The sequence below is a fragment of the Microcoleus sp. A006_D1 genome (assembly GCF_036702805.1).
Classification (GTDB): Bacteria; Cyanobacteriota; Cyanobacteriia; order Cyanobacteriales; family Microcoleaceae; genus Microcoleus.
In genome coordinates this window covers 1-57,671 of record NZ_JAUBVZ010000022.1, presented here as the reverse complement: position 1 = coordinate 57,671, position 57,671 = coordinate 1, and the positions used below count along the sequence as shown (strand labels likewise).

The 57,671-nt window shown below is 47.1% G+C and carries 47 protein-coding genes and 1 tRNA gene (1 of these 48 running past the window's edge); 30 read left to right on the top strand and 18 right to left on the bottom strand.

Features of this window, described 5'->3' with window-relative positions; genetic code table 11:
• Both urtD and urtE read left to right on the top strand, forming a co-directional pair.
• Nucleotides 1–568, top strand: partial view of an urea ABC transporter ATP-binding protein UrtD gene (gene urtD / locus QUB68_RS26935; RefSeq protein WP_332998001.1) — the 3' portion only. 179 nt of this gene lie to the left of the window's left edge; the window shows 568 of its 747 coding nt (coding positions 180–747); its start codon lies off the left edge, out of view; it ends in the stop codon at nt 566–568.
• A gap of 171 nt (nt 569–739) precedes the next feature.
• Nucleotides 740–1,438 (top strand): urea ABC transporter ATP-binding subunit UrtE, encoded by a 699-nt coding sequence (gene urtE / locus QUB68_RS26930; protein ID WP_332998000.1) that lies wholly within the window; start codon nt 740–742, stop codon nt 1,436–1,438.
• 94 nt (nt 1,439–1,532) lie between these two features.
• Here the strand turns inward: urtE and QUB68_RS26925 are convergent, their stop codons facing one another.
• The 8 genes from QUB68_RS26925 to QUB68_RS26890 all read right to left on the bottom strand — a co-directional run bounded on the left by QUB68_RS26925 (nt 1,533) and on the right by QUB68_RS26890 (nt 17,350).
• Nucleotides 1,533–2,180: a pentapeptide repeat-containing protein gene (locus QUB68_RS26925; protein WP_332997999.1), complete on the bottom strand. Its 648-nt coding sequence runs from the start codon at nt 2,178–2,180 to the stop codon at nt 1,533–1,535.
• An 83-nt stretch (nt 2,181–2,263) separates the two neighbouring features.
• Nucleotides 2,264–2,734 (bottom strand): chemotaxis protein CheW, encoded by a 471-nt coding sequence (locus QUB68_RS26920; RefSeq protein WP_332997998.1) that lies wholly within the window; start codon nt 2,732–2,734, stop codon nt 2,264–2,266.
• Between the two features lie 250 nt (nt 2,735–2,984).
• Nucleotides 2,985–5,804 (bottom strand): hybrid sensor histidine kinase/response regulator, encoded by a 2,820-nt coding sequence (locus QUB68_RS26915; protein ID WP_332997997.1) that lies wholly within the window; start codon nt 5,802–5,804, stop codon nt 2,985–2,987.
• A gap of 474 nt (nt 5,805–6,278) precedes the next feature.
• A complete protein-coding gene (locus QUB68_RS26910) occupies nt 6,279–11,720 on the bottom strand; it encodes a methyl-accepting chemotaxis protein (RefSeq protein WP_332997996.1) in 5,442 nt (1,813 codons plus the stop codon).
• A gap of 107 nt (nt 11,721–11,827) precedes the next feature.
• Nucleotides 11,828–12,328 (bottom strand): chemotaxis protein CheW, encoded by a 501-nt coding sequence (locus QUB68_RS26905; RefSeq protein WP_332997995.1) that lies wholly within the window; start codon nt 12,326–12,328, stop codon nt 11,828–11,830.
• Between the two features lie 262 nt (nt 12,329–12,590).
• On the bottom strand, nt 12,591–12,956 hold the full coding sequence (locus QUB68_RS26900; protein ID WP_332997994.1) for a response regulator transcription factor: 366 nt from the start codon (nt 12,954–12,956) through the stop codon (nt 12,591–12,593).
• 321 nt (nt 12,957–13,277) lie between these two features.
• The gene (locus QUB68_RS26895) at nt 13,278–15,656 is read right to left on the bottom strand and encodes an amylo-alpha-1,6-glucosidase (protein ID WP_332997993.1); all 2,379 of its coding nucleotides are present in this window, start codon (nt 15,654–15,656) and stop codon (nt 13,278–13,280) included.
• Between the two features lie 608 nt (nt 15,657–16,264).
• Entirely contained in the window at nt 16,265–17,350 is a 1,086-nt protein-coding gene (locus QUB68_RS26890) for a glycosyltransferase family 4 protein (RefSeq protein ID WP_332997992.1), read from the bottom strand.
• Nucleotides 17,351–17,857: 507 nt separating this feature from the next.
• Between QUB68_RS26890 and QUB68_RS26885 the strand changes: the two genes are divergently transcribed.
• The 4 genes from QUB68_RS26885 (at nt 17,858) to QUB68_RS26870 (ending at nt 21,668) form a co-directional block, all read left to right on the top strand.
• Nucleotides 17,858–19,309: an EH signature domain-containing protein gene (locus tag QUB68_RS26885; RefSeq protein ID WP_332997991.1), complete on the top strand. Its 1,452-nt coding sequence runs from the start codon at nt 17,858–17,860 to the stop codon at nt 19,307–19,309.
• A 106-nt stretch (nt 19,310–19,415) separates the two neighbouring features.
• Complete coding sequence (locus tag QUB68_RS26880; RefSeq protein ID WP_332997990.1) at nt 19,416–19,571, top strand: hypothetical protein; 156 nt, start codon at nt 19,416–19,418, stop codon at nt 19,569–19,571.
• A gap of 62 nt (nt 19,572–19,633) precedes the next feature.
• On the top strand, nt 19,634–20,368 hold the full coding sequence (locus tag QUB68_RS26875) for a phosphoadenylyl-sulfate reductase (RefSeq protein ID WP_332997989.1): 735 nt from the start codon (nt 19,634–19,636) through the stop codon (nt 20,366–20,368).
• Nucleotides 20,369–20,711: 343 nt separating this feature from the next.
• Nucleotides 20,712–21,668 (top strand): class II fructose-bisphosphate aldolase, encoded by a 957-nt coding sequence (locus tag QUB68_RS26870; protein ID WP_332997988.1) that lies wholly within the window; start codon nt 20,712–20,714, stop codon nt 21,666–21,668.
• A 111-nt stretch (nt 21,669–21,779) separates the two neighbouring features.
• On the opposite strand, the gene QUB68_RS26865 is transcribed toward QUB68_RS26870, so the two are convergent.
• Complete coding sequence (locus QUB68_RS26865) at nt 21,780–22,616, bottom strand: Uma2 family endonuclease (RefSeq protein ID WP_332997987.1); 837 nt, start codon at nt 22,614–22,616, stop codon at nt 21,780–21,782.
• Nucleotides 22,617–22,912: 296 nt separating this feature from the next.
• On the opposite strand from QUB68_RS26865, the gene QUB68_RS26860 reads away from it, so the two are divergent.
• On the top strand, nt 22,913–25,120 hold the full coding sequence (locus tag QUB68_RS26860; protein WP_332997984.1) for a Tex family protein: 2,208 nt from the start codon (nt 22,913–22,915) through the stop codon (nt 25,118–25,120).
• A 197-nt stretch (nt 25,121–25,317) separates the two neighbouring features.
• Here the strand turns inward: QUB68_RS26860 and QUB68_RS26855 are convergent, their stop codons facing one another.
• Both QUB68_RS26855 and QUB68_RS26850 read right to left on the bottom strand, forming a co-directional pair.
• Nucleotides 25,318–25,692 carry a nuclear transport factor 2 family protein gene (locus tag QUB68_RS26855; RefSeq protein WP_332997983.1) on the bottom strand — a complete coding sequence of 125 codons (375 nt, stop codon included), beginning with the start codon at nt 25,690–25,692 and terminating at the stop codon, nt 25,318–25,320.
• Nucleotides 25,693–26,055: 363 nt separating this feature from the next.
• Nucleotides 26,056–27,135, bottom strand: coding sequence for a PIN/TRAM domain-containing protein (locus QUB68_RS26850; RefSeq protein WP_332997982.1), 1,080 nt, complete (start codon nt 27,133–27,135; stop codon nt 26,056–26,058).
• Between the two features lie 374 nt (nt 27,136–27,509).
• On the opposite strand from QUB68_RS26850, the gene hemW reads away from it, so the two are divergent.
• From hemW to QUB68_RS26830, 4 genes are all read left to right on the top strand, one after another.
• A complete protein-coding gene (hemW, locus tag QUB68_RS26845; protein ID WP_332997980.1) occupies nt 27,510–28,877 on the top strand; it encodes a radical SAM family heme chaperone HemW in 1,368 nt (455 codons plus the stop codon).
• A 226-nt stretch (nt 28,878–29,103) separates the two neighbouring features.
• Nucleotides 29,104–29,364, top strand: coding sequence for a hypothetical protein (locus QUB68_RS26840; protein ID WP_332997979.1), 261 nt, complete (start codon nt 29,104–29,106; stop codon nt 29,362–29,364).
• Nucleotides 29,365–29,466: 102 nt separating this feature from the next.
• Nucleotides 29,467–29,739, top strand: a complete 273-nt coding sequence (locus tag QUB68_RS26835; protein ID WP_332997978.1) for a DUF1830 domain-containing protein — start codon at nt 29,467–29,469, stop codon at nt 29,737–29,739.
• Nucleotides 29,740–29,987: 248 nt separating this feature from the next.
• Nucleotides 29,988–31,541 carry an FAD-dependent oxidoreductase gene (locus QUB68_RS26830; RefSeq protein WP_332997976.1) on the top strand — a complete coding sequence of 518 codons (1,554 nt, stop codon included), beginning with the start codon at nt 29,988–29,990 and terminating at the stop codon, nt 31,539–31,541.
• A 185-nt stretch (nt 31,542–31,726) separates the two neighbouring features.
• Here QUB68_RS26830 and QUB68_RS26825 read toward each other — a convergent pair whose 3' ends face one another.
• Nucleotides 31,727–32,596, bottom strand: coding sequence for a lipid kinase (locus QUB68_RS26825; RefSeq protein WP_332997974.1), 870 nt, complete (start codon nt 32,594–32,596; stop codon nt 31,727–31,729).
• Between the two features lie 245 nt (nt 32,597–32,841).
• Here QUB68_RS26825 and QUB68_RS26820 point away from each other — a divergent pair, with 245 nt between their 5' ends.
• Entirely contained in the window at nt 32,842–34,215 is a 1,374-nt protein-coding gene (locus QUB68_RS26820; RefSeq protein ID WP_332997973.1) for a HEAT repeat domain-containing protein, read from the top strand.
• 401 nt (nt 34,216–34,616) lie between these two features.
• Here the strand turns inward: QUB68_RS26820 and QUB68_RS26815 are convergent, their stop codons facing one another.
• Nucleotides 34,617–38,012 (bottom strand): sensor histidine kinase, encoded by a 3,396-nt coding sequence (locus QUB68_RS26815; RefSeq protein ID WP_332997972.1) that lies wholly within the window; start codon nt 38,010–38,012, stop codon nt 34,617–34,619.
• 728 nt (nt 38,013–38,740) lie between these two features.
• Between QUB68_RS26815 and QUB68_RS26810 the strand changes: the two genes are divergently transcribed.
• From QUB68_RS26810 to QUB68_RS26780, 7 genes are all read left to right on the top strand, one after another.
• Nucleotides 38,741–39,715, top strand: a complete 975-nt coding sequence (locus QUB68_RS26810) for a LysR family transcriptional regulator (RefSeq protein ID WP_332997970.1) — start codon at nt 38,741–38,743, stop codon at nt 39,713–39,715.
• 166 nt (nt 39,716–39,881) lie between these two features.
• The gene (locus QUB68_RS26805; protein ID WP_332997969.1) at nt 39,882–40,946 is read left to right on the top strand and encodes an anthranilate phosphoribosyltransferase family protein; all 1,065 of its coding nucleotides are present in this window, start codon (nt 39,882–39,884) and stop codon (nt 40,944–40,946) included.
• Nucleotides 40,947–41,155: 209 nt separating this feature from the next.
• Nucleotides 41,156–41,761: a molybdenum cofactor guanylyltransferase gene (locus tag QUB68_RS26800; RefSeq protein ID WP_332997968.1), complete on the top strand. Its 606-nt coding sequence runs from the start codon at nt 41,156–41,158 to the stop codon at nt 41,759–41,761.
• 126 nt (nt 41,762–41,887) lie between these two features.
• Nucleotides 41,888–43,090 carry an aminotransferase class V-fold PLP-dependent enzyme gene (locus QUB68_RS26795; protein ID WP_332997967.1) on the top strand — a complete coding sequence of 401 codons (1,203 nt, stop codon included), beginning with the start codon at nt 41,888–41,890 and terminating at the stop codon, nt 43,088–43,090.
• 200 nt (nt 43,091–43,290) lie between these two features.
• A complete protein-coding gene (locus QUB68_RS26790) occupies nt 43,291–43,638 on the top strand; it encodes a DUF6717 family protein (RefSeq protein ID WP_332997966.1) in 348 nt (115 codons plus the stop codon).
• Nucleotides 43,639–43,652: 14 nt separating this feature from the next.
• Nucleotides 43,653–44,999, top strand: coding sequence for an LCP family protein (locus tag QUB68_RS26785; RefSeq protein WP_332997965.1), 1,347 nt, complete (start codon nt 43,653–43,655; stop codon nt 44,997–44,999).
• A gap of 80 nt (nt 45,000–45,079) precedes the next feature.
• Nucleotides 45,080–45,622 carry a pentapeptide repeat-containing protein gene (locus tag QUB68_RS26780; protein WP_442923132.1) on the top strand — a complete coding sequence of 181 codons (543 nt, stop codon included), beginning with the start codon at nt 45,080–45,082 and terminating at the stop codon, nt 45,620–45,622.
• 263 nt (nt 45,623–45,885) lie between these two features.
• On the opposite strand, the gene QUB68_RS26775 is transcribed toward QUB68_RS26780, so the two are convergent.
• Together QUB68_RS26775 and QUB68_RS26770 are read right to left on the bottom strand one after the other, a co-directional pair.
• A complete protein-coding gene (locus QUB68_RS26775) occupies nt 45,886–47,139 on the bottom strand; it encodes an S-layer homology domain-containing protein (RefSeq protein ID WP_332997963.1) in 1,254 nt (417 codons plus the stop codon).
• A gap of 470 nt (nt 47,140–47,609) precedes the next feature.
• The gene (locus tag QUB68_RS26770) at nt 47,610–48,302 is read right to left on the bottom strand and encodes a GDSL-type esterase/lipase family protein (protein WP_332997962.1); all 693 of its coding nucleotides are present in this window, start codon (nt 48,300–48,302) and stop codon (nt 47,610–47,612) included.
• 79 nt (nt 48,303–48,381) lie between these two features.
• Here QUB68_RS26770 and QUB68_RS26765 point away from each other — a divergent pair, with 79 nt between their 5' ends.
• The 7 genes from QUB68_RS26765 to QUB68_RS26735 all read left to right on the top strand — a co-directional run bounded on the left by QUB68_RS26765 (nt 48,382) and on the right by QUB68_RS26735 (nt 51,987).
• Entirely contained in the window at nt 48,382–48,615 is a 234-nt protein-coding gene (locus QUB68_RS26765) for a DNA-directed RNA polymerase subunit omega (protein ID WP_106148190.1), read from the top strand.
• A gap of 150 nt (nt 48,616–48,765) precedes the next feature.
• Nucleotides 48,766–49,416 (top strand): hypothetical protein, encoded by a 651-nt coding sequence (locus QUB68_RS26760; RefSeq protein ID WP_332997961.1) that lies wholly within the window; start codon nt 48,766–48,768, stop codon nt 49,414–49,416.
• Nucleotides 49,417–49,698: 282 nt separating this feature from the next.
• A complete protein-coding gene (locus QUB68_RS26755) occupies nt 49,699–50,064 on the top strand; it encodes a DUF1818 family protein (RefSeq protein ID WP_332998037.1) in 366 nt (121 codons plus the stop codon).
• A 37-nt stretch (nt 50,065–50,101) separates the two neighbouring features.
• A tRNA-Pro gene (locus QUB68_RS26750) sits at nt 50,102–50,175 on the top strand.
• 286 nt (nt 50,176–50,461) lie between these two features.
• Complete coding sequence (locus QUB68_RS26745; protein WP_332997960.1) at nt 50,462–51,406, top strand: nucleotidyltransferase domain-containing protein; 945 nt, start codon at nt 50,462–50,464, stop codon at nt 51,404–51,406.
• 97 nt (nt 51,407–51,503) lie between these two features.
• Nucleotides 51,504–51,737 carry a DNA polymerase beta superfamily protein gene (locus QUB68_RS26740; protein WP_332997959.1) on the top strand — a complete coding sequence of 78 codons (234 nt, stop codon included), beginning with the start codon at nt 51,504–51,506 and terminating at the stop codon, nt 51,735–51,737.
• A 91-nt stretch (nt 51,738–51,828) separates the two neighbouring features.
• Complete coding sequence (locus tag QUB68_RS26735) at nt 51,829–51,987, top strand: hypothetical protein (protein ID WP_332997958.1); 159 nt, start codon at nt 51,829–51,831, stop codon at nt 51,985–51,987.
• Nucleotides 51,988–52,154: 167 nt separating this feature from the next.
• On the opposite strand, the gene QUB68_RS26730 is transcribed toward QUB68_RS26735, so the two are convergent.
• Nucleotides 52,155–52,469: a hypothetical protein gene (locus QUB68_RS26730; RefSeq protein ID WP_332997957.1), complete on the bottom strand. Its 315-nt coding sequence runs from the start codon at nt 52,467–52,469 to the stop codon at nt 52,155–52,157.
• A 567-nt stretch (nt 52,470–53,036) separates the two neighbouring features.
• The gene (locus QUB68_RS26725; protein ID WP_332997956.1) at nt 53,037–54,161 is read right to left on the bottom strand and encodes a peptidylprolyl isomerase; all 1,125 of its coding nucleotides are present in this window, start codon (nt 54,159–54,161) and stop codon (nt 53,037–53,039) included.
• Nucleotides 54,162–54,415: 254 nt separating this feature from the next.
• Between QUB68_RS26725 and efp the strand changes: the two genes are divergently transcribed.
• From efp to QUB68_RS26710, 3 genes are all read left to right on the top strand, one after another.
• Nucleotides 54,416–54,973 (top strand): elongation factor P, encoded by a 558-nt coding sequence (gene efp / locus QUB68_RS26720; RefSeq protein ID WP_332997955.1) that lies wholly within the window; start codon nt 54,416–54,418, stop codon nt 54,971–54,973.
• Nucleotides 54,974–55,173: 200 nt separating this feature from the next.
• Nucleotides 55,174–55,731, top strand: coding sequence for an acetyl-CoA carboxylase biotin carboxyl carrier protein (gene accB / locus QUB68_RS26715; protein ID WP_332997954.1), 558 nt, complete (start codon nt 55,174–55,176; stop codon nt 55,729–55,731).
• A gap of 30 nt (nt 55,732–55,761) precedes the next feature.
• A complete protein-coding gene (locus QUB68_RS26710) occupies nt 55,762–56,154 on the top strand; it encodes an ArsR/SmtB family transcription factor (protein WP_332997953.1) in 393 nt (130 codons plus the stop codon).
• Between the two features lie 264 nt (nt 56,155–56,418).
• Here QUB68_RS26710 and QUB68_RS26705 read toward each other — a convergent pair whose 3' ends face one another.
• On the bottom strand, nt 56,419–57,186 hold the full coding sequence (locus QUB68_RS26705) for a GerMN domain-containing protein (RefSeq protein WP_332997952.1): 768 nt from the start codon (nt 57,184–57,186) through the stop codon (nt 56,419–56,421).
• A gap of 329 nt (nt 57,187–57,515) precedes the next feature.
• Here QUB68_RS26705 and QUB68_RS26700 point away from each other — a divergent pair, with 329 nt between their 5' ends.
• A complete protein-coding gene (locus tag QUB68_RS26700; protein WP_332997951.1) occupies nt 57,516–57,665 on the top strand; it encodes a hypothetical protein in 150 nt (49 codons plus the stop codon).
• The last annotated feature ends 6 nt before the right edge of the window (nt 57,666–57,671 follow it).

Genomic DNA, 57,671 nt, shown 5'->3' with positions numbered 1-57,671 from the left:
GCGGGTAATATTTAAAGGTCGCAATTTGCGCAAATTGTCCGAATATCAAATTGCCCGTCTGGGTATTGGCCGCAAGTTTCAAACGCCGCGAGTTTACTTAAATTTAACACCGCGGGAAAATTTAGAGCTATCTTGTAACCGCGATAAAAATGTATTTCCAACTCTGTTTAAGCGTTCTCCTATAGCGGAAAAGCGCACGGTTTCAGGTTTGCTAGAAACAATTGGTTTAGTTGCTAAGGCTGATGTTTCGGCTGGTTTGCTTTCTCACGGGGAAAAGCAGTGGTTGGAAATTGGGATGTTGGTGGCTCAATCTCCTGATTTGTTGTTGGTGGATGAACCTGTGGCGGGTTTGACTGATGAGGAAACGGCGCTGACTGGAGATTTGCTGATTTCGCTGGCCGAGAGTCATTCGGTGTTGGTGATTGAACATGATATGGAGTTTGTGCGGCAAATTGCTCAAAAGGTGACGGTGCTCCATCAGGGTGCTGTTTTGTGTGAAGGAACGATGGATGAGGTGCAAAATGACGATCGCGTAATTGAGGTATATTTGGGAAAACCTAACAGTTGACAGTTGTCAGTTGGCAGTTGGCAGTTGACAGTTGGCAGTTGTCAGTTGACAGTTGGCAGTTGACAGTTGGCAGTTGTCAGTTGGCAGTTGTCAGTTGACAGTTGGCAGTTGGCAGTTGTCAGTAGTAGCTAACAAATAACAAATAACAAATAACAAATAACAGTCAACAATATGCTGCAAGTTTCTGATTTGAATGTTTACTACGGCGAAAGTCACATTTTGCGCGGTGTCGATTTAAGCGTTAATGCGGGGCAAATGGTTTGTTTGATCGGCCGCAATGGTGTGGGCAAAACTACGATGCTAAAAACTCTGATGGGGTTGCTGCAACCGCGCAGTGGCACAATTACTTTTGGCGGACAATCTATTGCTTCTAAGTTGACTCACCAACGGGCAAAATTGGGGATTGGTTATGTGCCTCAAGGGCGCGAAATTATTCCGCGCTTGACTGTTAAAGAAAATCTAATTTTGGGTTTGGAAGCGAAACCAACTCTGACAAAAAATCCTGAAGTTCCTGATGAGATTTTTGAGTTATTTCCGGTTTTGAAGACTATGCTCGATCGCATGGGGGGCGATTTGAGCGGGGGACAGCAGCAGCAGTTGGCTATTGCTAGGGCTTTGATGGGTGAGCCGAAATTGCTGATTTTGGATGAACCGACGGAGGGGATTCAACCGTCGATTATTTTAGATATTGAGGCTGCTGTACGCCGCGTGGTTGCGACTAGGGGAATTTCGGTTTTGTTGGTGGAGCAACATTTGCATTTTGTGCGGCAAGCTGACTGGTATTATGCTATGCAAAAGGGCGGAATTGTGGCTTCGGGAAGCACTAGCGAGTTGAGTGATGAGGTGATTCAGAGGTTTTTGGCTGTTTGATGCAATGAGACTCGGCGGTTGAAACCTATCCTACACAAACGAAGTCCGCCGACGCGGACTCAAGAATGAAGGGATATTCAAGCCGGATTTGATGTTATTGATTTTTTCTGCCGTCGGGCATTGTGGTGCCGGCCATGCTGGCTCGATCCAAACTGGCTCCGTCTATGTTAGCATTTCGCAGGTTGGTATTAGAAAGATTGGCGTCTCTGAGGTCGGAAAATCGCAGGTCTGCACCGTCTAAATTTGTCCCTGTTAAGTTGGCTTTTCTGAGGTTGGTGTTGCTGATTCTCGCTCCTATTAATTGGGCTCCGCTTAAGTCTGCGCGAGCTAGGTTGGTGTTGACAAAATCTGAGATCTCGAAGGTACTACCGCTGAGGTTGGCATCTGATAAATCTGCTCCTGTGACGATCGCATTTTTTAAGCGAATGTTAACTAATTTTACGGCTCGGAGGTCGCAGCGGGCGCAGCTTTGGGTGATCAGCAGGGTTTCGACGTTGGCGTTGATTTGGTCAATTTGTTGCTGGGAGAACTTTTCGGCAAATTCTGGGGAGACGTAGCCGAGGTTTTTGGGATCGTCTGCTTTTGGTTGGGGTGTTGGTGTTTGGGGTGTTTGTAGTTGTGGTGTTTGTGGTTGGGGTGTTGCTGTTTGCCCGATCGCCCTTAGTTGTAGCCCCAGTTTCGGATATTCTAGAGTAACGGCAAAAATTAGCAGGGCGATCGACAGTATTGTGATTTTTTTCATAATTTTTTTTGGCAAATATACCATTCATATTGTATTGCGTGGTGCACATTAAGCAAGAAAGGTGCGCCATAAGCACCCTACATTTACGTAAATAGATCCAAATTCAGATAAAAGACTTCGGAACCGTCAGGTGCGCGAATTAACTTTTCTATTACCGGAGGTAGTTGTTGTTGGCGGTACAATTCGGGAATTTCGCAGAAGCTTTCTTCGGAAATTTCCAAAATCTTGGGCATATCAGGAATGGGAATTCCCAAGCGATCGCTCTTATTTAAGGTGCAAACAATCAGGTAGTTGCAGTCAGCAATGCTCCGACTGCTGGGAAATATTTTGGATAAATTAATCAGGGTAATCAGTTCTTCTTGGTGCCGCACTAAACTTTGACCGCTATCTAAAAAACCGTAGGGATCAAAGTCTTTAACAACGCGCTGCACCCGTTCAATCGGAACTGCATAGTAAACGTTTCCTAGTTCAAAGGAAACAAGTTTTCGAGGAGGCGTTCTGACATTGCCTTGTTTTTTGCTGCGAAAGCGGCGATTATAATTGGTGTGAGTCATGAGATTTTAGATTTGGTAATTGGTAATTGGTAATTGGTAATTGGTAATTGGTAAATCCAAAAGCTCGAAACATTTCTATTCCTAATAACTAATAACCAATAACTAATAACTAATAACTAATAACCAATAACTAATAACCAATAACTAATAACCAATAACTAATAACCAATAACTAATAACCAATAACTAATAACTAATAACCAATAACCAATAACTAATAACTAATAACTAATAACTAATGACTAATGATTTAATGTTTGATTAAATTGGGGATGGCTTCTAAAAGTTGGGATTCGCTGTAAGGTTTGGTGAAATATTGATTAGCGCCTAATTCCATTGCCATTTTCCGGTGTTTTTCGCCGCTGCGGGATGTCAGCATGGCTACAGGAATCTTAGCAAACCGCTGGGTCGATCGCATAGAGCGCAATAATTCAAATCCATCCATCCGGGGCATTTCAATATCCACAATCGCCAAACTGCAATCAAGACCATTTTGCAGCTTTTCCAGAGCATCCACACCGTCTTTAGCCTGCACCACCCGGTAGCGGGCACGAGTCAACATCAGAGACAATAACTGCCGAATTGTATAGGAATCGTCCACTACCAAAATCTGCGGTGACTGACTCGAAGTCGGCGCCATCTGGGGCATTTTACCGGACATAGGGGCGATCGAACTATTGGACAAAGGTTGACCCACCAAATCATCCACATCCAAAATAGTCACAACTTTGCCGTCTCCCAAAATCGTACTCCCCAAAACCCCGCGAGGCTTGGATAGAGGCGGCGGCAGAGGTTTAACCACAATTTCCTGCTGGCCGATCAGGCGTTCCACGGCCACCGCCAACATTCCTTCGCTAGAAGCCAAAACCAGGACGGGAATGTAGTCTTGAGTCAAAGGGTCTGGGGAGGGGCCATCGGGTGCGACGACGCTGTATTCGAGCAAATCTTGCATCCGCACCAAACGAATAAATTCGTCCCGCCACCACAACATCGGTTGATTGCCGGCGGTGTGAACTTCCGAAGCTTTAATGTGCAGAATTTCCTCGACTGCATCCAGTGGTACTGCTATTTTATTGCGATCGGTCTTTACCATCAAAGCCTCAGTAATCGACAGCAACAGCGGCAGTTTGATGATAAAACTCGTACCTTTTCCCAGGCGAGAATCCACCTTCACAGTCCCCCGCACAGTCCGCAAATTTGTTCGCACCACGTCGAGCCCGACTCCCCGCCCGGAAAGATCGCTCACTTCTTCGACAGTGCTGAAACCCGGCCAAAACAGAAAATCGTAGAGTTCAGTAATCGAAAATTCTTGAGCTTGTTCTTCCGTCGCTAAACCCTTTTTAACAATTTTGCGGCGAATGATTTCCGGGTCAATGCCTTTACCGTCATCGGCGATAGTAATAATAGTTTGGCCGCCTTGGTGACGGGCTTCTATTTCAATTTGACCGCTGGCGGGCTTGCCGATTGCTTGCCGAACTTCGGGCATTTCGATGCCGTGATCGAAGGCATTTCTGACTAAGTGTATTAAGGGGTCGCGCAAAGCATCGAGCAAACTTTCGTCAATTTTGGTATCTCTTCCTACTAACAGCAAGTTGACATCTTTATCGTAGGTGAGGCACATATCTCGAAGCGCTCTAGGTAAGTGATCTACGGCGCGGCTGAAACTGACGACTCGCAACTGCATGACGCGGCTGCGTAGTTGTTCGGTGATGCGGCGCAGTTGGTCGGTACTGCGCTCGAATTTCATTGCTAAAGTGTCTAATTTGGTGGCGGATTGTGAAATTGCTTCGGCTGTTTCGATGACTTCTGCGGCGGTTGAGTGGAACTCTGTATAACGATCCATCTCTAAGATATCGAAGTGCTCGTGGGCGATCGAGGATTTGACGTTAGCAAGCAGTGGAAATTCTGTTTCTGCTGCTGCAATTTTTCCCACCAATCCCGAATTGCCGTTTCCTTCTTTCCAGTCTGCAAAACTCAGTCTGTCATATTCTTCCCGCAACTGACCGCCGAATTGGTTCAAATCTACAATGCTGCGGCGGATGCGCTTGACTTCGCCGCGCAATTCGGATTCTTGAAGTTCCAAATTTGTACGGTTGATGACTAATTCTCCGACTAGATTTACTAATTCTGTTAAGCGTTCTAAGTCTACGCGGATTGTTGGTCTTTGCGGGTTGGGAACTGGATTGAGAGTGGGAGTCTGGGAGAGTTGAGGATTCGGTGAGTGAGGGGTTTCTGATGTTTTGGATACTTCTAATTCTGATGCGTTTTCGGCGGGTGCGGGGGAGATTTGGGGGAGTTCGATCGCCCTTCCGTCTAATATCTGCTGGCGTGCGGTTTGCAAGTTTTGGGCGATCGCCCAACCCTCGGACTGCAAACGTTGTAAAGTCAAGTCGGGAGAGTCAATCAAATCTCTGAGGGGTTCGGCGACTTTCCCAAAATCGGGCAATTGCAGCATTCCAGCCAAACCGGAGAGTTGATAATAAACCTGGTTGAGGGCGGTCACGCTTTTTGCTAAATCTGCCTCAGAAGCTTGGGAAAGCTCGGTTTCTAGGCGATTGAAGACTGGCGGTAATTGGTGTTCAAAAATCAGTTTCAGGGTTTCGGGGGCTGCCGATTGACTGGCTGCGGGGATTGGTGGCGGTTCGGGTTTGCCGTACTTGGCCTCGAACTGGGCGTGAATTTGGGCGATCGCCTGCAAGTTTGCCGTTTGATCGGGAGTGCTGACATCCGAGTGCTGGATAGCTTCGAGCGCAATCTTTTTGAGAATGTCCACCCCTTGCAGCAAAACAGTTACAGTCGTCGGTTCCAGGGCCGACAAGTCCGTGCGATCGCGCAAAATGACAAAACAGTCCTCCAGCGTGTGAGCCGCCCCAGACACGTTTTGAAAGCCCAACATCGAACCCGCACCTTTAATCGAGTGAGCGCCCCGAAACATTTCTTTAACAGCCGCTTGTCGCCCTTTCAAATCTGCGCCTTCCATAGCCAACAGGTGAGTCTCCATTGACTGGAGAAACTCTTGAGTTTCTGCGGTAAAAGCATCTATTAATTCGTTTAAATCATCGTCATTCATATTAAATTAGTCATTAGTTAGTAGTCATTAGTCATTAGTTAGTAGTCATTAGTCATTAGTCACTTCTTAGATGATGTCCGCTGAATTGACCATAATTGCTGTAGGGGCGGGTTCACCCTGATCTATAATTCTCACCAACAATCTACATAAACCCGCCCCGCCCCCAACGACAGAAACCGGGTTTCTTCCTGAATTTATCCTACTCAACCCAAAACTTTCTCAGAAACCCGGTTTCCTGCCCCAAATAATCTCAGAAACCGGGTTTCTTCCTAAATTTATCGTACTCAACCCAAATTGTTCGGAGAAACCCGGTTTCTTGCCCCAACGACAGAAATGCGATCGACCGGCGTTGCGTTGGGTGGGGGCGGGTTTATGTAGATTGTCGGTGGGAATTAAAGATTCTTGGTGAACCCGCCCCTACGGAATCGTGGTATTTAACCGGATTTAATATGACTAATGACTAATGACTGATAACTAACTGCGGAAATTTGCCACCGACTTTTGCAATTTGCTAACAGAACCGGACAAATCGTCCAAAGATGCCTTAACATCCGAACCCTTTTGTGCCGTCGTATTCGCAATCTCATTGACTTGCTGCATACTGTTAGAAATTTCCTCAGCCGAAACAGTTTGTTTAGCAGAAGCGCGAGTAATATTCTGCACCAAAGCATTCATTTCTCGACTAACTTCGATGATAGCATTGAGGTGAGTTTTAGCTTCGCTGGCTAGCTTAGTGCCTTCGACTACCTCTAGCGTTCCCGATTCCATTGCCTTCATCACGCGACTAATTTCTTCTTGAATTGTACCGACAATTTCCGAAATTTCTTCAGTAGCGCCGGCCGATCGCTCTGCCAACTTCCGCACTTCTTCGGCGACAACTGCAAAACCTAAACCTTGTTCGCCGGCTCGTGCCGCTTCAATCGTAGCATTCAGAGCTAACAAATTGGTTTGCGACGCAAGTTGAGAAATCGAAGTGACAATTTTGCCGATTTGCTGGGAAGATTCGCCCAAACGCTTCATCATTTTTGAGGTTGAGGCGATCGTCAATCGGAGCTCGTTAATACCTTGGACAGCTCGATCGACCGCCATACCGCCGACTTCGGCGGTGTGAGAAGATTGCTGAGCAACCGTTTCGGCGCGCACCGAAACATCTCGCACGTCGCGGATCGAATTCACAATCCGCTCGATTTCCCGCATGATCGCAGATATTTTTGTTGCTTGAACTTCCGCCTGTTGAGTGAGTTGGCTCGTATTAGTAATAGACTCGCCCGTGGCAGATGTTACCTGTTCGGCTAAAGTTTGAATTCCCGTTACCACCTTCCGCAGAGAACCGATTAAGAAGTTGAAAGAATCGGCGACAGCACCTAAAACGTCGTTAGTCACTTCCGCCCTGACTGTCAAGTCACCTTGAGCCGCACCTTTAATTTCTCCTAACAGTTTGAGGACTTGCTGCGTCATCGAATCGGCTTCAGCTTTACGTTCTGCGGCAAATTTTTCCAGTCCTTCTTCTGCCTCTTTGCGCTCGGTGATGTCAAAGCGGATGGCGATATATTTGACGATTGTGCCGTCAGTATCGAAGATGGGGGCGATTGTGGAATCTACCCAGTAAAACGAGCCATCTTTGCGCCGATTTTTGATTTCCCCTTTCCACACCAAGCCGCGAGAAATTGTCAGCCACATTTCTTGAAAAAATGCTTTGGGATGGTAGCCGGAATTGACGATGCGGTGGTCGCGGTGCAGCAGTTCTCCCATGCTGTAACCGGAGATTTGACTGAATCTTTCATTGACGTAGGTAATCGTGCCTTTGAGGTCACTTTCGCTGACGATCGCAGCTTCATCGAGGGCATTTTGCCGCGTTTTGAGTTCTTGCAGCAAGCGTTCCTGTGTCTCGGCCAACTGCTGCATCTGCTGCTGGGATGCTCTTTCTTGGGTGATGTTGCGGCAAACGACTACGCCGCCTTTGAGCGCCCCCGTTTCGTCTTTGAGCGGCCGGCCGCTAATTTTCACCCACAGGCCCTCGGGCTTGCCTGCGTGGCGGGTGAAAACATCTATGTTGTCCACTGATTCTCCTCGAATCGCGCGCGTTAAGGGTATGTCGGCTGCGGGATAGGGAGTGACTTGATCTGGCAAAAATAAGCCGTATTTTCCAGACCACTCGTCGGGGAGAGTATTTGTCGAACCCAAGCCAAAGATATTTTCAGCGGCGGGGTTGAACAAAACAAAATTGCCATTTGCGTCGGCAGCAATTACGCCGTCGCTAATACTGTCAATTAGCAGTTGCAAGAGATTGCTTTGTCCTCTAAATTCGTCTTCCGAACGGGCTAATTGGGCTGTTGTTTCTTGCAGTTGAGTAATTCTTTGTTTGCTTTCGGTAATGTCGCGAGCGACTGCATACATGATCTTTTCTTCGGCTAGAGGTCGCGATTTCCAGGACAGCCATTTGTAGGAACCGTCTTTGCAGCGGTAGCGATTTTCAAAAGTCATTGTTTCGAGGCCGCTGGCTATTTTTGCCAATTCTGCTGCGGTTTTTTCGCGATCGTCTGGATGGACAAAATCGAGAAAAGATTGGTGTTGAATTTCTTCTGGCGTGTAGCCGATCGTGTTTTCCCAAGCGGGATTGACGCGCTTGAAATTGCCTTGAAAATCGGCGATGCAAAGCAAGTCGAGGGAGAGGGTGAAAAACCGATCGCGCTCTGCTTCGGCTTTTTTGCGATCGGTAATTTCTACTGCGACTCCCCCGACACCCATCGGTTTGCCGTCCTCTCCGGGCAAAGGAAAGTAAGAAGCCAGCCAATCTCGGATCGCGCCCGGTTGCTTGAGAGTTGTACCTGAAACCTCAATGTTTAAAAACGGTTGGTTGGTAGCGAGAATCTGCTGCAACATCGGCTGTAGGGTATCGACCATTTCAGGTACAACTTCCCTGACTGTCTTGCCGAGGTGTTCGGCAACTGAGACACCGGTTGTTTCGGCCAAACTTTCGTTGGCTTGCACGAACCGCAATTGGTCGTCAAAAATAAACATCGAGGCCGGGGCGGCTGCGAAAAATGCGTCAAAGCGGGTTTGACGCAAAACTAATTCTCGTTCTAGGGCTTTGCGATCCGTGACTTCCAGGATGAAACCGCCGATACCAATGGGTTTGCCGTCCTCTCCCGGCAAAGGAAAGTAAGAAGCCAGCCAATCCCGCAATACCTCTGGCTGCGCGTTCGTGGGTTGGGAGACTTCGAGGTTTAAAATCGGTTCGTTGCTACTAAAAACCTGCTGGTACAGGGGGCCTAGCGTCGGTGCCATTTCTGGTTCGACTTCCCAGAGGGTTTTGCCCATGTATGCCGCAGCCGGCTGGCCGCCGAGTTCCGCAAGCTTTTCGTTGAACTGCACGAACCGCAGTTGGTCGTCGGTGATAAACATTCCCGCTGGTGCTGCGGCAAAAAATGCGTCAAAGCGAGCTTGACGCAAAGCGAGTTCTCGTTCTAAGGCTTTGCGATCGCTGATGTCGCGGCCTTCTGGAATTAGCAGCACGACTTTGCCGCTGTCGTCTTTGATGGGTTTGAGGGAGAAGTCCACAGTCATCACAGCACCCCCAGCCACGAGCACGTCGGCTTCGTAGCGGACAAATTCGCCGGCGGCGGCAGAGGCGACGGCAGCTTGCACTTTTTGCTTGGCTTCTGGGGAAATTTGCCACCACAGATTGTCGGCAAACTGGGTGCCTACGAAGTCCGAGCGCTGCATTCCGGCGACTGTCAGGGCTGTTTGGTTGACTTCTAAAACAGTGCCGTCTGGTTCTAGCAGCCCGATTAATTGGAAGGATTGATCGAAAATGGCTCGGAACAGTCTTTCGCGATCGCGCAGCATCTCTTCTGCCCGTTTGCGATCGCGAATGTCGCGCGTCACAGTTGCTAAACCAATAGGCTCGCCTGTTTCTGGGTCTTTGAGAGTAAATAGGGTAAAGTCAACGGGAATAATTTCGCCGGTTTGAAAGTGTTTCAACCGGAATTCGCCCTCCCACAATCCATCTCGTATGACAGCAGGAAGAATCTCTTCTGCCAATATTTTCGCGTCTTCCTTCGAGAAGGATTCCAATATACTTTTGGTTCTGACTTCTTCGAGATTTTTGATTCCGTTTAGCTTCATGCCCGCAGGATTCAGGTATGTTGACTGTCCCTCCAATGTTCCTACGCCGATAAAATCTGAGCTGTTTTCGACGATCGCAATCAATCTTTGGTTTTCGATTTCAGTTTGCTTGCGCTCTGTGATGTCGCGCGCGAAGCCTAGTATTCCTAAAATGTTGCCTTCTGCGTCTTTGAGAGGCAATTTCTGGGTGTCGAAGCTGTGTACTTGGCCGTCGGCTAAGGTGGCGAAGTCGTTGATAATCAGGGCGCGCTGGTTGTCGGCCCGGAAGTTTTGGATTTGGTTCTGGGAGTCTGTTTGGGCGTGGAAGTTGCCGAAGATGCGATCGGCAGATATACCAATTTCTCCATCAGAAAAGCCGATAATTTCTGCTTGAGTTTTGCCGAAGGCGGCGGCGAAACCTGCATTGACTAGGGTGTAGCGAAAGTTTAGATCTTTGACGAAGATGCAGTCTGGCGTAGCGTCAATGACTGTCCGCAGCAAGTTTTGGGAGCTTTCTGCTGCGGCGAGTGTCTGCCGCAGTTGTTCTTCCATGCGCACGCGCTTGGTAATTTCTCTAATGGCGCAAACCAGGATTTTGCTACCGCAGGCATCTACAAAGGTTGATTTTTTGACGGATAGAAAGCGAGTGTTTCCGGCTGGCTCTGTGATAGTTTCTTGGGTTTCGATGCTCGTGTTTGCCAAGAAAACTAATTTGTTTTTGTCTTCATATATTTCTGCTTGTTCTTTAGGCAAGAAGTTGCGGTAGGATTTACCAATTAGTTCTTCTCGGCTGCGACCGATATATTGACAAAAAGCGTCGTTTAATGTTAACCAGCGGTGCTGTTCGTCTTTGACGTAAATTGGGTCGGGGATGGTGTTGAGGACGTTGTTTAAGAATTGTTCAGACGCTTTTAATTGTTCTTGGACTGCGGTGCGTTCGCGAACTTCCTGTTGCAATAGTGCGTTGGTTTCCTGAATCTGCTCGGTTCTTTCATTGACTCGCTGCTCTAGTTCTGCGGTAATCTGCTGCAATGCCTCTTCTGTCTGTTTGCGCTGGGTAATGTCGCGGCCTTCGGCGAGGATTTGAAATACTTCTCCTGTTTCATTTAACAGCGGCTTAAACGACACGTCAATTACTGTCACCTGGTTGTTGATGCCGGTGATTTCGTATTCTTCCCGCACAAATTTGCCTGCCGAGACTTGTTGAATGTTCGTTTTGAGGCGCTGCTGGTTGGTTGGGGATGAGGCCCACCAAGGTGTGTGCCAAAATTTCAGCCCCAGCACTTCTGATGCTTGGAAATCGCCCAATTCTAGTGCTGTCTGATTGGCTTCGAGCAGAGTACCGTCTGGCTGCAATACTGCGATTAGTTGAAAAGCTTGGTCGAAGATTGCTTGAAATCGCTGGGTAGTTTCGCTCAGCGCTTGTTCTGTTTCTTTTTTGGAGTTCAGGATTTGGGTGGAACCTACTAATAACTGGTAGCGGTTAGACAAACTCAAAAATGCGATCGCCGGAATTACAGTTATCCAATCCGAGACAGTTTGCACCACCGGAGAGTGTGGCAGTCCCAGGAATTCGGCGGCGTGGCCGCTGTGCCCGAAAGCGCAGCTCCAAAATATGCCGGCTGTGACTGTGGCGAAGATGTCGAACCCAAATTGACGGTTTCGCCACAAACCTAAGGTGATCAGGGAGGCGATGGCAAAGTAACACAAAGAAATGATGCAATTAGCTGTCCCAGCTACCAGCGATAGGGAGAAGTCTGGCAATGTCAAGGTGAAAGTTGTTGCGATCGAGCTATAGAGAAGCTGCATAAGTTATTGGTTAGTAGTTATTGGTTAGTAGTTATTGGTTAGTAGTTATTTGATAAATTGTCAACTGTCAACTGTCAACTGTCAACTGTCAACTGTCAACTGTTTAATTACCAGCGTTCGGAATGGGCGATCGCTTCTACATCGACAATCATTAGCAAGCGTCCCTCGGAATTGTACAAACCTTTTAAGAAGGGAGCTAAATCGGGACTGACATCTACCGCCGAGACAGTGCGATCGGGATTTAGAGACAAAACTCCTTCGACGCGGGAGACGGCCAATCCCATCCGCATTCTCGACAATCTCACGTCTCGCGGATCTGGCGCTTCCACCACTAAGATGCGGCTGCTTGGGTGATGGGTGTCAACCGGTTCGATGCCTGCAAACCGTCCGAAGTCTGCTGCTGCTAGAATTTCGCCCCGCAGGTTGGTTAATCCCAGCAAAAATGGCAGGGTGTTGGGAACCGGGGAAATCGGTTGTTCTTTGAGGGAAAGCACTTCTCGCACTGCTTCTAACTCTACGCCAAACTGACTGTCTCCTTGACCGAAAAGGAGAAATTGCTTTGTTCCACTTGTCTGATTCCCCGCAGCCGGGGGAGCAGTTGTTTTCATTAGAGATTTTTTGTTTCTAGTGTATCTTACAAATTAGGATTTTGCTTGGTCAGGAAAGCCGATCGCTCGCTGCAAGTTTTTCAGGAGCATTTTTTGTGGATCAAATACTTGGGTTAAATAAATTGCGGGTTGGGCAACCGGGCAGGTAGCTATCATTAAACGCCAAACTTTTAGGGGATTTTGAAACCCAGTTTATTAAAAAAAAACGGGGTTTCTAGGTATAATGTTTTTTGTGATAACTGCCGATCGCTTTATATTGTGTTTACGCTGACAGCAGGCGCTGCACGATGTTGACGAGTTGCTGAGGTTCAAAGGGTTTGCTGACATAAGCGTCGGCGCCTAAATCAGTGCCCCAAGCTTTATCGATATCAGTGTTTTTATGAGTACAAAATACTACTGGTAGGTGTGCAGTTGCGCGATCGCCCCGCAATTCTCTGATCACTTCAAATCCGTTCATGCGCGGCATCACTACGTCTAAAACGACGAGATCCGGAGGAACTTCTCGGATCAGGGCGATCGCTTCTTCGCCGTCGCCAGCCCGGATCACCTGCATTCCGGCATCTTGCAGAATGCGGCAGATGATTTCTAGTTCGCTGGGAACATCGTCCACTACTAATATTTTTGACATAATTCCACACTTCCTTACTGTTTTCGACTGCGGACAATCTTGATTCAGAAGCTTCTTACGCGATGGCTTTCGCCCCGCTTCGCCCCGCTTTTAATCGAGGCGCTTAAATCGAGGCGAACGTTTCGATTTAAACGCTATGGTTGTTTGAAAGCGCCGCTTTGCCAACAAATTAATGCACTTCTAAATACAATATAGCCGGTCACATGGCCGAAGGGAAGAGGGAAGTTCGGCAACGAGCAAGGTACGGGATTTAAGTGCTTTTGAGGGAATTAGGAATTAGCAATGGGGAATTGGTAATTACCAATTCCCCATCAGCCAAATTTAAGCTTCGATAATTACTCGCAAATTACCCCGTTTTTTCATTACCCGACAAGCTGTGGATGAACCCGAGCGCTCAAATTCCAGATCCAGCAGAGTCGATCCTATCCTTAAGTTATTTAGCGACAATTTATTAATTGATTCTGGTAAGGCTGGATCGATAATTCGCAGTTGGTTGTTAGGGGCATCAGGAACCAAATTTAACATCATTTGCAACAGTTGAAAAATGCTGCCGGTTGCCCAAGCTTGGGGCGAGCAAGCTACAGGATACTGCACGGGGCGATCGCTCTCGCTGTTGCGCTCGTAGCCGCAAAAAAGTTCGGGGGGACGCTCGTAGGGTTGCAGCAATGTCATGTCAAACAAGCCTTGAGCTACTTCTAGGGCTTGTTCGACGCGACCGAGCGATCGCAATCCCATAGCTGTCAAAGCGTTGTCGTGCGGCCAGACTGAGCCTGTGTGGTAGCCTATGGGATTGTAGGCGGGAGATTTTGAGGACAGGGTGCGAATTCCCCAACCGCTAAACATATCTGGGGCTTGCAATCTTTCTGCTACGCTTTGAGCTTTTTCATCGGACAAAATGCCGAGGTGCAAACAGTGTCCGGGATTGGAGGAAATGCTGTCTGCGGGTTTGCCTTCGCCGTCTAATGCTAGGGCGCAATAACCTAAATCTTCGATCCAAAAATCGCGGTTGAATCTGGTTTTTAGGTCTTCGGCTTCGGCTTTCCAGCGATCGAATAAATCTATGCGTTTTTTGCTGTGGGCAATCTCTGCCAGCCGGATTTTGGCAGCGTAAACGTAGGCTTGGACTTCGCAAAGGGCGATCGCTCCTTCTGCCATGACGCCAGCTCTGTTGACTATACAATCTCCCGAGTCTTTCCAGCCTTGATTTGCTAAGCCGCGCTGGGATTTTTTGTAATAGCTGAGGTAGCCTGTGGCGGCACATTTGCGATCGATCCATTCCATCGCTGCCAAGGCATTCGGCCACAAAAGATCTAAAGTTTCGTTGTCGTAAGTCCAGGCGTAATATTCAGCGTAAAGCATCAACCACAGCGGCGTTGCATCGACTGTTCCGTAATAAGGAGTGTGGGGGATTTCTTGACAGCGAGCCATTTCTCCCATGCGAATTTCGTGCAGTATTTTGCCCGGTTCTTCGTCGCGCCAATCGTCATCATTTTTGCCTTGATAGTGAGCTAAAGTTGTCAGGGTTTCTCGGGCTAAAGTTGGATCGAGAATTAAGATTTGAGAAGCGGCGATGATGGAGTCGCGGCCGAATAATGTTGAAAACCAGGGAACTCCCGCTGAAATTGCTTTGCCTTTACCAAAGGTTTGCCGCAGGGAATAAATGTCTTGTTCCGCGCGTTTGAGGAGTCGGTTAAAGGTATTTTTGTCCGAGTTGATTCTGGTAATTTCGCTCAGCCATTCTCGCTCTTCTAAAAGTTCCGCTGCTTTGGCTTGAATTAGGTTTACGGGAGTGCTGACTTTGGAGATGGATTTGCCGTCGATCAGCATTTTAAGCCGATATCCCAATTTGATGGCTTCGTGGGATTCTAAGGAAATGTGCCACACTGCTGTGTTGCCCTGAAGCATTGCCGGCGGCTGGTTGTAAAACTCGATTCGAGATTCCATCACCGAGCCGTCTAAACCTTGGTAGGCAAGGGTTAAATCTTCAAGAAGCTCGCAGGAAGGGGATGGGGCGAGCGACTTTCCGTCGCTCTGGTTTTTTGCTGATATTTGAATTTCCGCATTTGGGTTTTCTAATGCCACATTTTCACCATCGCTATTGCCGTTAGCCGGGGCGCGAATGGCTTCTTTGCCTGCAAAGAAGCCGTCCGATTCTGCTGCGTTTTTTTTCGGCATGAGGCGCAGGAGTTTCCCCCGTTTTTCGCGGCCGTAACCCCGGACTTCAAATAAGTCTAAAAAATCTGAGTTGAAGCTGAGACTTATTTCAAAGCTGACTGGTTTTGTGGTGTAGTTGGTGATTTCTATGTCTTCAAACAAACCGCCGTTGAGCACCATTTCTCGCCTGATGCCGATGGTTTCTGCCGGGATGCGATCGTCAATGCGGGGATTTGAACACAACACTGTTTGCAGGTAGCCTTTTTCGGCATTGCTGCTGAGCAAGATTGGCGATCGCCCTTCAATTTGCAATTCTAGGCGGCTGAGGAAGCGGGTGTCGTGGCAAAACAATCCGAGGCTGGCAACGTTGTCGTCTTCTAAGCAGCCCGAGATGTTGCCGAGGGTGTCGGTAATCAGAAATAAATCGTCGTCTTTGAGGGTGAGTGTTGGTTGAGGTCGATCGGCGATCGCGCAAGGCCACTCAGTTATAGGTGCCTCGGCAGCGGCGACAAATGTTTGTCCTTCTAGTTCATATGTATCGGTCATTGTTACTAAAAGTGGCTTCCCAGCCTTTCAAAAGTTTAATTTTCTGGAGCTTTAGACTCTTGACTTTTGACATTACATTTAAATGTGAAGCGCCCTGATGTAATGCTTCACTGTTGGCATCATACCATTTTTTTTGCCTGCTGCCAACAAATAGTTAGATTCCTCAAAGAAATTTATTTTTTCTCCCAATCGCTTCAAATTTTGGGGCGATTGGGAGAAAATCAGCAGAATATGTACTCAACTAATATTGCTGTTTTCAATCCCATAAAATTCTGTAGGGACACGGCACTGCCGTGTCCTTCTTCCTGAGACTTCGAGCCTAGTTCGATAGCAACTTATACCAATTTTAAAAGTTCTTGATAAAATTATTAATTCTATACAAATTATCTTTCATTTGCATAACTCCCCGCCGGACACGGCAATGCCGTTTCCCTACAGATGAGATTCTCTAATTTTGAGGTACAAATAAATGTTTTTCATAATTGGTATAAAACGATAATATAATCAATGCAAAAACCGGGTTTTTCCGTAAAAACCCGGTTTCTTAAGTCTTGTGCGTAAATTTGATATCTGTAAACCAACCTTGCGTTTAATTTGTCCTTGTCCAGCTATCTGCTGTGCAGTTCTAATTCAGCCAAATGATGCGCGTGACCGTTTTGGGAAAAGCGATCTTTTAAAATTTGTTGGTAAACTGCTTCATAGCCATCGACCATTGTTTTAACGCTGAAGCGATCGACTGCGTGTTGGCGGCAAGCGCTGCGATCGAGTTCCCGGGTGGGCTCGATGGCGGCGATACATTCTGCCACGCTTTCGCACAGAAAACCCGTTTTTCCGTGAACAATTACTTCGGAAGTCGAGCCTAATTTCATGGCAATCACGGGGGTTCCGGTTACCATTGATTCAATCATGACTAACCCGAAAGGTTCGCGCCAAGTAATCGGAAATAATGTCGCTACTGCACCGCCCATCAGAACGCTTTTTTGAGCGTGGTTGGCTTCGCCTAAATATTCTATTTGTTCGCCGTCGATGTGCGGCTTGATTTCTTGCTCGAAATATTCGCGATCGACCACATCAACTTTGCCTGCCATCTTTAAATGCCAGCCGGAGGCTTTAGCAATTTGTATGGCTAAATGCGCCCCTTTTTCCGATGAAATTCGACCGAGAAAAGCTAAATAAGGAGGATTGTCCGGCTGCGGGTGAAATTCGTAGGTTGCCGGATCGATGCCGTTATAGACTGTGCCGACGCAGTTGAGATTTAATCTATCTTCCCGCTGAGAGTTAGAAATACTTACATAGGGCTGAGTGCGGGCCAAGCTAAACATCTTCTCGTTGTCTGGGGTAAAAATGCCGTGGAGGGTGTGAACTGTGGGCGTTTTTACTAAGTGCGAGTAAGACAAAGCTGCGCAGCCTACGTGGGAGTGAATGATGTCAAATTCTCCGGCTTTTCCATATACTTTGCTCAGTTGCATCATATCGTAAATGCCGTATTCTTTAACGGTGGAATCGAGACGCAACGCTCTGGGGTGAACTGATTCTAAATTAGCCGAAGTAATTGAATCGCCGGAGGCAAATAAGGTGACTTCATGTCCCCTCTTAACTAATTCCTCGGTCAAGAGGCTGACTACCAGTTCAATTCCTCCGTAAGCTGGGGGCGGAACTCGCTCGAATAGGGGGGCAATTTGGGCAATTCTCATCACAAACCTTCTTGTTTTATTTAAATTAAAATTTGCTACGCGAGAGAGGGTGGTTGCGGTAGGTAGTGTGGGCAACTTCTCTTAACTTGTGAGTTGTTGTCGCGTCCAATTAAATTTAATAACATTTTACAAATTTAGTCTATGCTACCTGAGAGGGAGATTGTCACGTAGCCCGATCGCACTTTTGTGCTTTTTGAGTTGACAAGGCTACTGCCGCACGGACAAGCTGCATTGACTTCTGCCAAAAGAGAGAATCACACGCAACGCCAGCGAGTTTTTCCAGTCGTACCTTGCCTGAATATCGAAAATTGTGTAAACTACTACAATAATGGGACTGATGCCCGGGCGATCGAAATTAACAGGGTTTTAAAATTATAGAAACCGCCATATCGGTGAGGACATAAATAACTTGATGAATAGAGCCGATACCCGTACTGCATCAATGGTTTGATTCGGGTTATGCAACTGTCAACTGTCCACTGTCAACTGTCAACTGTCAACTGCTATATGAGCGTTCATTTTCGCGAGATTCAACTGCCGCCAAACCCCAGCCAGCGCCTACCAGAAAAAATCAAAAATGCTGGCAATTTTGCACCTACAAGCAAGCCAAATATTCCGAAAGTAAAAGAAATATCGCTGCGAAGCATAACAGAAATTATTGCAGATATTCACAGCGATAGAGCTGACAGCATTACTCCTCTGGAATGGACTTATTGCCTCTGGGCAAAAGCTGAATGGGATATTAAAAACCCCGCTATATCCCCAGAAATATCCCAAGCTATTTGGCTGGTAGCTCAGAACAATCCGCGCCTGAAACAGCAGTTGCTGTGGCGTTTAGCTCTCCATCACAGCCACCAGTTAGAAAATGCTGAAAATAGCAATGTTCCCGTACTCGATCGAGCTTTGGTTGAGTGCTTTGCCGACTTTGCTAATACAGCGATTGGTACCGATGCTTTGCCCGTACAAATTATTAAAATACTAACCCGCGATAGCTCTGATTATGAACTAGCAAAACTGAGCTGGCAATATCTAAAAACTCCGAGGGAACTGTTAGCAAAAGCTCAATTACCCGCGCACATTCCTATCGTCGATCGCGCTCAAGCACACTTGGCGGGAATTTTTGCTAAAAATCAGGTTGCCGATTTGTCGGGCGTAGAATGGCTGCTCAGGTGCTTGAAGGAAATGCCGCCAGCGCAGCAAGTGGCAGCAGTTGAAGAATTGTTAGTTAAAATTTCGAGCGATGTTCTCAAAAATCAACGGCTGAAATTGGTTGAGTGGGTGCGCTCCGAATATTATCCGAAATTGCAGTTACTTTCGGCTCCCGCCCAAGAGTCGCTGACTCGATGGATTGGCGGACTAAATTACAGTTATTTCCAGAAAACAATCGATTTGGTGGCGCGGATGCTGCGGCTGTCTGATGCGGAAATTAAGCAGTTGGAGGAGCGCCGCGATTTTTGGGCAAATTATAGCGATCGCCTCCAGCGGGTGCGGTTGCTGTTGCCGCAGTCGTCTGCGAGTGCGATCGGCTACCAGTTGCCGTTTGATGTGGATATCTTACCAGAGGACGGCAGCGAAGTAACTGAAGTTTGCATTTTTCAGTTAGAGGGCTATTATGCGATCGAGTTTTTCCGGGGAACTGGGGCCGAAATTCGCTTGATTAAGCGCAGCAAAGAGAGCGATCGGCTGTTGTTTGTCAAAAAAGAACTTTCAATTAAGCGCATCAGAAAATTAGGCGGCGAAGTGCACGATCGCGTTTTTATGTGGCAAAGTTATTGCGAAAAGTGGCTGAAACAGAAAAATATCGTACCCAATCATGGGACTAAATCTTTTCAGGGAATGTCGCAGTATTACGGCAAATATGATGCTGCAAATGGCTTGAGAATACCCGAACCTCAGGAACAAAAAGAGCGAGATATTTTGTTAAAAAAATGGCAGAAAGAAATGGAATCATTGTCATAATAATTGCGAATAATCAGTTTGATCGTTCGGACTTTAGTCCGCAAAAATTCATGCGGACTAAAGTCCGAACTATCAAACCTGTTTTTCAGTGGTGGAGCGAGGAGAAATGATATCAGTGCTCATTGACGGCGCGACAGTCGTATTTTTCCCGGTAGAAGAGTTTTGGGATGACCGAAATTGCGACAAACGGGCGATCGCCATCCTTGATCCCGATCGCACAGCCGAAAAGACTGGCGCAAGATGCAGTAAAATTAATCTGTGAGATAGATACTGCGATCGGCTATAATCGAGGGTTAGAGAAAAGAACACCGATCGCGTGAAAACATGGTTGCCACCCAGAGAAATCTCAACATTGCCACCTTAGAAACAGAATACAGTCAGAAAACACCGCGAGAAATTATCAAATTTGCCCTAGACAATTTTGACAATATCTCAATTTCTTTCAGCGGTGCCGAAGATGTAGTCTTGATTGACATCGCCTCAAAAATCACCAAAAACTTCCGCGTTTTTACGCTAGACACCGGACGATTGCACGCCGAAACCTATCAGTTTTTGGAACAAGTCAGAAAACATTACGGCATTAAAATAGAAGTAATGTTTCCCGATGCAGCAGAAGTACAAGCCCTAGTAGATGAAAAGGGATTGTTTAGTTTTTATGAAGACGGTCACAAAGAATGCTGCGGCGTGCGAAAAGTCAAGCCGCTGCGCCGCAAACTAAATACTCTCGATGCTTGGATTACTGGTCAGCGCAAAGACCAAAGCCCCAGTACCCGCAACGGTATTCCGGTGATTGAAGTTGACGGTGCATTCTCAACTCCCGATCGCGAATTAATTAAATTCAACCCCTTAGCAAACTGGTCTTCTGCCGAAGTTTGGGAGTACATTCGCGCCTTGGAAGTGCCTTACAACAAGTTGCACGAACGCGGTTTTGTCAGCATTGGTTGCGAACCTTGTACAAAACCAGTATTGCCCAACCAACACGAGCGCGAAGGTCGTTGGTGGTGGGAAGAATCGACGATGAAAGAGTGCGGCTTGCACGCTGGTAATGCACAAAAATAGTACATCAATTAGGCATTGCATAATTATGAGATGAATCTTGTGGGGTGGGCTTCTAGCCCGCCCGAAAAAATAATGGTTTTCAGCTCATATAAAATTCAAAATTATCACGCAAATATGCAACGCCATAGATTAGTCGTAGGGTGCACAGTGCGTACCTTGCGGATAGGCAATTTATAAGCTGTTGCGGCATTTAAATTTAATTTTGAGGCGGGCTAGAAGCCCACCCCACAAGAATTTTAAGAATAAATGCGTGCTACTTACCAGCAATAAAAATTAAGATGAGCTTGTAACCGAACTTTGATAAAATGATCGAAAATCAGAAAATTTTTTATGCCAGGTACTTATGCTCGCCTCAACTAGCGAATTGCTGAACACGGCCCGGAGAAACGCTTATGCGATCGGCGCTTTTAACGTGTACAATCTCGAAGGAGTAAAAGCCGTCATCGAGGCCGCCGAAGCGCTGCAAAGTCCTGCGATGCTGCAACTTCACCCCAGCGCCCTCAAATACGGTAAATCGCCTTTAGTCGCGCTTTGCATGGAAGCCGCGCGCAAGTCTTTAGTGCCGATCGCAGTACACTTAGATCACAGCACCTCAGAAAAAGACATTCACCTCGCCCTAGCCGCCGGTATCAAGTCAATCATGGCAGACGGTTCTCCTTTGTCTTACGAACAAAACTTAATTTTTACGCGCGAAATGACTGAACTATCCCACGCTAACGGTGCGGTAGTTGAAGCAGAAATCGGCAGAATTAGCGGCACGGAAGACGGTTTGACAATCGAAGAAAAAGCGGCAAAAATGACCGATCCAGTCGAAGCAGTCGAGTTTATTCAAGCAACTAAGGTGGATTTTTTAGCGGTGACAATTGGCAACGTTCATGGCAAATATTTCAGCGAACCGAAACTCGATTTCCCGCGTTTGGCAAAAATCCGGGCTTCTGTTTCGGTGCCGTTAGTGTTGCACGGCGCTAGCGGTTTGCCGGAATCAATGATTAATCAATCTATTAAATTAGGTGTCTCTAAGTTTAATGTGAATACAGAAGTTCGTGATGCTTATATGGATGTTTTGAAAACTAGCAGTTCTTTGTCTGATCCGGATTTGTTGGAAGTTATGGAAAAGGCGATCGCTGCTATGCGATCGGTGATTTGTGGCAAACTACAACTTTTCGGTTCTGCGGGTAAGGCTTATTTGCATCAGTCGCCTTATGCGGAAGGATTTACCGCAAATAGTGTCAGCAATAAACAAGAAAACCGGGCGGTTGAAACCGCTTCTATACAAACAAAACCCGCCTTCGCGGGTTAAAATTACGTTATCTTCTTCAGTCCACGGAGGTGGACTTTGTTTGTGTAGACGCGGTTTCAACCGTACGTCCCATCTTCGTTTGTGTAAACCTGGTTTCAACCGCCGTCCTTTCTAAGGGTTTAAAAATCGATCGGGATCTATGCCAGATTCCCGCAGCCGCAGAATTAAAGACTGCAATTGAGCTTCCGCTGAATCAGCCCGCTGCCGTTGCTGTTCCGCTTCAGTCAGAATCCAATTGCCATCAACATCATACCAGCGTAACCACAGGCGATCGATTCCCTGAAACTCGCCTTGCCACAAACCCAAGCCCAAACTTAGATCAGCAATCCACACTCGCGAGTCAGATAATTCTAATTCTTGATAGCGTCCGGCATTCAATGCAAACACTCGCAACCTGTTAGTATAGCGGCTGAAAACAGCATAAACAGGAACCCGCAAAATTTGCTCGTAAACCTCCCATTTACTGGGCGGTTTCTCCTTCATCTCCGGCTGTAAAACTTGCCCGTTACCCGCAGCATTCGGCTGAGTTGGCAAATTTTCCTCATCGATATTTTCGCCTAAATCTTCTTTTTCTGTTCCCGGCGAAAGCAGTTCTACAATTACAAAAGGATTCACGCCTTCCTGCCAAGTAACGTAACTCATCCGCAGTTCAGCTCCATCGTACAGTCGGGGAACTCCCACCACACCAAACCAATCCGGGCGCTTGTGCCACAGAGGATGCTGCACGTCATAATAAAGGTTCATGTCGGTGCCGCTAAATATCTCAGAAGCCTGATAATTCCGAGGGCGAAACGCCAGGGTTAATAACTGCGGCTGCAAATCGTGAAATTCGTCCGGCAAACCAGGTTCCTCCGGGTCTTCGCTTGGTAAATCGTACATTGTCGGCAGCGTTTCTCTGGGCGATCGCGGCGGATCGCTTTGCGGCACAGGATATTTAAAAGGAAACATATAATATTGAGAAATGACTGCATTTATGCTAACATCACTTTAATACTGCTAAGTAAATGGGTACAAATAAAGATAAAGAGGGCGGGTTTTGCCTTCATCTTCTCGCTTGTATCAGAGATTATTAGCTAAACCCGCCCCTACAAGATACTATTGTTTTTTTTGGCGATGACCTACTTAGGACTATCGATAAAATTCTCTCAAAGTCCTCTGCGACGAAGGCGGTTCATTTCCCTTTTAATTCGCGCAATTCTTAAATATTTTATTAACTGCCAGCAATTGACTCTAAAATCTGCACTATGCTCAACATTCCTCAACTGATTGCTCAAGAACTTTCCATCAATCTCTCCCAAGTCAATAATGCTCTGGAACTTTTCGCCGAGGGAGCAACTATTCCGTTTATTGCCCGCTACCGCAAAGAACGTACAGATTTGCTGAATGAAATTCAGTTGCGGGACATTTCCGATCGCTTCACCTATTTGACGGAAATCGAAGACCGCAAAAAGTCGATTTTAGATACGATCGCCTCCCAGGACAAACTCACGGAAGAATTGCAAGCTAAAATCGAGTCGTGCTTGCAAAAAAACGAACTTGAAGATTTGTATCTGCCTTACAAACCGAAGCGGCGGACGCGGGCGACAATTGCTAGAGAAAAAGGTTTAGAACCCCTGGCAATTTTTATTAAGTGTCTGAACTTGCCGAATGCTCAACCTGCCGATATGGAAGCGGAAGCCAGCAAATACATTTCGGAAGAAAAGGGCGTGAAAACAGCAGAAGAAGCTGTCAAAGGTGCTGGAGATATTTTGGCGGAAGCGGTTTCGGAAAAAGCGGAATTGCGGGCTTATTTGCGAGAATTTTTGATGAAAACTGGGGTTTTTGTCTCGAAAATTAAAGCTGATTTCCCGGAAGGCAGCACTAAATTTGAGATGTATCGCAGTTATCAAGTTGCAGCGAGAAATGTTCAGTCACACAATATGTTAGCACTGTTTCGCGGGGAAACGGAGGGGGTTTTAGATTTAGATTTGGCGTTTGATGAATCCGCGGTGATGGCTTATTTGGAATCTCAAGAAATTAAAACTAGGATAGCAGAAGTTAAAGAGTTTTATCGATCGACCTTGAAGGATGCCTTCAACCGCCTGATGAAGACTTCGCTGATTACGGAAGTGCGATCGCACAACAAAGCCATCGCTGACATCGAGTCGATCGCCACCTTTGAAACCAACCTCCGCGAGTTGCTGCTGTCGGCGCCGGCGGGAATGAAACCGACACTGGCGATCGATCCGGGATTTCGCACGGGGTGCAAAGTTTCCGCCCTCGATGAAACCGGGCAGTTTTTGGAATATCAAGCCATTTTTCCCCACCAAGCGGTCGGCCAGCGTCAGCAAGCTGGTAAAATGGTCAAGCATTTGCTGGAAAAATATAAAATTGAATTAATTGCGATCGGCAACGGTACAGCTTCCCGAGAAACAGACGAATTTGTGTCGGAAGTTTTGGCAGACATGGACAGAAAACCGATTAAAGTCATGGTGAATGAATCCGGTGCATCGATTTATTCAGCGAGTGATGTGGCGATCGCCGAATTTCCCGACCTCGACATCACAATTCGCGGCGCAGTCAGCATCGGAAGGCGCTTGCAAGACCCTTTAGCCGAACTTGTGAAAATTGACCCAAAATCCATCGGAGTCGGTCAATACCAGCACGACGTTGACCAAAAACTGCTCAAAAAGAAACTCGACGAAACAGTCGAAAGCTGCGTTAACTATGTCGGAGTTGACTTAAACACAGCCTCCAAAGAACTGCTGACATTTGTATCGGGAATGACAGCAACAGTTGCTAAAAATATCGTCACTTACCGCAACGAAAACGGTGCATTTAAAAATCGCCGCCAACTGTTGAAAGTTCCCAAACTCGGCCCGAAAGCTTTTGAACAAGCAGCCGGATTTCTCCGCATTCGCGGCGGCGAAAACCCGCTGGACAATACAGCAGTTCATCCCGAAAGTTATCCTGTCGTGCAGGCGATCGCCAAAGATTTAAGTTTGCCCCTGACCGACATAACACAAATTTCAGAAAAAGTCAAGACCGTCAATATCAAGAAATATGTTACCGAGAAAGTCGGAGAACCGACACTCCGAGACATTATTTCCGAACTCGAAAAACCGGGAAGAGACCCGCGCGCCGAGTTTAAATATGCCACTTTCCAAGCCGGAATTAAAGAAATCTCCGATTTGCTAGTTGGGATGGAATTAGAAGGCATCATCACGAATGTAGCTAACTTTGGAGCGTTTGTTGATGTGGGAGTGCACCAAGATGGTTTGGTTCATGTTTCTCAATTAGCCGATCGCTTCGTGGACGATCCAAATCAGATTGTCAAAGTCGGACAAGTTGTGAAAGTGCGGGTTTTGGAGGTGAATGAAAAGTTAAAGCGGGTGAGTTTGACGATGAAGCTGCAAGAAAAACCGCAGCCGCAAAATAGCGCAAATCGGCTGCCGAGTCCGCGCCGGCGTTAAAACTAGGGCCCAAAGAAGACTGGGCGGTTGAAACCGCCGTCTGATTTGTGCGATCGCGACATTGTATGAAGATGCGATCGCCATTGGTTGATTTTATATAGAACCCATTTGAGATATTTTAGGGCGATCGCTCAAAGCTATAAATTTAGCTGCATAACGGACTCAAGCTCAGTGACCGGAGCGCAGTGTTAGGCGACCTAGCTGGACGATGGAAGTGAACAGACCTCCATGACTTGAATCAAGCCACGATCGATGGTGAAGCGATGACCAACCTGCTCATCAGCAACCACGGTTCCAGCCAGATCGCGCACGACTTGGTGCACATCGACCAAAATCCGCCCGCCCTCCTCTGGGTGAAAGGCACTCGGCTCCACATGCGGATCGATCTCGCTCCATTGCTCCGTCCAGTAAGCGCGGACTTCTTCATGTCCACGGACAAAACCGCCTTTGAACGCTCGCGGCCAAGCCACGTCCGCAGTCATGAGGGCGAGGGCGGCGTTGATGTCTCGCGCATTGAAAGCAGCGTATGTCGCGCGTAACAATTCGATTTCTGATGCAGGTTGATTTAACATAAAATATCTCAAATGGATTCTATACAAATTCTACAGAATTGTGGACAGGTTCTCCGGCCCATCCCACAACTCTAAATATTGATATGATTGAACCGCGTTGGCGTAGCCTGCGCGAAGCGCTTAGACGCAAAGTACGCGAAGGAAGAGAAAAGAAGAAGAAGCTGATTACTTTTTTTTGTTAGCTTTCCAAGTGCCGCCGTAGAAGTAGAAAGGATTATTTTTGCTTACTGATTCCCAACATTTAAGACACAAAAAAAACCACTGCCCCGACTCGTCATACCGGGCGCGGTAGAGAGTCGGGGCAGATTGGGAACAACGATCGCAATATTTGATTCTAATTGCTCTGGCCATTGTTTGTAAGTTTTAAGCAATAGCGGACTCTTGAGGGCGGGCAAAAATCATGCGGCCTGCGCTAGTTTGTAGGGCGCTGGTGACTACGACTCGGGCTTCGGCGCCGACGTAGCTGCTACCTGCTTCTACTACTACCATTGTGCCGTCATCCAAGTAACCGATGCCCTGAGACGGTTCTTTGCCTTCTTTGCGGATTTTTAGTTCGATCGTATCTCCCGGCAAATAAGTCGGGCGCACTGCATGAGTCAAATCGTTGATATTCAAAACCGGCAGTTTTTGGACGGTAGCTACTTTCGATAAGTTGTAATCGTTGGTGAGCAAAATGCCGTCGATATCCAAAGCGAAGCGGACTAATTTAGCATCGACTGTGGCGATATCTTCGTAGTCAGCCGAGTGAATTTGAATCCGTTCTGGATATGTTTCTTTGATGCGGTTGAGAATATCTAAGCCGCGACGCCCGCGCACTCGTTTTTGATCGTTGGCGGAATCAGCTACCAGTTGTAGTTCTTGGAGAACGAATTGTGGGATGATAATTTGACCTTCGAGAAAACCTGTTTCTAGTAGGTTTTCAATCCGACCGTCAATAATGCAGCTTGTATCGACAACTTTGGCAGAGGCTGGTTTGAAAGTTCCTTCGGCTACCAACACTGTGTCTAAGCTTTTGGGGTTGATCAGGCGCAAGAAAGCGCGGCCGTGGGTGTCTGTCAAGCTGACGCCTGTGAAGCCGAACATCACGCTACCCAAAACTGCGACTAGGGGTTTGATGAAGCCGAACTCGGGGGGAATGGGCAGTAAGAACAGCGGAGCCAGCATTAAGTTCGCTACTAGCAGTCCGATGATTAAACCGATCGCCCGCGTCAGCAGCATCTCCACCGGCATATCGCCGACTTGCTTTTCTACCCGCCGGTAGGTTGTTTGAGCCACTAATCCGAGTACGAAGCCGATTAATGCTCCAAACGAGCCGAGTACGGAGCTTAAACCTTGTATATTTGTAACTTGCTCCAGCAGGTTGTTCGGCAGGAGTTCGACTCCGTAATAGCCGATGCCTCCGCCTGCGATAATGAATGAGATAATTATGATTGCGTCTAGCATTAGTTCTAGGTTAATGAATTTTTTTACATTATATCTTTCCTGTGCTGATAGTTTTTTCCTAGTTGCGATCGGATCTCACTATCTTTACTCAGAAATTTTCATAAACTTATATTTCGCGCTTGTACCCTTTGGGGGATATCCGATCGAGCTTCGCGGCATTTAGGGTTCCCCCCCGAAAGCAGACACGAGGTGCAAATAAACCGCCCTGTGGGCTGTTCGGGAATTGCTACCACTCGATATCTGTTGATGGCAAACTAAAATAGCCGATCGTTGGCAGCGCGTTCTTGCTAAGAAAATGTCACAATATACATAATTATTTATAACGGTTTAATTAAAACTTTAGATTTGAACTTACACTTTGGGCTGGAAATGTAATGAACCCTACCACAGATTATTTAACATTTGAATTCAAAAAAAGCGTGCAACCATTAAATTCCGGAATTCCCAGTTCGGCTTACCTGCACGTACCTTTTTGTCGCCGCCGCTGTTACTACTGCGATTTTCCGGTTTTTGTGGTGGGCGATCGCAAAAATGGCGAAAATTCCGGCACCATCGTCCAATACGTTGCCGCCCTGTGTCAAGAAATTCAAGCTACTGAAAATTTAGGCGCATCTCTGAAAACAGTTTTTTTTGGCGGCGGCACGCCTTCGCTGCTTTCTGTCAGTCAGTTGAGCCAGATTTTAGAGGCTGTTGACAGCAAATTTGGGATTGCTGCTGGGGCGGAAATTTCTATAGAAATTGACCCGGGAACGTTTACTTTACAACAGTTGCGGGGATATGCAGCGGCGGGAGTAAATCGAGTTAGTTTGGGAGCGCAAGCTTTTCAGGATGAATTGCTGCAAGCTTGCGGGCGATCGCACTCGGTAGCAGAAATTTTTGAAGCAGTAGAAATAGTGCGATCGGCTGGGATTGTCAATTTCAGTTTAGATTTAATTTCGGGACTGCCGCACCAAACTTTAGCACAGTGGGAAACTTCCCTAAAATCGGCGGTGGAAATTGCCCCGACTCACCTGTCGAGTTACGACTTAATTGTGGAACAGGGAACTGCTTTCGGGCGCTACTTTGAAGCAGGCGCGCAGCCATTACCAGCCGATGAAACCGCTGCTGCTATGTACCGTTTGGCGCGATCGATTTTGACCGATGCCGGTTACGAACATTACGAGATTTCTAATTATGCTCGGCCCGGCTATCAGTGCCGCCACAACAGCGTTTATTGGGAAAATCGCCCTTATTACGGTTTGGGAATGGGGGCGGCGAGTTACGTGCAAGGGCGGAGGGTGACAAGGCCTCGCAAAACTCAGGAATATTATCAGTGGGTGCGAAATCTTTCTCCCGTTATTTCTGCTGCTACCCCAAAGCTGGAGGGGGAAACTCAGCCGGATATTGAGCCAGAAACCGAGCAAAATTTTCAAGTCTCAGAAAATGATGTTTTGTTAGAAACGCTGATGCTGGGTTTGCGTTTAGCAGCAGGAGTTAGCCTGTCGGTGCTGACTCAAAAGTTTACTCAGCAAACGGTTGATAAAATTTGGGATTGTTTGCAGCCTTACTTGCGGCTTCGATGGGTGGAAATTGTGACTGACGCTGGGGCGATTCCCTACGGGATAGCTCCGCTTCACGCCACTTTGGGCGAAGGCGCGAAACTGCCGCTCTCGGGAAATTTAAGGTTGAGCGATCCTGAAGGTTTTTTATTTTCCAATACAATTTTAGCCGATTTGTTCAGCAAGTTAGGCGAGGATAATTAGCTCTGTCTAAGGAAGTACATTCGTAGGCAAGCCGATCGGCACTAAAGCCGAGACCGCCAATTCGACTGGAAGCAAATTAAATCGCTCCCTAGCTTTATACGGTCAAAAAGGATATGTTTTATATCGATCCTAAAGAAAAGTTAAAAAGCAAACTAAGCCTTAAGATAGACGCACCGACTGAAATCCGGCTGTCATACTTGAGAGTGACGATTTAAAAAATATCTTGATGGAAACTCTGACTCTCGAACGCAACAATATTCACAGCAAACCCAATCTGGTAATTAGCGAGCGCGGCTGCAATCCTACTTCTAAATGTAAATTTTGCGGTCACTACAAGATGCAAAGAGGTGCAGTGGGTCACTGTCAATTGTTGAGCGCACCTGTGCGGGGAGGATGGAAATCTTGCACTTTATCAATGCCGGCTTTTGCACCTTCTTGGGAATACGCGGAAGGCGCCAATGTTTCCTCTGGGGCATTTATTAATTAACCAAAATAATGTAGAAAAAATTTGCTTTTAACTGGCGATATGCTATATTAAGCTTAGGCCAGTCGTCGATGGATCGCACAATTTCACAAACAACTTAAAAACATGAATTTGACAATGAATGAGGTAATTTCTGAACGTGATACGCGCATTTTGTGTTGGTATCTCAATACGACTAACAAAGTGCAAATTGCTCGGATTACAAATATTCCTAATTGGTATTTTGAGCGGACGGTGTTTCCGGGGGAACGTTTTTTGTTTGAAGCATTGCCACAAGCTCAGTTGGAAGTTTGCAGGAGTGTGGAAACGGGTGCTATTGTGTGCGAGCGAATTTTGTGCGATCGGCTGCGGGTTGAAGAGTTAAGCACGGCTGATTGAAAATAATTCCCCAGACTTACCAACGAGGAAGAGAAACCCGGTTTTTTTGAGAAACCGGGTTTTTCGGTGTGATTAAGCTGTTGCGTATTTAAATTGTATATTTCGGGCGGGCTAGAAGCCCACCCCACAAGAATTTCAATAAAATAAGTGGGGTGGGCATCCTGCCCGCCCGAAAAGTTAAATTTAAATGCAGACCAGCTTATAAGCTAAATTATATAAAATCAACCACTGTTCAATCTTAAAACCCGATGTCCCTCACCGAACAAATCCTCTCCCAAGTGCCGGGAGATGCCCTTGGAGGCCTGCGAAAGGTCGATCGACTCTGGGAAAACCTCAAACAAAACACTGCACCAACAGCCGCAGCCGTCAACCACAGCCAACAACCCCTAGAAACCCTCGACTTCGACATAGTTATCAGCGGCGGAACCCTCGGAATCTTAATCGGTACAGCCTTAGCCGTGCGGGGTTGGCGAGTAGCCTTACTCGAACGCGGCATCCTGCGGGGGCGCGAACAAGAATGGAATATTTCTCGCAAAGAATTAGACGCCTTCTTAGAACTAAAATTGCTGACGGCTGCTGAGATAGACAAAGCAATAGCCACCGAATACAACCCAGCCCGCATCAGCTTTACCAACACCCCCGACATTTGGGTGCGCGACGTACTCAACATCGGAATCGATCCAGTTTACCTCCTCGAAACCCTCAAACAAAAATTCATTCAATCTGGAGGCAAACTATTTGAAAACACACCATTTAAAACAGCAACAATTCACCCCAACGGAGTTATCGTAGAATCCGAAAATACCGAAAACAATTTATTTAAAACTCGATTATTATTAGATGCAATGGGACATTTTTCGCCGATAGTGCGCCAAGCAAGACAAGGCAAAAAACCCGACGCCGTATGTTTAGTAGTCGGCAGTTGCGCCCAAGGATACCCCAAAAACGAGACTGGCGATATATTTGCATCCTTCACCCCAATGCAAAATCAGTGCCAATACTTTTGGGAAGCATTTCCCGCCAGAGACGGGCGCACCACTTACTTATTTACCTACATCGACGCCGACACAGAAAGATTCAGTTTAGAAACATTATTTGAAGATTATTTGCGCTTGCTGCCCCAATATCAAAACATCGAACTCGAACAGTTAAAATTCCGAAGAGCACTCTACGGTTTTTTTCCCTGCTATCGCCAAAGTCCTTTAAAAACCGGTTGGAATCGGATACTCCCAGTCGGAGACAGCAGCGGCAGCCAATCGCCCCTCAGCTTCGGCGGTTTCGGCGCCATGGTGCGCCACCTCAAACGCTTGACTCTGGGAATTGACGAAGCTTTAACTAGCGAAAGTTTAGACAAAAATTCCCTGGCACTTTTGCAACCGTACCAGCCGAATCTATCTGTCACCTGGTTGTTTCAGCGTTCGATGAGTGCTGCGATGAATCAGAAATTAGACCCCGATCAAATCAATCAACTTTTGGCTGCGGTGTTTCAGGTAATGGAAGAGTTGGGAGAACCAGTCCTCAAACCGTTTCTTCAGGATATTGTGCTGTTTCCGGCTTTGTCAAAAACTTTGTTTAAAACAGCAATTAGCCATCCGGGATTAGTCATGAAAATTATCCCGCAGGTGGGAATAGCTAATTTGCTGGATTGGATGGTTCATTATGTGAATTTAGGAATTTATACGGGATTGCAGCCGTTGGGGAAAGCGGTAGAATCGCAGGTTAAAAAATTAGCGCCTGAACAGCAATACTATATTCACCGATTAGCTGAAGCGTGGCAATACGGCGCTGGAGGCGATTATTAATTCTCGGTAATTTGGTTCGTAGTAATGACTTTAGTCCGGTCTTTTTTCTGAGGAATAAAGTCCTCACTACAAACTTATATAGCCTTTCGAGCTCTCATATGAGGTACTATCCAGCATAGGGCTATGGGCATAGGGCTATGGGCTATCCTCACTTTTTTGAGAACCGCTATAATAGTTATTTTACTTTATGCAGGAGCGATAACTGCCAAAGCTTGGGGAATCACTCGGAATTTTGCAGGTGTGTGAGTGGTGATTTCGCCGTCAGTATTAATCCGACGGCGTTTGCTAGTATATACCTCAATTTCTTGAGCGTGCAAGGCGCGAACGTTTGGCCAACTGCTATGATTTCCTTGCCTCATAGCGGGCAGCAAAGCAATGATTTCCCACCAGCTTTTTGTTTCCAAACTGTACAAATCTAGTCGCCTGTCGTCGATTGTGGCATCTTCGGCGACTGTCATGCCACCGCCGTAATAGCGGCCGTTTCCAATGGCGATTTGAATAGTTTTAACATGAAAAGATTCGTTATTTACCTTAATTTCTGCTCTGAATGGTCGCGATTCCAAAATTGTTTGCAAAGCAGTAAAAGCATAAGCTAACACTCCCCAGCGCTGCTTCACATCTTTAGTCAACCGCTGGGTAATTTCCACGCTCAATCCCAAACTCGCCACATTAAAAAAATGCTGACCGTTTACCCAACCCAAGTCTATGAGCCGAACTTTTCCGCTGGCAATTACTTGACAAGCGGCGGCTAAATCTGTCGGAATTTCCAGGGTGCGGGCTAAATCGTTAGCAGTTCCCATGGGCAAAATACCCAAGGGCAATTTCGTGTCAATCAAACCTTCTATGGCGCAGTTGAGTGTGCCGTCGCCGCCGCCGATAATGACTAATTCGACTTGATTTTTGTGGTACCGAATTGTGTCTGAAAGTTCGTCGGCATGGTTTGTAGATTCTACAATTAACTTAAAACCCAGTGCTTGCAATTCTACCGTGGCTTGGGATAATAGCTTTTGCCCTTTTCGGGAGTGCTGGTTTACTAAAAACAGAGCTTTTTTCATGTGGTAATGGGGGAAAAAGTTAATTGGTAATGGGTAATTGGTAATGGGGAAAAAGGTGATTGGTAATTAACAATATTACAGGTAGATGACTTAAGTGCATGAATTTAATGCTTTAATTACATTTTACCACAGGTGATGGATTGACAATTATCTAAAATAATTCATAATTGTAGCAAAAGATTGCTGAAAAGTATCTCGCATTCTCTGCTAGCTGTCATCTACCTTCTTGAAGCTAAATTAAAATTATGTCTAATATTTTAGAACAAGCCCAAGCCGCTGCCGATCGCCAAAACTGGTCTCTTTTAGTCGAATGCTTGCAGCAAGTGACAGCCAACCGCAGTCAGCAGCCGGAAGAACAGATTTTAGAGCAAGCTGTCAGTTTAGCAATACAAGCCTTGGAATGGGGGGATTTTCAAGACCGCTGGGAAATTGCTAAAGTATTGCCTAATCTGGGAGATGGCGCGATCGCACCTTTAATCGCCTTGCTCGAAGACGAAGACGCAGACACAGAGCCCCGGTGGTTTGCAGCCCGCATTCTCGGAAAGTTCGATTGCCCGGAAGTGATGCAAGCTTTAGTAAAATTGGTCAACAATTCCGATGAAGAATTGAGCCAAATCGCGGCAGAAACCCTAGCCAATTTCGGCCCGAGGGCCATAGAATCCCTCGCAAATCTCCTACAGCAGCAAGACTCGCGACAGTTTGCAACAGCAGCCCTCGCCCAAATTCGGCGCCCGGAAATTATCGCACCGCTGTTGAGCGTAGTCACAGACTCTCAAGTTGCGGTGCGCGCGCACGCAATCGAGGCGCTGAGCAGCTTTCACGACGACTCCCGCATCCCGCCGATACTGATCGCAGCACTCACAGATCCGGCGACAGCAGTCAGAAAAGAAGCTGTGCGAGCTCTGGGAGTGCGCGCTTATTTAGATGCAGAATTAGATTTAGTTAATTTGCTCAAACCTTTGCTTTGGGATATCCGTTTAGAAGTTTGTCAGGAATCTGCGATCGCTCTTGGGCGATTGAAAACCGATGCGGCGGCGGCGGCTTTATTTGAATTGCTGCGATCGCCCGCAACTCCCGTAGAATTGCAAATCGAAACCGTGCGCGCCCTGATCTGGAGCGAAACCGCAGTCGCTTTAGAATATTTGCAAACAGCGCTGATCGGGCGATCGGCTGTCAACGCAGAACCGGGCGAATTGACAAATACTCATCCAGTGCTAACTGCTGACGAAAATTTGCAATATCATAACATTAATTCTGTTGTTTGTCAAGAGATTGTCACTGTTTTAGGGCGAGTGGAAAAGCCGGAATTAAAAACCAAAGCTGCTGAAATTGCGATCGATTTGCTAGAGGGCAATCATCCCGCCGTGCAGTCGGCCCAAATCAAACAATCTTTAGCTTTAGCGTTAGGACAATTAGGAGATATCAGAGCGCTAGATGTGTTGATTCAACTGTTAGCATACGGCGACAATAGTGTCAGGCTGCACTGCACGGCAGCGCTCAAACGGCTGGGTGGGGGCGGGGTGCGGCAGCAATTAGAAAGTTTAGTCAAGCAAGAAAGTCTCGAACCAAGATTGAAACAGGGAATTGCGAGATCCCTGCAAGAATGGCAGGACAATTAAGAGAAGACGGCGAATGGAATTCGCGCCTACACAAACGATGTCCGGATGGTGCGCGGACTAAGAGAAAATAACGTAATTTTAACCGGACACTCTTCAACCCGCGCACCATCCGGGTTTTGTATGTGTAGACGCGGTTTCAACCGCCGTCTGATCTTTATCAGGGAATTGCGATCGCCCTGCAAGAATGGTAGGAGAATTAAGAAAAGCAGAATTAAGAAAAGACGGCGAATGGAATTCGCGCCTACACAAACGATGTCCGGATGGTGCGCGGACTAAGAGAGGATAACGTAATTTCAACCGGACACTCTTGAACCCGCGGAGACGGGTTTTGTATGTGTAGACGCGGTTTCAACCGCCGTTTGATCTACGTTTATATAAAATTTACCTCGTTTATATAAAATTTACCTCTGTTCAATCGGCAATCGCACTCCGAAAGTCGAGCCGAGTCCTATGCCGGCACTTTCTGCCCAGACAGTGCCGCCGTGCAGTTCCACGAGATGGCGGACGATCGCCAATCCGAGTCCCAGCCCGCCGTAATTGCGCGTAGAACTGCTATCAGCTTGGCGGAAGCGATCGAACACAAACGGCAAAAACTCCTTGCTGATGCCAATTCCCGTATCGCTGACGGCGATCGCCACAGAGTGAACCGGAGACAGAGACAACATGGCACTACCAGCCGATCGCGATTCCCCATCCTCCGAGAGCCTGATTTCCACGCGACCTCCGGGCGGCGTAAACTTAATCGCATTCGAGACCAAATTCCACACCACCTGCTGCAAACGAGTAGCATCGCCCCTCAAGGCGCTCACCCCTTCGCCGCCAACAATCGCCAATTCAACTCCCCGAGTTTCAGCATCTGGGGCGAGGGCCTTGACGGCGGTTTCTACAATCCGCACCAAATCCACCGGGCACAGCTTCAAACAAACTTTACCGCTCACAATCCGGGAAACGTCCAGCAAATCCTCAATCATCTGAGTCTGCAACCGCCCGTTGCGCTCGATAGTCTCCAAAGCCACAGCCGTTTTTTCGGCGCTCAACTTGCGCTGCCGCAGCATCTGAGCCCAGCCCACCACCGCGTTTAGAGGCGTCCGCAACTCGTGAGAAAGCGTTGCCAAAAACTCGTCTTTAATCCGGTTGGCTTCGGCTGCTTCCCGGTAGAGCCGCGCATTGTCGATCGCCACCGCCGCATCCCGCGCCAAATCCGAGAGCAAAACCAAATCGCCCTGCCCACAGCGGCGGCCAGACTCCCCGTACAGCAGCGAAATCGCTCCCAGCGTCCGCCCGCGAGCGATCAGCGGCACGCAGATTGCCGATAGCGGGGCCTGGGAGCGCAGCACTTCCAGCAGTTCCTTGTCCGGTACAACGGCCTCGATCGCCCAATTCGGTATTTCTGGGTAGAGCTTCGACTCCCCAGTCCGCAGCACCTTGGCGACTCCGTGGCGTCCGTGGGGGTCTACGGGCAAGCGGCGGTCGATTTGCCACAGCAGAGCGACTTTGCTCGGATCTGAGTGAGCAACTGCTTGCAAGCCGATCGAGCCGTCGGCCTCGATTAAATGCACGCAGCACCAATCTCCCAGTCCCGGCACTGCTAAATCTGCCAAACCTTGCAGCGCCTCCTGGTAATCCAGGGAAGCCGACGACAGCAAAGCCAAAGCTCGGGCGCGGAAATAGGCTGTTTGGGCCGATCGCTGGCGATCGTCAATATCAGTACAAGTGCCGAACCACTTGAGGATTTTCCCCTCAGCGTCCCGCACGGGCATTGCCCGCCCCAAATGCCAGCGGTAAGCCCCGTCAGATGCGCGTTTAAAGCGGTATTCCACCTCGTAAGTCTCCCCCGTCTGCACCGAGTAATTCCAGCGTTCTAGGCAATTTTCCACGTCATCTGGATGCAAAATTGGCTGCCACCCCCAGCCTTGAGTTTCTTCTAGGGTCAAGCCGGTATATTCAAACCAGCGCTGGTTGTAGTAGTCGAGCCAGCCGTCTGCTCTGGCAGTCCAAACTATTTGCGGGATGGCTTCAGCCAGGACGCGGTAAATCTGTTCGCTGGCTTCGGCTTCGTGGCGGGCGGCCTGTTCCCGCGCCAAAGCCTGATTCCGCTGTTCTTCGGCTGCTTTGCGATCGCTGATGTCGCTGATCGCGCCGATCCATCTCCACGGATTGCCTTGAGAGTCAAGCACTGCTTTGCCTCGATCGATCCAGTAGAGCAAGCCGCCGCCCTGACACTGCACGCGGTATTCCTGAAAAAATGGAGCGGCAGAACTGTCTGGCGCGCTCAAATACCGATCGACCGCGGCCTGGACTCGATATCGGTCGATCGGGTGCAAGATAGTGTTCCAAGCTGCTCTCGTCCTCGGAAATCCGCCTTTTTCGTACTCCAAAAGTTCGTCAATGTGACCGAACCACAGCACGATACCGGTCTCGATATCCCATTCGTAAATCAAATCGCTGGCACTTTCTGCCGCAATCCGAAACCGCTCTTCAGACTGTCGCAGCACTTCCATAACATTAAAGCCTTCCGTCACGTCCAAAACCAGAGACAGCACCGATATCAACTGTCCCGAATCGCTGTAAAAAGCCGAATTGTACCACTCGCAATGTACCAGCGCACCCGACTTATCATAATTGCTATTGCGAACTACATTGCACCGAGTTTGTTGGTTTTTTAAACTACAAATAGCCGATTCTACATCTTCAACATCGCCGTCACCAATAAAATTCCACTCGCTATAATGCTTGCCTAAAACTTCTGTTGCCTTCCACCCAAAAATCTTCTCAGCAGCCGGCGACCACCCGCTGATGCGACACTTTTCATCCCACTCAATCACCGCTAGGGGCGTATTTTCAAAATGAAAAGTGAGTTTTTGTAGTGCGTCGCGCAGGGATGCTTCTACTTGCTTGCGCCCAGTAACATCGCTAAAAGAAATAGCAATGCCGTCGCCCAATTTAACTGTCATAATCCGAAACCAGCCGACAAGGCCTTCGCTGTTGTAAGAAATCTCGGTATCGAGGGGAATTCCTGTTTCTACAACTTGCACATAACGGTCGAACAAACCGCTATCTTGATGACCAGGCATTACTTGCAGCAATCGCTTGCCGATTAATTCGCCCGGGGTGCTCTGTTGGATTTTTGCCGCTGCGGGATTGACGTATTCCCATTCAAAATCCACAATTGTGTCGCCATCACGAATGCTGCGGAACACGTTAAATCCGTCTAGGGATAATTCCTGAAAAGCGCGAAAGCGTTCTTCGCTGGCTTGCAGTTTGTTGGCAGTTTCCAGCAATAATTCCTCGACTCCCTCGCGCTGCGCTGTTTCTGCTAGCAATTGCTGGTTAATTGGCTGGAGTTCGGTGGCGGGGGATGCGGCTGGGTGTTTAATGGCAGAGCTGGCTTGCGGTCGATCGACCTTTTCAGTTTCCAGCCCTGTATTTGCTGCTAATTGTGTCGCCCCAGGCGCAGCGAACAATTGAGAAATCGAAGGCATGATTTCCGCTACAGCCCAGACAGAAATGACAGCGGTAACGGCAGCGAGGAAACTTGAGAGTCCGTAGCTGGGATATACCAACATCCAAACTTGCATCAGGTGAGTTGTGCCGCTGCAAAAAAACCAGGCGCCCAACAGGATAAAAGCCTTGCTCACAGGCACGGAGCGCTGTTTCACGGCAAAGTAGATCAGCATCGCTGGAATTGAGCAATCAGCCAAGGCAATTAACAAATCGCTAAGTGCGTGCAGTCCCATCCACTGCGGTGGCCAGTCTTCAAATCCACCTTGGGGAATAAAATTGTGGTTAAATGACATAATCTTAAGAAATTGCAGCATTTCGGCTTTCCTGTGCGATCGTTCCTACTTGCACTTGTGTTGCTGACCCGCTCATTCCTAGTTTATACACAAAAAAACCCAAAACATAGAAACCGCCCTGACGGTTAGGACGTTTTCAATTGCTGGAACCCTTGCGGAAGATTGCTTCTTTCTTGTTCTTTTTCTTCTTCCGACTGCCTTCTTCGTTATTTTTACATCGAGCGAAGTATTTCATGCCTTCTTTCGACTGCCATCGGACTTATTTTTACATCGAGCGAAGTCTTTCATGCCTTCTTCCGACTTCTATCGGACTTATTGCTTCTTTCATGCTGCATAAAGTAGGAAATTAAATCCTATTTATTAAGGTAATAAAATAGAGAGACAAGACCGAAAATTAACGCCAGCCAGCCAGCGATTACCACTGTAAATTTGATTCAAGCCGGTGACAAGCTGGCCAAGTTGGAGCAACTCATCTGGATTGAATCAGGTTTTTGCTAAAATTGCAGATTCATAAATATATTCAAAATATGAGAAGAGAGCTCTAGTTTGACCATCAGAAATCCTGCCGATCGCAAATTGATTCCTACAGCCAAGCATCCCTGCGTCTCGCCCGGGAATCAAAACTAATCTGTACTGTATCAAAGTCTACTAAATTATTCTAATAAATCGGTTAATGTCTCTGATGATCTCCCAGTAAAATTTCTCAAACCATCTCGAATTAAACATCCATGCGCTTAGAGCAGCTTCAAGCATTTCTTTCAGTTGCTGAAACTGGTAGCTTTCAGCAAGCGGCCCGAAAGTGCGGCGTTACCCAATCGACTATTAGCCGTCAAGTGCAGGGACTTGAAGCGGAAGTGGGTTTGTCGCTGTTTCACCGCACCGCCCACGCCAAGCTGACTGTGGGAGGGGAACGCCTGTTACCTCACGCTCGCAAAATCTGTCAGACTTGGCGAAATGCTGCTGAAGAATTGGGAGACTTGCTGGCGGGAAAGCAGCCGGAACTTTGCGTGGCTGCGATTCACTCGGTTTGCGCTGCTTATTTGCCGCCTGTGCTGCAAAAGTTTTGCCGCGACTATCCTGAAGTGCAGTTGCGGGTGACTTCTCTGGGGAGCGATCGAGCTCTGAAAGTTCTCAAAGATGGTTTGGTGGACATCGCAGTGGTTATGAACAACCGCTATTTTACTCAAGCCCCGGAAATGTTGGTTGAGGTGCTCTACAATGAGCCGATCGAGGTTTTGATGGCGGCGAATCATCCCCTTGCCCAGTACGATCGAGTACCTTGGCCGGAATTGATTTGTTACCCGCAAGTGGTGTTTAAGGACGGTTACGGAATGCAGCGGATGGTGCAAGAGCAATTTGGACGCATGGGTGCTAAACTTCATGCTGTTTTGGAACTCAACACTCTCGATGCTTTTCGGGGTGTGGTGCGCCAGGGAGAATTGATTGCTTTGCTGCCGCATTCAGCTTTGATGGATGCTGCGGGCGATCGCACTTTAGCAATTCGGTCGATCGCTCTTGAGCGCGCAAATTCCAAGGTTTCGGCGATCGGTCAATTGGCGGCCGATCCGACTTGGACTCGCGAAGTTGTGTTAGTGACAACTCACGATCGAATGCAAATTCCGCCCATCGCCCATTTCTGCCAATTAGTACGCGAATTTGTGCCACCATTTGATGTTATCAAGCTAGGAAAATCAGGGAATTAATTCGCGAGTTATCATGTTTGTCAGTTGACTGTTGACTGTTGTCTGTTGTCTGTTGACTGTTGTCTGTTCTCTTTCTAATAACAAATAACAAATAACAAATAACAAATAACAAATAACAAATAACAAATAACCAATCCCCAATCCCCAATTCCCAACTACAAAAATTATGAGTGACGCATTTAGAGAATTGCTGCGAAAAATTGGCAGCGGAGTACACACAGGAGAAAACTTAACTCGATCGCAAGCAGCAGCAGCCACGCGGATGATGCTGCTGGGAGAAGCAACACCGGCTCAAATCGGAGCTTTCATGATTTCCCACCGCATCAAACGGCCCACCGGCGAAGAATTAGCCGGAATGCTCGATGCTTATGAAGAATTGGGGCCGATGCTTGCCCCTCCAAACCGAGAACAAGGGTTTGCCGTTTCTAGCGTCGCCGTGTTTGGCGTGGCTTACGACGGGCGATCGCGCACCGCTCCAATTAGCCCCATAACCGCCCTAATTTTAGCCGCCTCTGGCGTCCCCGCCCTCATGCACGGGGGCGATACCATGCCAACCAAAGAAGGCATTCCCCTGATAGAAATTTGGCGCGGTTTGGGAGTTGACTGGAGAAAACTTAATTTAGAAAAAGTCCAGCAAGTTTTTGACAGTACCGGTTTAGGTTTTGTTTACCTTCCCAAGCATTTTCCTCAAGCAGCCGCTTTAGTGCCCTACCGCCGCGAAATCGGCAAACGGCCGCCTTTTGCGACAATGGAGTTGATGTGGTGTCCCTGCGCCGGCGACGTTAACGTCATCTCTGGCTACGTGCACCCGCCGACAGAAGGTATGTTTCAAACAGCCTTTGAGTTGCGGGGAGTCAAAAATTATACCACAGTCAAAGGATTGGAGGGAAGCTGCGACTTGCCGCGCGATCGAACTGCGATTATCGGCGTTGCTAAGCCGGATACGGAGTTTGAGCGAGTGCTTTTATCCCACGGAGATTACGGTTTTAGCAGCACAAATCCCGCCTTTGAATCAGCATCTGAGTTATTGAAACAAATGCAAGAAGTGTTGCTAGGAAAACCCTCGGAATTGATGCAATCTGCTATCTGGAACGGCGGATTTTATCTGTGGCGCAGCGGAGTTTGTTTGGACATGGACTCGGGTTTAATTGAGGCGGAAAGCTTATTAAGCAGCGGTGAAGTCGTGCAAAAACTTGAAGAACTTAGCAAAGCCGTTAGTGCTTTGATTTGAAGATAACTAATCAGGTGTGGTGCCTATCGTCTACTCTAAATAGAGTAGATTGAGAATCAGGTTCGCCAACTCTTAACCTCGCACTTCTGACCAATGACCAATCACCAATGATTAATGAAATTTGACTATCAACTATCAACTGTCAACTATCAACTATCAACTATCAACTGTCAACTGTCAACTGTCAACTGTCAACTGTCAACTGACTAATGACTAACCATAAAATTGCTGTAATTGTGCTCGCAGGCGGTCAAAGTTCGCGGATGGGTAGGGATAAAGCTCTGCTGGAAATTGAGGGTAAAAGCCTGTTGCAGCGGGCGTTGGATGTTGCAGCAGTTGTTACGCCACAAGTGTATGTTTTGACTGCTTGGCCCGATCGCTATCGATCGACCATAACCCAACAATCCCAATTTCTGGTAGAGTACAATCCGGGCTCCGGGCCCTTAGTCGCATTGACTCAAGGATTGACAGAAATTGTCGCCGACTGGATTTTACTCTTAGCTTGCGATTTGCCCTTGTTAGATGCCCAGATTATCCAGAATTGGGCGAGTCAGCTAACAGCGTTTCCCCCATCTACCTTAGCAGTTGTGCCCTATCAAAATTCGCGCTGGGAGCCTTTGTGCGGCTTCTATCGCCAACAATCCCTGGCCAATTTGCAAAGTTTTATTGACCAAGGGGGACGTTCCTTTCAAGAGTGGTTAAATCAAATAGCGGCAATCCCTCTACCAGTCGGGAAAAAAGAAGCACTAATGTTATCTAATTGCAATACACTAGAAGAGTTTGAGCAATTAAAATCGGTAATTGGCAAGTGCTAACTGGTAATTGGTAATTATTCCATATTCCATCTGACATCCGTTAAATCCGTTAAATAATCCGTTGCCGAACTGACATCCGTTAAATCCGTTAAATAATCCGTTGCCGAACTTTCTTCCTTCTAACAAATGAACTTAGAACACTGGTTACTCGATCGCGATATCACATTCCTCAATCACGGCTCCTTTGGGGCCTGTCCCATTCCCGTACTAGAAGCGCAAACCAGTTTTCGAGAACAACTCGAAAGAGAACCATTGCGCTTTTTAATGCGCGAATTTGAGCCTTTGTTAGACAATGCCAGAAATCAGTTAGCCGCATTTATCGGTGCGAGTGAGGAAGAGTTAGCCTTTGTGCCGAATGCTACCACTGGAGTCAATGCCGTTTTGCGATCGCTCTTTTTTGCTCCGGGCGACGAATTGCTAACCACAAATCAGGAATACAACGCCTGCCGCAACACCCTTGATTTTATCGCAGAGCGCACAGGCGCTAAAATAATAGTAGCAGAAGTACCATTCCCAATTGAGTCGCCAGAAGAAATTATTGAAGCCATAATTAAATGCGTTTCCCCGCAAACAAAATTAGCCTTACTAGACCACATTGTCAGCCAAACAGGTTTAATTTTTCCCATCAAACAGTTAGTTGGCGAATTAGGTAATCGCGGCGTAGATGTATTAGTAGACGGAGCTCATGCGCCGGGAATGGTAGCACTGAATTTAGAAGAAATCGGCGCCGCTTACTATACCGGAAATTGCCACAAATGGCTGTGCGCCCCGAAAGGTGCGGCTTTTCTGTACGTGCGGCGCGACAAACAAGATGGCATTCGGCCAACTACCATCAGTCACGGAGCCAACTCACCGCGCGCTGACAAATCGCGCTTTCAATTAGAATTTGACTGGATGGGAACAGTCGATCCAAGTCCCTATTTGTGCGTACCTGTAGCTATTAATTTTATGGGTTCTTTGTTGAGCGGCGGCTGGCCAGAATTGATGGCAAAAAATCATGCTTTAGCATTAGCTGGCAGACAGATATTAGCAGATAAATTAGATTTACCACTGCCTTGTCCCGATGAAATGGTGGGTTCTATGGCTGTTGTACCACTGCTTGATGAAAATTATGATGCGGCTGGAACCGGAGGAATTCCACCCTTGCAAGAGGCGCTGTGGCAAATTTTTAAAATAGAAGTGCCGGTGATTCCTTGGCCGGATACTAGCAAGCGGTTGGTGAGGATTTCAGCTCAGTTTTACAATACTTTGCCGCAATATGAATATTTGGCTAAGGCGCTAGTTGAGCTTACGGGAATTTCAGCGGGAGATTCCATTCAAAAAACATAACACTCAACTACAAACATTCAGAGGTTCGTAGTGAGGACTTCAGTCCTCTCCCACCCCGTTTGTAGTGAAGACTTCAGTCCTCTCCATATGAATAAAAGAAGAAGGACTAAAGTCCTGACTACGAACCAGTTTGGAGAATATAATGTATTCATAATCACATTTCCCATCCCAACAAAACGAAATGAAAAGAGGAGAATACGATGTCAAATGCCATGATGGTAATTTTCCCCTATCGCGAACAGTACACCTGGGTTTTTGACGACGAACGAGCCGGACTTATCCGAGAACCGTTTGTTCAGGGCGTACCCGAAATGATTGAAGTGCTCGTCGCAGATATTCCCAATGCCGATCGAGGCTTCCGACTTTTATTCTCAGCCAATCCATTTCCCGGATATCAAGCAGAAATGCTGTGGTTTAAAGCAGAATACGGCGGTAACTGGTATCGGTGGGAAGCGAAAAATCTCGAAGGCTGGCTGTGTCCGGCTTTGTTCAAATACTTTCCAGAAGCACCGCCCAAGTTTTACTGCAAAGCTGAAAAACTGCAATAATCAACAGCAAGTCAATGAAAAACTTGTCAATTTTTAAAAGAAACTTTGTTAAACCAGTCGATCGCGAATCTAGAAAAAAGCCCAAATTAGTCCTGTATATATTTTGGCTGTTTTTGCTAATTTTCACAGCCGCCATCTCCGCAGGAATCGGGGCAATTACCGCCCTCTTAGCCCCCGTGGAACCGCAAATTATTAGCAAAGTCCTAGACGCTACCGGCTTTAGCGATATATCCAACCGCCCAGGATACCGCCTATCGCGACCTGTTAATATATTGATCCTGGGAATTGACCGCGTGCCGGAAGCATCAGCCAATTCCCGTAAGATTTTTAACGGCCGCAGCGATACAATACTTTTATTCCACCTCGATCCTAGAGATAAATCTATTAGTTTGCTTTCAATTCCGCGAGATACAAAAGTAGCAATTCCCGGAATTCGCTTCAGCAAAATTAACGAAGCCAACGCTAGAGGAGGAGCAGTTTTGGCGGCTCGATTGGTTAGCAGTATCCTGAACAATTTGACAATAGAAAGATACGTGCGAGTCAGCAGCGCTGCGTTTCGGGAATTAGTCGATTTGTTGGACGGAGTTGAGGTATTTGTACCTCGCGCGATGTCCTATACAGATACCGCCCAAAAGTTAAGAATAAACTTAGCACAGGGATGGCAAACTCTCAACGGAGAACAAGCAGAACAATTTGCTCGATTTCGCAACGACGGTTTAGGAGATATCGGCCGCATTCAGCGACAGCAATCTTTAATTCAAGCTATTCGGAACCGCCTCGCAAGTCCCTCAGTATTGGTGCGCTTGCCGGAAATTGTGCGATTGATGCAAAAATATGTGGATACAAACCTAAATTTTGAGGAAATATTGACGATCGCAAATTTCGGTTTGCAATTGGAGCGAGATAATTTTAAAATGGTGATGTTGCCCGGACGTTCGAGTTCAGCACAAGGGGATTTGAGGAGTTATTGGATTTTAGATGCTGCTGGGCGCGATCGGATTATGACACAATATTTCAAGCAAAGCGTACCCGATTTTGCCCAAGGGCGATTTCGCAATCCCAGCCAGCCCGTTTCACCCAGCAGCCTCAAAATCGCCGTCCAAAACGCTTCTAGCAAACCGACAACCGCCAAAACCGTGGCTGGCTTTCTCAGAAAAAAGGGCTTTTCCAATGTATCTGTAGTCAAGGATTGGCCCGACAAGCAGCGCCAAAGTCAAATTATTGTGCAGCAAGGCGATTTAGAAGCAGCAAATCTCCTGCAAAAAGCGCTAGGCGACGGTAAAATCGAAGCATCTTCTACTGGTGAAATCGAGTCGGACTTGACACTGCGCGTCGGCGAAGATTGGGTAAAGCGATTTTAATTAGTCATTAGTCATTAGTCATTAGTCATCAGTCATCAGTCAACAGTCAACAGTCAACAGTCAACAGTCAACAATGCCCAATGCCCAATGCCCCATTCCCCATTCCCATCATCATGAAAAGTGTATTCCGAATTTTGCTGAGCCTTATTTTAAGTTTAGTGTTGGCTTTTGGATGGGTACTGCTGAGTGCTACTCCGGCATTTGCACTACCGAAAACAATTATTAATTATACAAATATTAATTTGTCCGATCGCGATTTCTCGAATTCTGACTTAGCCGGGGGAACATTCGTCGCTGCTGAAATGCGGGGAACCAACTTTCAAGGCGCTGATTTAACCAATGCGATTTTGACTAAGGGAGTCTTGCTGAATGCCAACTTATCAGGCGCCAACCTCTCCGGTGCTTTGGCAGATAGAATTACATTTGATGGTGCTAATTTGACGAATGCTAATTTTACTGAAGCAATTATGACTCGAACTCGGTTTTTTGATGCTGCCATTTCCGGCGCTGATTTTACGGACGCGATTATCGACGCTTATCAAGTAACAATGATGTGCGAAAAAGCAGATGGCGTCAATCCCGTAACGGGAGTTTCTACGCGAGAAAGTTTGGGATGTTCGTAGAAATTCAAAGTTACAGGAATTGTACATTAGGGGCTAGAAACCGGGTTTCTACGAGTTTTGGGTTGAGTCACCAGACACCTACAAAGAAACCGGGTTTCTGAGATAGCGCCAGGGGCTAGAAACCGGGTTTCTACGAGTTTTTCGGTTTAGCAACAAGAAATCTCAAAAGAAACCCGGTTTCTGAGTACAGCCGGCATCAATGACATCCGTTAAATCCGCTACATCCGCTACATCCGCTACAAAATCCGTTGCCGAACTTGCTTCTATCGAGCGCGACAAATGCCTGTGTTCGCAGTACCAAATACCAAGTCAGAATTCAACAGCAAATCTAAATCAGTGTCGGGATTAACAGCATACAAATCGACTTTATCTCGCCCCAAAAATACCCCAACTAAAGTCCCGACTCCCGCGCCACCTAGTACCTCTTCAGTTGCGATCGCCCGATCGCCCGTAACTCCCGCAATCGCCGCCGCCGCTGCTGCACCCAAAGCCGTATTCTTAATCAGATTACCAACATTCACGCCCTTAGTCACTGTTTCTTTGCGAGTAATTACTCGCGAAGTAGCATTCAGAGGCACTCTGCTACCGTTGATGATACTCAATTCCTGGGCCACAAACTGAACGCCCGCAGCAGTCGATCGCAATTCGCCACTAATTTTCGATCCTTCAGGTATCAAAACTTTGCCATTACTCCCGGCGATATCCGCAGCCACAGTCAGAGTAATCGGAGACTTGTCATTGGGGCCGAGCAAAATCTTGCCTTTGGCGTACTCGATAGGAATAGTCACCCCGCTGGGGATTTTCACAGCAACACTCTGGCCAATATCAATTTTAGCAATGTAAGGAGAATTAATTGCTTTTGCTTGATTTGTACTGACTAATGTTTGATAGATAAAAGCAGCTACTTCAGCCCGTGTTGCTGACTGGTTGGGTTTCAGAGATTTAGGATTGGGATAGCTGACAACCAACTGTTTTTCAGTAGCAGCCGCCACGCTTTTGACAGCATAACTTTGAATTTCACCCGCATCGTTATAGTAGCTGAGAACATCTTGAAAATTGCAAGTAGGCTCATAGCCCAGCCCGTTATTTAAAGCGACTACAACTTGAACGCGAGGAATCTGCTGCATCGGCCTGAAAACATTGCCGGGATAGCCAGACATCCATCCCATTTCATAAGCTTCTGCGATCGCCCCCCGCGCCCAAAAATTAGACGAAACATCCGCAAAACCTACAGCAGCGCGGGTTTTTGCCTTTTTTACCGAACGGATCATTGCCGCGAATTCTGCCCGCGTTACCAGTGCATCTGGGCGGAAAGTGCGATCGGGAAAACCTTTGATAATGCCTCTTTCTGACAAATCTTGAATAAAGTCTTTTGCCCAGTAATTATTATTAACATCAGAAAAAGCTGTTTGAGCAAAAGCAGGCGCGGGCGTTAGCATCGGCGCGGCGGTTCCGGCAACGGTTGCCAATGTTAATAAAACAGATGTGCCGATTTTTATGCGTTGAAATACAGACATTTTTGATACTCCAATTTACACAAGTTTTTTATTGAGAAAAAAGCAAGCCTTTGTCCGGCTATTTATCGTTGATTGATTCTTGCCTAGCTTGCTCTTGTGCTCAGTGATGTCATCATTATTAAATGCTTTTATTTATGGCGAGGGGAAGATACGGTCTTTTAAAATAAATATTATTCTGCTGATTATTGGCTTTTAAAATGCTTAAATTCCTTAAATCCCTTAAATTCCTTATGTTCCTTATCTACCTTAAACTTATACAGGAATTGCCCAGAATGTCTATATGTATGGTGGCAGAAGATCGCTTTTTCGGTAAGTGCAGAGGACGCACGAGGGCGCAGAAACCGGGTTTTTTACGGCAACTGTACGCTGCGACAAAGTATTTCTGTGAAAAAACCCGGTTTCTTGATTAGCCGTACATCCTATACTAACAACTGACAACTGACAACTGTGAACTGTCAACTGTCAACTGACTAATGACTAATAGCAACTAGCGGTTCCCAACTTGTCACATCTTCAAATAAAGACTGATAGCCGACTGCATTAGGATGAAGACCATCCGAAGTTAGACAAGAACTACACCAAATATTACCACGATCGATCCATTTATCAAAAATATCTAAATAGGGAATCTCCCGCTCCAAACAAGCTAACTTTGTGGCTTCTTTATAGCGATACTGGTCGGCGTGATTGTAGTACAAACAATCTTGAAAAGGCATTTTACTTTCATCCACTGGCACCATCCCGACAAATATCACTGGACAAAGTTGTTGGGACAGGTTTAACAAGTTATCCAAAACAGTTTTAAAGTGTTCAAAATCAGTATAATTGCGCCCGGTAAGCGACTGCACTCTCGCCGAATCGTTGAGGCCTACGGAAAGAATAATCGCATCCGGGACGCGGTTTCTGATCTCGCCGCGGTGCCGAAACTCGTTTTCGAGCCGCTGGGCGACTTGATGGGCGCGATCGCCCCGAACGCCCAAATTGTATAAAACGTGTCCTGCACTCTCCGTTAACATCCACTGTCGCCGCAGTCTTTCCACCCAACCACCGCCTACACCGTCGCCAAAACCGTAGATTAAACTGTCGCCAAAAGCAACCAATTTGAGGGGATGAGAATTTACCCGATGCAAGTGACCAAGAGAATAGGCTGTTCCTGCCTGCATAAGCAATGATACTCAGTTAGTAATTTTGAATCTTGACATACTAGACTAGAATGTAACATTAGATAAAGTAGGTAATCTCATGGTTAAGCGTCCAACCTTCGATTCAACTCAGCTAACCCGTCGGGCGGAAGAGTTGATCGGTGCTGCATCCAACCGCTATCGGATCACGGTGCAAGTGGCGAACCGCGCCAAACGCCGTCGCTATGAAGATTTCGAGAATATGGACGACACTCAAATGATGAAGCCTGTGATGCGGGCAATATTTGAGATGTCGGATGAACTGACTCAGCCAGAAATTATCGGAGACATCTAGACTTCGGCAGTTTTGGGTTTTGAGTGTTGAATTGCCAGCAATTTTTGTTAACTCAAAACTCAAAACTTTCTCAAACTAGACTGGCGTGGATGGGCGATAAATTAGGTTTATTTATGCAATTATTCTATTTTTGAAATTATTGTCAAAACCGTGAAAAAGAGATTAAAGCTGGGCTTAAGTTTTCTGTTGATTACTTTGATTGTGGCGATGTTCACGCTTTTGAGTTGGGTATTTGAATCGGGCGAACTTGGTCTGTCGGCGATGGAACCTTTGCTGCTGCGGAACTCCTCGTCGGCGCGGGTGGGGCTGGTTGCTCAAGAATCGGCGCCGCAGCAAGTGAGGGTGCAAGATGCTTGGAAATTTGTGTATGAAAAATTGCCGGATTTGCCGATCGAGAATAACTACATTTCTCAGGAAACTGGAAAAGTAGATCCTACCAATACTTTAGTCGGGCGGTTGATTAGATATCACGTATTTGTAAAGGGGCGGCCGCCGAATTTCCGCTTTGATTGGAAGTTGAGTTTAGCTGACTATCTGGGGGCGACTCCCGATTATTTGGTGGAAGATGTGTATCCGGGAAAGGATGTTTTGCGATCGAATCCGATGGAACGCGATCGCACTGCTATTCAAAGTTTAAATAGAGTACAGCGGGATGCTTTGGTTCAAGCTTTGGTTGATGTTTTTACCGAGACTTCCGGGTATGGGCGGACGCCGGCGGCGGGCGAAAAACCACAAGGGCGCGAGACTTCCCCGGAACTACAGCAGCCGCAGCCGGGAGATGCGAAGTTGCTGATACCTTGACAGTTGACAGTTGACAGTTGACAGTTGACAGTTGAGTGAGACTTCTACCTGGAAGTCCGAGGATTCGAGTAATGAATAGTCTTGTTTTAATTTCTCGCCTTTAAGGCTTGGGGCTTTAAACCAATTCTTTCTGGTAAGCTTCGACGAGGCCTAGAAACCGGGTTTTTGGCAGATCTGCCGGGTGCAGCGAAGTATTTCGGCAAAAACCCGGTTTCTCGACAGCAGCGGGTAAGTTCTAAAATCAGCCAATCAGCTAATCAATCTAAAATCCAAAATCGCTTGATGGAACGTGTAATTAAGACGGGTGTGGGCTGGCGTTTGGGATGGAGTCCCGAGGCCCGGGAGTTTCAGGGTTTGGTGGCTGGGGAGGGTTGGGCGATCGAACTCACGGAGGCCGAGTTAAACGATTTTTGCCGATTGCTGGGACAATTAGCCGACACAATCAGTCAAATGACCTCGGAGCTCATGGACGAGGAAAAAATCGCCATTGAAGCTGAAAGTGAGTGGCTGTGGGTGCAGGTAGAAGGCTATCCCGAGGCTTACAGCGTGCAGTTGATCTTGAATGCTGGCCGGAGATGCGAGGGTTTTTGGCCAGTGGCTGCGGCGCCCGGTTTGGTGCAGGCGGCCAAAGTTTTAAAAGTTTTTTGACTTTTTCGGGAATTCCATGTTAAGATATTAAAGCTGTCGGGGCGTAGCGCAGCTTGGTAGCGCACTACTTTGGGGTAGTAGGGGTCGTGGGTTCAAATCCCGCCGCTCCGATTGTAATCTAAACCTTATGGCATAGCCATTTAGGAGTCTCACTTAATTCCCGGTTAACGGTTTCCACTCAAAATCCACCGATCGGGTTTCTGAGTCTAACCAAAAAAGGGGCTAACCACCCCTAACATTAAGATTTATGTCCCACTACCGTAGGTTTCCCCTACGGTTTTTTTATTGGTTGAGGTGCGGATTGCTAGTGCGAGACGATCGCGAGCCACACCAAAATTTTGCACTACAAGTATGCTACAAATAGAAGGTAGCTCGTGTCTCCGCAAGAGGTTTGCTCGTGACAAATCCCACTCTTGGCAACAATTTCAACTTAATAGTGCCCGCAGGAACCCAAATTGTCACCAAAATTGAGGTCAAAAATCCCGGCGGCGACCAATCTTGGAAACAGGGCGCAGTAGGTGTCATTGTCAAATCGCCTACAGACAATTCCCACGCATATTCAGTCAAACTCCCAGACGGAACAGAAGTTAGTCTGCGGCGACACGAATTCAGCATCCGCAAACAGTTTCAGAGCGAAGGATTAGAGTTGGGAGGAGATTTTCTCGCCGAATACAACCTCTATGATTCTGTAATTTATCGCTGCATTGTTGGTTCGAGAGCTTACGGTTTGGATAACGAGCAATCCGATACAGACAGGCGCGGGATTTACCAGCCGCCGGCAATACTTCATTGGTCGCTTTACGGCGTTCCTGAACAATTGGAAAATAAGGAAAATCAAGAATGCTATTGGGAACTGCAAAAGTTTCTGGTTTTGGCGCTGAAAGCTAATCCCAACGTGCTCGAATGTTTGTACACGCCTTTGGTAGAAACTATTTCTCCTGTAGCAGCAGAATTGCTGGAAATTCGGGAAATATTTCTTTCGCAATTGGTTTATCAAACTTACAATAGCTACGTTTTGTCGCAGTTTAAAAAGATGGAGCAAGACTTGCGGAATACTGGGGAAATTCGCTGGAAGCACGCAATGCACTTGATTCGCTTGCTGCTGTCAGGAATTACGGTACTTAATCAGGGGTTTGTGCCGGTTCGGGTGCAGGATTTTCGATCGCAACTTTTGGCTATCCGCAATCAGGAAATCTCCTGGGATGAGGTGAATCGCTGGCGGTTGAGCTTGCACGGTGAGTTCGATCGCGCTTTTGCTGAAACTAAGTTACCGGAACGTCCTAATTACGAGCAGGCTAATCTGTTTTTGATTAAATCGCGTCAAAGTGCGATCGGAAGTTGATTTAGAATTCGGCGATTGAAATCGCTTCTTGTCAAACAAAGTCCGCCTCCGCGGACTGAAAGAATTGATAATTTTTATTTGTAAATTTTGGAAGATCATGGTAGAATACATCTCCGAATTAGTCAAAATTATCTCCGATCGACCTTACCCGCTGTTGTTTGCGACTGTCAGCGGCTCGCACTTATACGGTTTTCCTTCCCCAGATTCTGACTTCGATTTGCGGGGAGTACATATCTTACCGCTACCGAAGGTAATTGGACTGATTTCGGGAGACGAAACCATCGAAGTTTCGGAAGTTCGGGAGGCAATTGAACTCGATTTAAGTAGGTAGGCGGAATTAAACTCAGTTATGTAACAGTATGTAAATAGGGCTGACTTAGCCACGCTTAGGGCATTTTGATACTTTACAATCGTTTACATAATTGCGTTTTACAGCGCCTACCTACTTAGCACAGCTTTACCGCAAACGCAATAATCCAGAACTCGCACAACAATATTACAACACAGCCCATCAAATCTTTCAACAATTGGGAGCCACGAAAGACTTAGAAAGAATCGAGCGAGAGTGGGAATCCGATTAATTTTAATCAATAAATTCCGCAGGCGATAGGTGAAAAAACTCAGCTAATTTCTGAATTTGACTCTCAACCCTTCTCTAAGCAAGCAACCTGTCAACCCTTCGACAAGCTCAGGGCAAGCTGTCCACTGTCCACTGTCAACTGTCAACTGTCAACTGTCCACTGCTATATCACCATTCCTTACCCGAACTCGGCGGCAAGCGCAACCTGGGAAATCGATAAAAAGTATCGCCTTCATCATCCACCTCAAAAACAGCAGAAAAAATTTTAACTTGGCGGTTTAAATATTGCTGAGCAACTTCAGCCTCAACCCTCGCCATCGCCGCCAATTGAATCAGCGAAACCTGACTGTTTTGAGTTTCCAACAACTGATAAAAAGCCTCATCCAACTGCCGCTTTTGCTTGCTTTCATTCAGATTGTTTACAATCAACAACCCTGCAAATCCGCTCAAACCAATTACCAATAAAAATTCTAAAATTGCCATAATATCGTTCTAGTTAGTAGATTGAATAACGAAGATGATTGTGTAGAAAATAGACCTTTTATAGCAATCGCCACAGCGGTTAGGACATAAATAACCTCATGAATAGAGCCTCCTAACCCATAGCCTAAACGGTTTGATTTCCTGATTCTGCAACTGTCAACTGTCCACTGTCAACTGTCCACTGCTATATATGAATCATCAATTGATACATAAACCGCAGATTTAATGTAGAAAAACACAGATGCAACGCAGATAATCTCAAGATAATTTGAGGATAAATGCAATGGGTCTAATAATGATATTAATTGAATTTCCACTTATAGCGGTTCTCAAAAAAGTGAGGAGAGCCTCATGCCCTATGCCCTATGCCCTATGCCCTATGCCCTATGCTGGAAGCGTACCTGATATGAGATCTCGAAAGGCTATATCTGATTAATTCTTCCAGCCCGCGGAGGCAGTCTTTGTTTGTGTAGAAACGATTTCAATCGCCCTCTTTCTTGGTTTATGCTTCTAGCCCGCAGAGGCGGGCTTTATTTCTGTAGAAGCGATGTCAATCGCCGTCACGGATCAAACTTGAGGTTGCACCAAGTTTTCCTTGCCTTTAATCACCTTAGCAGATACAATTTTGTCTCCCTGCTTCAGTTGTTCCAACACCTCTTTTCCTTCAATCACGTAACCAAAAACAGCATACCGACCGTCCAAAAGATTCAAGCCAGCGGGCGTAAGTTCGGGTTCAAACAAGAAAAAGAAAAACTGAGAAGAACCGCTGTCAGGATCGGCTTCAGCGCGGGCCATTGCCACAGTACCGAAAGCCGAAAAAGGCAAAACAGGCTCGTCGCGATAGCGCCCCGCATCTTCTAAAGTAATCCCGTAAACAGGCTCTTTTTCATCTCTCACAAGCACTTCTAGCGGGACATTCCGGTATTTGCCACTACCAGGGTCAATGAAGCCCTCTTCCTTGCCTGCGGGGTCTCCGGTTTGCAAAACATAGGATTCTTCCGATCGAATAAACGGCAAACCGTCATAAAAACCTCGATCGACCAAATCCACAAAATTACCAGCAGTCACCGGGGCGCTGTAGCCGTCAAGCACAAGAGTAATTTTGCCCTTTTCGGTGTCCACAGCCACAGTAGCGCGCCCTTTGAGTTGAGGCAGATTAGCATACTTGGCGGGCACTTCAAACGGAAACTTTGTCACCATCAACTCTTCGATTTCGCCTACCGAACCGAGGATTGTAGCTTTCAAGTCAATCACTTTTTCCCTGTCTTTAGCCTCAACAGCCTTTTCCAGTTCAGTAATTCCCTCCTTGACTCGTACAACTAACGCCTCAGCTTCCGGCTTTTTCGCATCGGGAATACTCACTAAAATGTCAGACTCCCGCAGGTTGAGAATCCTCGAAGCCTTGCTGACATCGCTGCTAATCGGCCCCCAACGTTTAGAACGGATGTGGTTGCCAATGTCTTCGAGACTAATTTGCAACTCTCGCACAGTCTGATTGTCAAGAGGTAGCGCGAAACGCAGCAGCGCCCGGCCGTCGGTAATCGCATTCCCCGCAGGCATACTGCTGCTGGGGCGTTTGGCGTGGGACACTGCACTGAAACTCAGGGAGAGTGCGAACAGCAGGATTGCTAAAGCGGCGGTTTTGACCCAACGCTTGCACGTATCGATCGAGAAATTCTGCCAATGCAACATAACTTTAACTTTTATTGCCTCTATTATCTTCCCACAGCGCGCGATCGCCGAATCTCGCTGACATCGGTTAGGCGCATCCGTTGCCCAACTTGGAGCCTAAGAGAGCTTTTTAGCTTTCCATACAGCACTTGCCCCCTTTGAACGGTAAAATAAATTGCCAATTGCTTTTTGATGCCGTCAGCTAGACTGCGGCTTTAAGCTGACTGTAGTTCCCCCGCGCCCCCCCGGCGACGGGATTGCCCGCAAAAATTTATATGATTTCAAGTAACGACTTTCGGACAGGTGTTTCAATTGAATGGAATAATGGCGTGTGGCGGGTGATCGAATTCCTCCACGTCAAGCCAGGAAAAGGCTCAGCTTTTGTGCGGACAAAATTAAAAAATGTCCAAACCGGAAACGTGGTAGAACAAACTTTCCGGGCCGGCGAGACTATGCCTCAAGCCAATCTCGAAAAGAACGTGATGCAGCATACCTATAAAGAAGGCGACCAGTTCATCTTTATGGATATGGAAACTTACGAGGAAAGCACTCTGACTGCCAAGCAAATTGGCGATCGTGTCAAATACCTCAGTGAAGGGATGGAAGTCAGCATTCTGCGCTGGAACGAGCAAATCATGGAAGTGGAACTGCCCAACTCTGTTGTCTTAGAAGTGACACAAACCGATCCCGGAGTCAAAGGAGATACTGCCACCGGCGGCAGCAAACCCGCCATCCTCTCCACCGGCGCTCAGATAATGGTGCCTCTGTTTATTTCCATTGGAGAACGGATTCGGATCGATACTCGTGAAGACAAGTACCTCGGTCGAGAGTAGAAACTACGGAGGAAAAAGGAGTTTTTAGTTCAGAGCTTTTAGTTCAGGGTTAAATAGCTAAAAATTTAAGTCTCATGGCTCCAAGCTCAAAAAGTACCCCTTTTTTCTCCAAAATAGTGTAGATTATCCTCGCTTCCCCGCCTTCCAATTTTCAATTTTCAATTCTCAATTCTCAATTATTAATTACCCTTGAATCTGCTGTGCAACTAGACTTAAACCAGCTTTGCGAACTGCTAACTGTTTTAGACAAAACTGGCATTTCGGAACTGACGTTAAAAAGTGGGGAGCTTGAACTGACAGTACGCAAAGGCATTCTGGCAAGCTCGCCAGAAACGGCTGCTGCGCTCCCTGCTGCCGCGCCGAGTGTCTCTGGGATCGCCTTGGGTGCTGTGGCTAGCCCCAGTGCAGTGTCACCGGATGCTGTCGGTCAAAATATAGGAACGGCTCTGGTCGCTCCTGCACCCGCCACTCCTACCGCCGTACCCGCTCCTGTGTCTGCCCCTGTCGATACCAAATGGGTGTCAATTATCTCGCCGATGGTAGGAACCTTTTATCGTGCTGCTGCTCCCGATGAGCCGCCTTTTGTGAATGTGGGCGATCGCATCAAGGTCAGCCAGACAGTCTGTATAATCGAAGCGATGAAGCTGATGAACGAGATTGATGCTGATGAAGTGTCCGGTCAAGTGATGGAAATTTTAGTGCAAAATGGCGAACCTGTCGAATACGGTCAAGTTTTGATGCGAATTAATCCGGATTGAAGCATTACTTTATTGTTATGGACAGAATAAATGTTAATATTTCGAGATCACTTCTCTCCGGTGAGTTTGATGAAGTCATCCCAGCCTGTCCCGCAAGAGGTTGTGCAACAAGTTGCTGAGTATTTCAGTATTTTGAGCGAGCCAATGCGTTTACGAATTTTGAACTTGCTTCGCGACGGCGAAAAATGCGTGCAAGAGTTGGTGGAAGCTACTCAAACGAGTCAAGCCAATGTTTCTAAGCACCTAAAACTCATGCTCCAAGCTGGTATCCTCACTCGCCGGAGTGAAGGTACTTCCGCCTATTATAAGGTGCAGGACGAGTTAATTTTCGAGCTGTGCAATATGGTGTGCGATCGGCTTGCCACCAGGATCGAACAGCAAGCCCTCAACTTTCGGGCATTTAGCCTGACTACCAAGCACTGAAAATTAGTCATCAGTCATGAGTCATGAGTCATGAGTCATGAGTCATGAGTCATGAGTCATGAGTCATCAGTTATATCAAATCCAGTAACTACGGAATTATACCCTGCAAGCGAGCGGGACGCTTGGCTCCGCGATCCGAAGCGAGCGGTACGGCACTGCACTCCGATAATTATTATCAATCCCTACTTTCTGCATTTAGACTAAGGACTAAGGACTAAGGACTAAGGACTAATGACTAATGACTAATGACTGATGAATCAAAAGTTAGCGAAGGGGAAAATTTTTGTCAAAAATTTGGCGGGTACTCGGCTGAGACACCTCCAAACCTTCGCCCCCCAAAAGTTCCAAAGGCTTGCCTTCCACCGAAATCCAAACCTTGGTATTCGGTTTTAAACTTGTAGCCGTATAGATAACTTGCCCTAACCGGCTCGTCATTGAACTGCTGCCTCCCCCCGAAGTAAATTCACGCGACAAATCGACATAAACTTCGTCATTCTTGACACTCAAACTCCGGAGTTTTGTCCCCTTAGGAATTTCGCTAGAAACAGTTGCATCCTTCGGCCCAGCCAACAAACTGTTAAAAGCAGCTTGTAAAGTTGCATCAGGCTTGTCAGCTTGTTTGACAGCTACTTTTGTAGGAATTCCCTCAAATTTGCCGATCGCATCTTTAACCCAGTAGACTTGAACTGTCTGGGCATCCGTTGGCTGCAAAGGCTTTGGCTGTGGCGACTGTGGCGACTGTGGTGCCACAGGGGTAGGCCTCTGAGCTTGAGGCGTCTGAACCTGTGGTATCTGAGCCTGCGGCACCTGGACAGGAGTTGGAGGGGGTACGGGGATAATCACAGCAGGGGATTCCACAGGACTTGGGGACAGCGCCGGAGCGGTTGTCGGAGCAGAAGACTGCGTGTCTGCGGTTGGCGAACGGTTCGCCGTCCACCAGGCAATGCCCCCTCCAGTTACTAAAGCCAACCCGCAAACACCGGCAATGACTGCTGCTGTGGAGACGTGGCGTACTTCTTGTCCATCTTTCATAATACAAATCCTCCTTACAGATAGAGTGCTTGGGACGGTGAGGAGCAACTCCCGATCGGCTACATTTGTCTATGGTGAGATTCTCGAATCGAGACAATTGCATTGCTGCTAACGAACACTCTACGCCAAGTCGAACATATTCTGAATCCGACTATGGGCATCCTAGACCATAATATGAGATTTCGCGCGTCGAGTATGTCGCATTGTATCTCGATCGACCTAGTGGCTATATTCTATAGTAATCATAAAAATTAACGGATGGAAGAAAGTTCGGCAACGGGTTCTGTCACTAATTTAACCGAGCTAACGGATAAAAGCGATGGATGTTGATGGAAAAAGGAAAAAAAATGGCTGTGGCGGATTTAACCGAGCTAACGGATAAAAGCAAGAAGAAAGTCGATCAAAAAATTCCCAAACAAAAAGCGCCCCTATTTCTAGGAGCGCTTTTTGTCAATCTCAGACTAAAACTTAGCCGTTGATGGAAG

Bases quoted from the DNA above. Each gene is read 5' to 3' on its own strand.
- QUB68_RS26900 (WP_332997994.1), bottom strand. From the start codon at position 12,956: ATGTCAAAAATATTAGTAGTGGACGATGTTCCCAGCGAACTAGAAATC.
- QUB68_RS26780 (WP_442923132.1), top strand. From the start codon at position 45,080: ATGCCCAATGCCCCATTCCCCATTCCCATCATCATGAAAAGTGTATTC.
- QUB68_RS26790 (WP_332997966.1), top strand. From the start codon at position 43,291: ATGTCAAATGCCATGATGGTAATTTTCCCCTATCGCGAACAGTACACC.
- QUB68_RS26925 (WP_332997999.1), bottom strand. From the start codon at position 2,180: ATGAAAAAAATCACAATACTGTCGATCGCCCTGCTAATTTTTGCCGTT.
- QUB68_RS26765 (WP_106148190.1), top strand. From the start codon at position 48,382: ATGGTTAAGCGTCCAACCTTCGATTCAACTCAGCTAACCCGTCGGGCG.
- QUB68_RS26725 (WP_332997956.1), bottom strand. From the start codon at position 54,161: ATGTTGCATTGGCAGAATTTCTCGATCGATACGTGCAAGCGTTGGGTC.
- QUB68_RS26755 (WP_332998037.1), top strand. From the start codon at position 49,699: ATGGAACGTGTAATTAAGACGGGTGTGGGCTGGCGTTTGGGATGGAGT.
- QUB68_RS26825 (WP_332997974.1), bottom strand. From the start codon at position 32,596: ATGAAAAAAGCTCTGTTTTTAGTAAACCAGCACTCCCGAAAAGGGCAA.
- QUB68_RS26705 (WP_332997952.1), bottom strand. From the start codon at position 57,186: ATGAAAGATGGACAAGAAGTACGCCACGTCTCCACAGCAGCAGTCATT.
- QUB68_RS26710 (WP_332997953.1), top strand. From the start codon at position 55,762: ATGTTAATATTTCGAGATCACTTCTCTCCGGTGAGTTTGATGAAGTCA.
- QUB68_RS26800 (WP_332997968.1), top strand. From the start codon at position 41,156: ATGACTAACCATAAAATTGCTGTAATTGTGCTCGCAGGCGGTCAAAGT.
- QUB68_RS26850 (WP_332997982.1), bottom strand. From the start codon at position 27,135: ATGCTAGACGCAATCATAATTATCTCATTCATTATCGCAGGCGGAGGC.
- QUB68_RS26770 (WP_332997962.1), bottom strand. From the start codon at position 48,302: ATGCAGGCAGGAACAGCCTATTCTCTTGGTCACTTGCATCGGGTAAAT.
- QUB68_RS26865 (WP_332997987.1), bottom strand. From the start codon at position 22,616: ATGTTTCCTTTTAAATATCCTGTGCCGCAAAGCGATCCGCCGCGATCG.
- QUB68_RS26700 (WP_332997951.1), top strand. From the start codon at position 57,516: ATGGAAAAAGGAAAAAAAATGGCTGTGGCGGATTTAACCGAGCTAACG.
- QUB68_RS26860 (WP_332997984.1), top strand. From the start codon at position 22,913: ATGCTCAACATTCCTCAACTGATTGCTCAAGAACTTTCCATCAATCTC.
- efp (WP_332997955.1), top strand. From the start codon at position 54,416: ATGATTTCAAGTAACGACTTTCGGACAGGTGTTTCAATTGAATGGAAT.
- QUB68_RS26875 (WP_332997989.1), top strand. From the start codon at position 19,634: ATGGTTGCCACCCAGAGAAATCTCAACATTGCCACCTTAGAAACAGAA.
- QUB68_RS26830 (WP_332997976.1), top strand. From the start codon at position 29,988: ATGTCCCTCACCGAACAAATCCTCTCCCAAGTGCCGGGAGATGCCCTT.
- QUB68_RS26775 (WP_332997963.1), bottom strand. From the start codon at position 47,139: ATGTCTGTATTTCAACGCATAAAAATCGGCACATCTGTTTTATTAACA.
- QUB68_RS26895 (WP_332997993.1), bottom strand. From the start codon at position 15,656: ATGACCGATACATATGAACTAGAAGGACAAACATTTGTCGCCGCTGCC.
- QUB68_RS26855 (WP_332997983.1), bottom strand. From the start codon at position 25,692: ATGTTAAATCAACCTGCATCAGAAATCGAATTGTTACGCGCGACATAC.
- QUB68_RS26730 (WP_332997957.1), bottom strand. From the start codon at position 52,469: ATGGCAATTTTAGAATTTTTATTGGTAATTGGTTTGAGCGGATTTGCA.
- QUB68_RS26740 (WP_332997959.1), top strand. From the start codon at position 51,504: ATGGTAGAATACATCTCCGAATTAGTCAAAATTATCTCCGATCGACCT.
- QUB68_RS26795 (WP_332997967.1), top strand. From the start codon at position 41,888: ATGAACTTAGAACACTGGTTACTCGATCGCGATATCACATTCCTCAAT.
- QUB68_RS26885 (WP_332997991.1), top strand. From the start codon at position 17,858: ATGAGCGTTCATTTTCGCGAGATTCAACTGCCGCCAAACCCCAGCCAG.
- QUB68_RS26815 (WP_332997972.1), bottom strand. From the start codon at position 38,012: ATGTCATTTAACCACAATTTTATTCCCCAAGGTGGATTTGAAGACTGG.
- QUB68_RS26840 (WP_332997979.1), top strand. From the start codon at position 29,104: ATGGAAACTCTGACTCTCGAACGCAACAATATTCACAGCAAACCCAAT.
- QUB68_RS26835 (WP_332997978.1), top strand. From the start codon at position 29,467: ATGAATTTGACAATGAATGAGGTAATTTCTGAACGTGATACGCGCATT.
- QUB68_RS26805 (WP_332997969.1), top strand. From the start codon at position 39,882: ATGAGTGACGCATTTAGAGAATTGCTGCGAAAAATTGGCAGCGGAGTA.
- QUB68_RS26810 (WP_332997970.1), top strand. From the start codon at position 38,741: ATGCGCTTAGAGCAGCTTCAAGCATTTCTTTCAGTTGCTGAAACTGGT.
- QUB68_RS26915 (WP_332997997.1), bottom strand. From the start codon at position 5,804: ATGAATGACGATGATTTAAACGAATTAATAGATGCTTTTACCGCAGAA.
- QUB68_RS26890 (WP_332997992.1), bottom strand. From the start codon at position 17,350: ATGAGAATTGCCCAAATTGCCCCCCTATTCGAGCGAGTTCCGCCCCCA.
- QUB68_RS26820 (WP_332997973.1), top strand. From the start codon at position 32,842: ATGTCTAATATTTTAGAACAAGCCCAAGCCGCTGCCGATCGCCAAAAC.
- QUB68_RS26785 (WP_332997965.1), top strand. From the start codon at position 43,653: ATGAAAAACTTGTCAATTTTTAAAAGAAACTTTGTTAAACCAGTCGAT.
- QUB68_RS26910 (WP_332997996.1), bottom strand. From the start codon at position 11,720: ATGCAGCTTCTCTATAGCTCGATCGCAACAACTTTCACCTTGACATTG.
- QUB68_RS26880 (WP_332997990.1), top strand. From the start codon at position 19,416: ATGATATCAGTGCTCATTGACGGCGCGACAGTCGTATTTTTCCCGGTA.
- QUB68_RS26905 (WP_332997995.1), bottom strand. From the start codon at position 12,328: ATGAAAACAACTGCTCCCCCGGCTGCGGGGAATCAGACAAGTGGAACA.
- urtE (WP_332998000.1), top strand. From the start codon at position 740: ATGCTGCAAGTTTCTGATTTGAATGTTTACTACGGCGAAAGTCACATT.
- QUB68_RS26870 (WP_332997988.1), top strand. From the start codon at position 20,712: ATGCTCGCCTCAACTAGCGAATTGCTGAACACGGCCCGGAGAAACGCT.
- hemW (WP_332997980.1), top strand. From the start codon at position 27,510: ATGAACCCTACCACAGATTATTTAACATTTGAATTCAAAAAAAGCGTG.
- QUB68_RS26920 (WP_332997998.1), bottom strand. From the start codon at position 2,734: ATGACTCACACCAATTATAATCGCCGCTTTCGCAGCAAAAAACAAGGC.